This window comes from Actinomadura decatromicini (genome assembly GCF_008121305.1).
In the GTDB taxonomy this organism is placed as follows: domain Bacteria; phylum Actinomycetota; class Actinomycetes; order Streptosporangiales; family Streptosporangiaceae; genus Spirillospora; species Spirillospora syzygii.
This window is the reverse complement of record NZ_VSRQ01000008.1, coordinates 57,672-113,652: the sequence shown is the minus strand read 5'-3', so window position 1 is coordinate 113,652 and position 55,981 is coordinate 57,672. Positions and strand designations below refer to the sequence as shown.

The following is a 55,981-nucleotide window of genomic DNA, read 5'->3' as shown; positions in this document are numbered from 1 at the left end:
CCGGGCTTCCTGCGCGCCTCGCTCGTCCTGCTCCGCCAGGCCCGCGCGGCCGACGGCGCGCTCGGCGTCACGCTGAGGGCCGAGCCCCTCAAGCGGACGTTCTGGACGCTCTCCGCGTGGCGCGACAAGAAGGCCCTGTACGCCTACTCGGCCACCGAGCCGCACAGGTCCGTCATGCGCGGCAAGCGCGCCGTGATGCGCGACTCGACGTTCGTGTTCTGGGAGGCCGAGGCGGGCGACCTGCCGATCGACTGGCCGGAGGCCGAGCGGCGCATCGCGGAGAACTGAGACGCGGGTCCCGGACGCGCCGTCAGGTGTCCTTCGCGAACTCGCGCAGGCCGGGCAGGTCGGTCACCGTGATCCGGCGCCAGCCGGTGCGGATCAGCCCCTCGCGGCGCAGCCCGTTGAGGGCGCGGGCAACCGTCTCGCGGGACGCGTCCATCCAGCTCCCGAGCTCCTCCTGGGACAGCGGCGGCGCGATCTCGATCGACCCGTCCGGGGCGGGCGGGACGTGCAGCGCCGACAGCTCGGCCAGGTGGGCGAGGAGCGTCGCGAGCCGCTGCGTGCCGCGGCTCGTCATGTGGGCGGTGAGGCGGCGGTCCGCGTCGTCGATGCGCTGGACGAACGTGCTGGTGACGAGCATCCATACGTCCGGGTAGGCGTCCAGGAAGCCGGTGAAGCGGACGGCGGGCACCACCAGCGCGCGGACCGGCGACAGCGCGGTCACCGTGGCCGACCGCGTCCGGCCGCCGAGCACGGCGCTCTCGGCGAGCAGGTCGCCGGGCCCACGGACGGCGAGCACCACGTCGTGGCCGTCCTCGGTCGTCGAGGTCACCTTCGCCCAGCCGCGCTCGATGACGATCACGTGGTCGGACTCGTCGCCCTGGTACACGAGCGGCGCCTTCACCGGGAACTGCCGGGGCCGCGCCGCCGCGCGCAGCACCCCGCGCTGGTCGGGGTCGAGCGCGGCCCAGAAGCCATGACGCGGAGCGGACGCCGCGTACGGTGCCACCGGCCCTCCTTGCCTGTTCCTTACCAGAACAGTAAACCCGATGACCTCACTTCGGGACGGCGATGAGCCGTACCGCGAGGCCGGTGAGGACCGTCCCGCTGAAGAGGTTCAGGCAGCGCGCCGCCCGGCGGCTGCGGCGCAGCAGGTCGGCCAGCCGCCCGGACGCCAGCCCGACGCCCGCGTCGAAGGCGAAGCCGATGAGGACGAGCGTCACGCCGAGCACGAGGAGCTGCGCCATCGGGTGCCCGATCGAGGGGTCCACGAACTGCGGGAGGAAGGCGATGTTGAACAGGATCACCTTCGGGTTGAGCAGGTTCGTGACCATGCCCTGCCAGTAGGCGCGCCGCCGTCCGGGCCCGACCGCGCCGGTCGCGTCGTCGAAGCCGCCGCGGTCGCGGAACGACTTGACCGCGAGGTAGAGCAGGTACGCCGCGCCCGCCCAGCGCAGCACGTGGTACAGCACGGGCAGGGTGCTGAACAGCGCGGACAGCCCGAGCGTCGCGGCGATCGCGTGCACGAGCGCGCCGGTGGCCACGCCCGTCGCGGCCATCACGCCCGTGCGGGGGCCGCCGCGCCCGCCCATCGCGACGATGAACATCATGTCGGGCCCGGGCGTAGCACAGAGGGCGAGGACCGCGACGACGAACGCCGCGTACAGCGAAATGTCCACCATGGTCGCCATCATGCGGTAGCGGCGCGCTCGGCCGCGACCCCATTTTCGGCGGGCCGGAACCGTCAGGCCGTCGTCGGCGGGGGCTCCGTCTCGATCGTCAGCGCGTCGTGGTCGAACGAGAGGTGCCCGCGGACCTTGAACGCGTTCTCCAGCGGGTCCTCGTACGACCAGGCGGCGTTCTCGGCGCCCTCCAGGGACCAGTAGGTCGCCTGGCCCTTGTAGGGGCACACGGTCTGCTTCTCGCTCTTCGTCAGCAGCTCGCGGCGGACGTCCTCGGCCGGGATGTAGAACCGGTTCGGCAGGCCCGTCTCCGACAGCACCTTCGGCCGCTCGGTCTCGGCGACGACCTTCCCGTCCAGGAGGACCCGGACGTGCCGGGACGACGCCCGCGCGTCCACCCGGTGGAACGGGTCGCGCAGGTGGCCGTGGACCTCCTCGTCCTCGTCGTACCAGGCGTCCATCGGGTCCCAGTAGAAGGCCAGGTGGCCGCGCAGCCAGGACGACTCGGGCTTCGGCTCCGGGTAGGCCCAGACCGCGTTCTCGGCGGCGCGGTCGCCGACGCGGATCGTCCAGTAGGCGGCGTCGCCCTTGAACGGGCAGTGCGTCGAGCGGTCGGTCCTCTCAAGCAGGTCGGTCCGGACGTCCTCCTCCGGGACGTACAGCACGGGCAGCAGCCCCGTCTCGTGCAGGAGCATCCCGCGCTCGGTGTCGAGGACGGTCTCCCCCGCGAACCGGGCGTGCACCCTGCGCGGGAACTCGTGCATGAACAGCTTGTGCTTGGGTCCGTCGATGGCGTAGTTGACGTCGGCTCCCGGCGAGCCCGCGAGCGGTCCCGGCCGCAGCGTCAGCGACATGCGTGCTCCCACCTTCCGTCGGCTCGGATGGCTCAGAACCCATGATCCCTCAAGCCGCGGACCGCTCAGACCCGCGACGGGGCCGCCGCCCGCTCGCCGCGGGCGTCCGCCTCCTGGTGGAGCGGCTGGAGAGCCGACGTGATCCGGAACCAGCAGAGCGCGTCGTACCGGTCGGCGAGCCGCGCCGGGACGTACTGCCGCCCGTCCAGGTCCGGGTCGTAGACGACGCCGATCGCGCGCTCGGCGAGCGTGTCGGTGAGGAACGCGGGCTTGTCCTCCTCGGGCGGGACGACGAACAGGCCGCGGTGCAGCTCCGACTCTGCGAGCGCCGCCTCCAGCGTCCCGTGCTCCGGCGGCGGGACGTGCGTCAGCTCCGGCGGCGCGCCCCAGCGCGGGGCGGCGACCACCTCGCCCGGCCCGCCCGCGAACCCGACGAGGACGGCCTCGTCCGGCCCGTAGCGCTCCCTGGCGAGCTGCCCGAGGCTGACCGTCCCGGCGGCGGCCATGCCGGTCGCGCGGGCGTCCCCGGCCTGCGAGGCGTGCGCCCACACGACCGCCTTGCCCGTCCCCCGCTCGGACGCGTGGAACGCCACGAGCCGGTCGAGCGTGTCGGCCATGTGCGCGGTCCGGGCGTTCCACGCCTCGGGACCGCCGCCGAGCATGGTGCGGTAGTAGCGCTCCGCGCCCGCCGCGACCTCGGCGTTGTGCCCGGCGTCGAACGCGTCCACCGGCTCCCGGCCGCCGCCCTGCGTGACGGGCCGCCGCAGCCTGGTCAGCAGCGCGAGCACCTCGTCCGCCGCCGCGTCCGGGACGAGCGCGGCGCGCCGCCCCGCCGCCGCCGGGTCCGCGGCGGGCGGCTCGAAGCAGCGGAACGCCTCCAGCGTCGCGTCCAGGTGGTCCGGAGCGTGCTCGGCCACGTGGCCGGCGACGGCCCGGAGCGACTCCCACAGGCCGTAGACGTCCAGCCCGTAGAAGCCGGTCCGCGCGGACGACGGCAGCCCCGCGTTGCGGTCGCGCAGCCACCGGCAGAACTTCGCGGTCTCCTCGTTGGCCCACATCCACGCGGGCCAGCGCGCGGAGGCGGCGAGGACGTCGCGCGGGTCGTCCGGCGCGCCGGGCGCGAGCGTGACGCTGCGCCCGACGCGGCGGCCGTCCGGCCAGTCGCCCTCGACCGCGACGAACGAGAACCCTCGTTCGGCCACCAGCCGTCTGGTCAGCGCCGCCCGCCACGCGCGGTACTCGTGCGTGCCGTGGCCGGCCTCACCGACCAGCACGCAGCGGGCGTCCCCGATCCGGTCGAGGAGGGGGTCCAGGTCGTCCTCGTACTCCAGCGGGAGGGCGGCGCCGAGGACGTCCGCGGCGACGCCCTCGACCCTCCCGCGCGTGAAACGGTCGTCGCCTCGCGGCTGCGGCATGTCGCCGTCCCCCCTGTCCGGCCCCGGGCCGTCGTCGTCCGCCCTCCACAGCCGCGTTCCCCGGATCGGGCAAAGGATGCGGAGGGGGACTTACAGGGCTTTCCACGACGCGCCGCACGACCCGCTACAGGTCTCTCCGGATGCCGGTCGTGGCGGCCCGGTAGGCGGTGGGCGTCACGCCGTACGCGGCGCGGAACGCGCGGCTGAACGCCGCCGCGTCGGGCAGCCCCCAGCGGTTCGCGATCGCGCCGATCCGCTGCGTCCCGAGGAACGGGTCGCCGAGCTCGCGGCGGCAGTGTTCGAGCCGCCGGGTCCGGACGTAGCGGGCGACGGTCGTCCCGGCGGGCTGGAACACCCGGTACAGCTGCCGGACGGAGATGTGGTGCGCCTCGGCGATCGCCGCCGGGGACAGCGCCGGGTCGTGCAGCCGTGTCTCGATCCACTCCTTGATCGCGCGCAGCATCTCGGCGCCCTCCGGGGACGGCGCCGTCGGCGCGCCCAGCCATTCGCTGGCCGTCCCGGTCACCAGCTCGACGATAGCGCCGCCGAGATGGTGGGCGTAGGGCTCGTCGCCCGTGCCGAGATCGACGTCGGCCGTGGCCAGCGCCGTGCCGTTCAGCTGGTCGGCCATCGCGCCGATCGCCCTGTCCACCGTCATCTCGACGCCTCCGCCCGCCATCACGTCCGCCGTCAGCCTGTCCGCCATCCGCTCCGCCGCCCGGTCGGCGGCGAGTTCGGCTTCGATGGCGCTGTCCTCCGCGAGGGCGCAGAGGAGCGAGGAGACGAGGCGGCCGTTGCGGGAGCCTTCGGCGAGCAGGGTGCCGCCGAAGGCGGCGAGGCGGTCCTGTGGGAGCGGGACGGCACGGTGCGGGATCACCACGGTGAAGATGTGATGCGCGTCGAACGAGATCTCGACCGGGCGGGTGAGATCGTAGAACACCACGTCACCTGCACCGACGCGGGCATAGCGGCCGTTCTGCCGCAGAACGCACGAGCCGCGCAGCATGAGGCCGAGCTTGTAGCACTCGCGCGTGTCGCGGGCGATCTGCCGGGCGCTGCGGCGCACCGCGTGCGCGGGCGCGCGGACGTCGCCGGCCTCGACCGGTCCGAACGTGCGGCCGGTCAGTCGTGCGGCGAAAGCCCCAGGTAGGGACGGCTGTACATGGAACGGCCCGAATGCCGAGCTGATCAGATGCCGCCAGTAGTCGGCCTGATCGCGGGCAGGGTGGTCCGAGGTGTCAGCGAGCGTTGGCATGACGCTCCTCCGGTGAGCGGGCGGGGGGTCTCGGACGCCACCCGCCAGGTTGCTACTCCGGGTCAGGAAGGTCAATGAGCGAGTCGGCACGAGGGTGGCGGCGGGCTTTGTCACTCGACAACAAATGTCCGGCACGGAAACCCAAGACCAACCCCTCGTGACCGGCTTATACATGTTCGCGACGCACTCCCAGGGCGCCCCGCCAACCGGACGGACGGAAGATCCCGAATGTCCGGAAGACCTCGAGAGGAACCCCCCATGCCAGAGGACGCGCAGGACCAGGCTCAGGACCAGCAGGATTCCGGCATCAGCCGGAAGAGCTTCATCGTGGCCGCCGGTCTCGGCGCACTCGCGGTGCCCGCGGCCGTGACCGCGGTGAACGCGGCGACCGCCGAAGCCGGGGTCAAGCCCCAGTGGCTGGAGCTGACGCCGAAGTGCACCGACGGCGACAGCACCGCCACCCCGCCCCAGACCGAGGGCCCGTACTTCTCGCCCGGCTCCCCCGAGCGCAGCGACATCTCGACCGGCCAGGCCGGGACGAAGCTCATCGTCTCCGGGATCGTCTACAACCAGGCGTGCCAGCCGGTCGCGCACGCGCTGCTCGACTTCTGGCAGGCCGACAACGCGGGCAACTACGACAACGTGGGCTACACGTTCCGCGGGCACCAGTACTCGGACGCCCAGGGCCGCTACTCCCTGACGACGATCGTGCCCGGCCTGTACCCCGGCCGCACGCGCCACATCCACGTCAAGGTCCAGGCGCCGAACCGCCCGATCCTGACCACGCAGCTCTACTTCCCGAACGAGCCGCGGAACAACACCGACACGATCTTCGACCGCAGGCTCCTCATGACCATGGGCACGGGCCCCAACGGCGTGCGGACCGGAACGATCGACTTCGTGATCAACGCGTGAGCCACGTGTGAGCCATTGATGAGCAGGCGCCGGAACGCGCGCGATGCGCGCACACGTCCCTCTGCCGGACGTGTGGCTCAGGTTCCGTAGCTCCCGCGGAATCCAGTCCCCGCCCGGGCACCGGCGCGCCCCGGCGGGGACATCCGCATGCCCGGGTACTGGGAATCCCCCACGAAACGCCTAAGGAATGGATAGTCTCCCACCGATCACTTTTGTGTTGGGTAAGGAAATCTGGGAGCACAGGCCGCATGAGCGTTGGCAACCGGGCACAGGTCATCACACGCTGGGGGGCCATCGCCTTCATGGCCGCGGCGGTCCTCACCGCCACCGCCGGCGGGTTCGCCCAGTCCTACGCGGGCCTCTACCACTGGGCGATGGAGCACGGCCTGCGCGGCTGGAAGGCCGAATCGTTCCCGCTGCTGGTCGACCTGTTCATCATCGTCGGCGAGCTGGGCCTGTTCCTGCTGGCCATCGACGCCTTCGTGCTGCGCCGCCGGGCCCTGCTGAGCTGGCTCGACTTCTTCCTGCCGCTGACCATCGCCCTCGCCGGGTGGACGGCCAGCCTCGTCTTCAACGTCGGCCACGTCGGCAACAAGACGTTCTCCTACCAGGCGACGGCCGCCGTCCCGCCGATCGTGTCGATGCTCGGCCTGTTCGTCCTGCTGCGGACGCTGCACCGGTACGTCGCGCGGGACGACGAGGAGGAGGCGCGGAAGCCCGCCGAGTCGCAGGCCCGCGCCATCGCCGGTCCGGTCACGCTGAACCAGATCACGCTGATGCCGCTGCGCAACACCGGGCCGTTCCCGCAGATCCAGGTGCCCGGCCACGCCGGGAAGGCGATCGAGTCCGGCGTCCCGGAGGCCGGACAGGCGGCGCGGGACGAGGAGTCCGCCGACGCGGCCGAGCCCGCCGAGGCCCCGGCCGCCGCCGCGGCGGAGGCGGCGCCCGCGCCGAGCACCGCCGTCCGGGCCGCCGCCGCCCGTCCGCCCGCGCGCGCCCCGGAGCCTGAGCCGGAGCCCGAGCCCGAGCTCGCCGTCGTGAGCGCCGCCGCCCGCGGCGCGATGAACGGCCGCAGCGGCTACGGCGCCCCCGCCCCCGTCGAGGAGCCCGCGCCCGCCCCCGACCCGGAGAACCTGCGCGCCCTCGTCATCGAGATCCTGGAGCGCCGGCACGGCGACGTCGCCGCGACGCTCGACGAGGTGAGGTCCGAGGGCTACACCTCCGACGAGGCCGAGATCCAGCGGATCAGCGACAACCACTGGTTCCCGTACGCGGTGTACCGGCTGCTGGCCAAGCACCACGGCGACGGCGAGCTGGTCGCGCAGGAGCTGCGCGCGCAGGGCATCCAGTACGACCAGGCCGCGCTGGACGAACTCGTCCGCTCCTGGCGCGTCTGAGCCTCCAACCCCTCTTTTCCAACGCGGCACTTTCCGGACCGGCCGTCCCCGCCATTGCGGGCGGCCGGTCCTCGGCGTATTCACATGATCACGCGCGGTCCGTGTCAGGCTGTGCGTGTCCTCCGGTCCGCGCCGGGCCGTCCGACGACGGCGGGGACGGCGCGGGCGCCCCCGCGACGCCGGGAGATCCGATGAAGACGCCTCTCGCCGCGGTCGCCGCCGCGGCCGCCCTCGGCGGTGCCCTCACCGGGTACCTCCTCGCCCCCTCGGCCGGCGACGCCGCCGCCCGTCCGGCCGCCGCCCCGATCGCCTACCCGACCGGCACCCTGCACGTCGCGCTGAACATGCCCGCCGGTGACCGCGCCAAGGCGGCCGCGCTCGGCTACAACCTGTTCGACACCGAGCCGGACGAGGGCGACATCGCGTCCCTGCCGAGGGGCGGGCGCGCGCTGGTCTGGGTCGGCAACACCACCTGCGGCCCCTTCGCGCCGGACGACGTGTCCGAGTTCGCCGGGCTGGTGAAGCGGTTCGCCGACGACGAGCGCGTCTACGGCTGGTACCTGTCCGACGAGCCGAACCCGGACGAGTGCCCGGACGTCGTCGGCAAGATCCGCCAGCGCGCCGACGTCGTCCACCGGTACGCGCCCCGGCAAAAGGCGTTCGCGTCGCTCACCGACTGGGAGATGGAGCCGCTGAAGCCGTCCGCGACCCATCTCGACCTCGTCGGCCTCGACCCCTACCCCTGCCGGGCGGAGGGCGGCCGCTGCGACCTGACCGCGATCGACAGGATGCTCGGGCAGGCGCGCCGCGCCGACATCCCGAGCCGCATGGTCGTCCCGGTGTTCCAGACGTTCGGGCAGAGCTGCAACGCGGGCGACCACAACTGGCGGCTCCCCGCCGCCGCCGAGATGCGCGGCATGCTCGCGCGGTGGGACCGGTTCGTCCCCCGGCCCGCGTTCGACATCAGCTACTCGTGGGGACGGCAGGACGCCTGGGCCTGCCCGTCGCTCGCCGACGCGGACGGCCGCAACGGCATGCCCGACCTGCACGGCGTCATGAAGCGGCACAACACGCGCCGGGACGGCCCCGGCCTGCCCGCGCGCCGGCCGAAGCCCGCGACGTCCGCCGAGCCGGAGTCGCCCCCGTCGACGCCGCCGCCGAGCGGGTGCCCAGGGTCTCCCTAGGCCGCCGCGGTCAGGCTGGGCCGGGTGAGGCGTTCTGCAGAGCGGGCTCGTCCCGGACGTCGTCGTCGTGCACGTAGCGGCGGCCGCGCAGCAGCGAGACCAGCGCCCCCACCAGCGACATCGCGATCGCCATGCTGAACACGATGACGAGCCCGTGGTGGAACGGCTCGGAGATCAGGTTCGGGAAGTACGAGCGTCCGGTGAGGGTGTGCAGGTCGTCCGGCGCGAGCCCGCCGAGCACCCCGAACGGCGCGAGGAGGTTCTGGATCGGGTTGTAGCCGAGGAACGCGGCGAACAGCGTGCCGACCGGCGGCAGGTCCCCGACCTGCGCAGCGGGCCCGGCCGGGACGCCGTGCTCGGTCAGCCCCCGCGTCAGCGTCCGGGGCAGCGTGTCCGACAGTCCCGCGATCATCAGCGAGAAGAACACGCCGATGGACAGCACCATGCCGGCGTTCATGAACGTGGCGCGCATGCCGGACGCGACGCCGCGCTGGTCCGCCGGCACCGAGTTCATGATCGCCGTGGTGTTGGGCGCGGCGAACAGCCCGGACCCGATCCCGTTGAGGAAGATCAGCAGCGCGAACGTGCCGTAGCCGAAGTCGGTGGGGATCACCAGCAGCCCGGCGAAGGCGAGCGCGGACAGCACCAGGCCGCCGGACGCGAACGCCCGCGCCCCGTACCGGTCGGACAGGTGCCCGGAGATCGGCCCGGCGACGAGGAACCCGCAGGTGAGCGGCAGCAGGTAGATCCCGGCCCAGAGCGGGGTGTCCTCGAAGTCGTAGCCGTGCAGCGGCAGCCAGATGCCCTGCAGCCAGATGATCAGCATGAACTGCATCCCGCCGCGCGAGATCGCCGCGAGCAGCCCGGCCAGGTTCCCGGCCGCGAACGCGCGGATGCGGAACAGCCCGAGGTGGAACATCGGCTGCGCCACCTTCGTCTCGATCACGCAGAACGCGGCGAGGACGGCCGCGCCGCCGACGATCCCGCCGAGCACCCAGGGGTTCGTCCAGCCCATGTCGTGGCCGCCGTAGGGCTGGATGCCGTAGGTGATCCCGGCGAGCAGCGCGGTCAGCCCGACGGCGAACGTCGCGTTGCCGAGCCAGTCGATCTTCGCGCCGACGGCCCTGGTCGCGGTCTCGTGGAGGCTGCGGTAGGCCCAGATCGTCCCGGCGATCCCGATCGGGGCCGAGGCGAAGAACACCAGCCGCCAGTTGACCTCGCTGAGCAGGCCGCCCGCGACCAGGCCGAGGAACGTTCCAGCGATGCCCGCGACCTGGTTGACGCCCATCGCCATGCCCCGCCGGCCGGCCGGGAAGGCGTCGGTGAGGATCGCGGCCGAGTTCGCCATCAGCAACGCGCCGCCGACGCCCTCGAACACCCGCCAGCCGATGAGCCAGACCGCGCCCGCGCCGCCGTGCAGCGGGTCCAGCGCGAGGACGATCGTCCCGACCGTGAACACCGCGAACCCGAGGTTGTACATCCGGACGCGCCCGAACATGTCGCCGAGCCGTCCGAGCGTCACGACCAGCACCGCCGAGACGAGCATGTAGCCCATCAGGATCCACAGCAGGTAGCTGACGTTGCCGGGTTCGAGCGGGTTCAGGTGGATGCCGCGGAAGATCGCCGGCAGCGAGATGATCACGATCGAGGAGTTGACCGTCGCCAGCAGCATGCCCAGTGTCGTGTTGCTCAGCGCGATCCACGGATAGTGCTTGGACGGCACGTCCCGAACCCCTCCCGGTCGGCGGGCAGATAGTTTCTTAACCTAACTAATCATATGCCCGTCCCCATCGGTAGTGGGGGCTTCGGGGTGGCGGCAAAAGCGGAGGGCGCCTCCGTCGATGGGACGGAGGCGCCCTCCGGCGCGTTCTCACCTGGTGCGGCGGCTCAGGACTCGCCGGACACCTTGGTCGTCGCGATCGTCGCCTTGGCGATGACATCTGCCGCGGTTCGGGTCGTGGACTTGTCGTTCAGCTCGGTGAGCGTCGCGCGGTTGAGCGCGTAGAGGGTGAACTCGTAGGTGTTCACCGACGACGGCGAGCACGGCCCCTGATAACCGAAGAGGCTCGCGCTTCCGCGGTAGTAGACCTGCCGCGAGCCCTTCGGGACCGCGGGCTGGTAGACGTGCTCGACGTTCTGCGGGAGCCCGGCCGCGTCCGGCGGGATGTCGTAGATGATCCAGTGGAGCAGGGCGTTGTTGTCGAGGTCGCGCATGATGATCGCGTAGCTCTTCGCCTCGGCCGGTCCGCCGGACCACGCGAACGGCGGCGACTCGTTCTTCTTCCCCGGGTCGTTGTCGCCACTGCTGGTGCACTCGTGCACCTTGGGGATCGTCCCGCCGGGCGGGAAGGCGCTGCTCGTGATGGTGAACGCGGCCCGCTTCGGCGCGGCGGGCGCGGGCGGGGCGGGGTCCGGGGCGGCCGACGAGGGCGCGGCGGCGGCCACCGGCGTCCCGGCGGCGCAGACGACGAGCAGGACGGATGAGACGGTTCTCTTGATGATCACGGAGGGCTCCTAAGAATGGCAGTGATCCGGACGCCCCGCCCTTTTCCTCGCCGTTGGCCGAAGTGTAGGAACCGCGGCCGGAGGCGGCCATCGCAGGCCGTGCCGGATCGACCGTCCGTCCCGGCTGCGGTTTCCGGCCGGGGAACGCGCGCCCTTGTCGGTCCCTGCCAACCGGACGGCCACTCCGGCGGGCCTCAACGGACGGACCTCAATGGGCGAACGCGGACCCGCATTGCCGCGCCCCGCCATTGGCGGCCACCAGGTCTCCGTCGACGACCCTGCCGAACGCGTCGATTCCGCCGACGCACGCGTATCGCGGCCGGTCCCCGACGGTGGAGAGCGCGACGAAGTCGACCGAGCCGGCCTTGGTCTCGGTCGTGTGGGTCACGCGCATCGGCTTCCCCTCGGCGAATCCGAACATGATGGTCCGTCCCGGTTCCTTCATGACGCCGTAGCCCGTGCGGCCGTCCTGGTCCATGACGGCGGCGGTGACGACTCCCGGGCCGTCCGGCTGGCGGAAGAGGACGCGGCCCGCGCGCAGATCGGCGCCCTTCGCGCGGGTGTCGAGCGCGTACACGGTGGTGTTCGCGACGTCCCGCCCGATCCGGCCGACGCCGCTCTCGAATTCCGGGGACGCGGTCGGCGGCACGTCGCTGACGGCGTATCCGAGCGTCCGGCCGTCGTCGGCCCAGGCGATGTCGCCGAGGACGGCCGCGCCGGGTGTGCTCCATGTCCGGCGGTGTCCGGAGCGGAGGTCCAGGACGGTCAGCGCGGCACTCGGCCGCTCGGCGTCGGCGCAGGGCGCGGTGGCGAAGGCGATCCGGTCGCCGTCCGGGCTGAGCGCCGGCCCGGCGGCGCGCGCGGGCGTGCCGCCTCCGTTCACCGGCCTGACGCCCTTCACCCGGCCGTCCCCGGTGAGCCGGAACCGGTAGAGGACGGACTCGCACGGCTCGTCCCGCGTGGACACGACCACGAACGTGTCGCCGGGACCGGCGAGGATCTCCGCCGCCGCACCGGCGGACGGGGACGGCCGCGCGACGGAGTCCACCAGGCCGGCCCGCCCGTCCGGCCCGGGGATCGACCGGACCTCGAACCACGGCTCCGGCCCAGAGCTCCGCGAGCCGGACTGCCCGACCGTGAGGATGAAGCGCGGCCTCGCGGCGGGCGCGCCGGACGCGGCGGGAAGCTCGTCCGCCAGCAGGTTCGCCGCGCCGACCGAGCCCGCGACGGCCGCGGCCAACGCGACCGGCGCCGCCCAGCGCCGCACCCGCCAGGACACCGGATCACGGCCACCCGAATCGTCCGCCATGTGATGATCATGCCGCCCGGCGGCGGCCGCCCGCGCGCCTTTCGGCTAATCCGCGGCCCGCCTGATCGCGTCGATCAGCAGGTCGGCGTGCGCCTCCGGCGGGACGCCGAAGTGCTCCGCGAGCTCGGCGCGGGCGGTCAGCGGCGCGGACTCCGGCGTCGCCATCGGGTGCCGGACGTCGGTCGCCTCCGCGTAGAGGCCCGGCAGCTCGTCGAAGCGGGCCTCGGCCACGCCGTGGACGAGCCGCAGGAACACCTCGCGCGGCGTCGGGCTCATCAGGCCTCCGGGTTTCCGGTGTAGGCGGCGATGGTGCGGTCGGCGGAGGCCCGCGCGGCGGCCTGGTCGGCGCCCGACGCGACGTGCGCCTCGTACCAGCTCTCGCCGCTCAGCCGGGAGAACTCCCTGCCCTCGTCCGACGCGGCCCACGTCTGGCCGTAGGCGGCGCGGACGTCCTCGCCGGTCCGCAGGTGGAGGGCGAGGCCGAGGAACCCCTGGTCCCAGCCGATGCCGACGGCGCCGGGGCCGAACCTCGCCCAGATGTCCTCGTCGACGTGCGCGATGTGCTCCAGCTCGAAGCGGGACCGGCCGTCCGGCTCGGGCGTCAGCCGGACCTCGATCCAGCTGGTCTGGCCGCCGAACTCCCAGGTGGCGAAGAAGCCCTTCGGCGGGTCGCAGCGCTCGATCGTCCCGCCCGCGTTGCCCTCCAGCTGGTACCGGCCGCCGAGCCGCAGCTCGCCGGAGACCGGCAGGAACCAGCGGGCGATGCGCTCGGGGTCGGTCACGGCGTTCCACAGGTCGTCGATGCCGGTGTCGTAGGTCTGGCTGATGGTCGCGGTGCGCGCCTCACCGGCTTCGAGCACCCGCTCGCCGACCGTGCGGCTCACCGCGTTGATCTGGCCGGACACGTCGATCATGGATGGCTCCCTGGGTCGTCGTCCTGCTCTCGGCGTGCGCGCTTGCCGCGGGCGATCTCCGTCGCCAGGGCGTCGAGGTGCGGCGTCCAGAACCCGCGGAACCGGTCGAGCCAGGCGTCGACCTCCCGGAGCGGGGCGGCGTCGACGGCGTAGAGCCGCCGGGTGCCGTCCGCCCGGACGACCGCGAACCCGGCGTCCCGCAGCACCCGCAGGTGCTGCGACACGGCCGGCTGCGAGATGCCGAACTCCGCGCTGATGACGCCGGACACGTCCCCGGCCGACCGCTCGCCCTCGGCGAGCAGTTCCAGGATCCGGCGGCGCACTGGGTCACCCAGCACATCGAACGCGTGCACGAGGACAAGTTACAGTCTCGACTTATATAAGCCAACCCTTAATTAGGAGCGGGCGGTCCCGGACAGCAGCGTCTCGAACGGGACGGGTTCGTCGTACGGGTCGGCCTTCGCCGGGGCGGGCCGCGCGCCCATCAGCGCGGCCAGCTCGCCTCCGGCGCGGGCGACGCGGCCGGCGAGGCGCTCGCCGCCGCCCCAGTCCTCGGACGCGGCGTACACGGCGGTCGGGACGACGTTCGCGCGCAGGTACGCGAACAGCGGGCGCATCGCGAAGTCGATCGCGAGGGAGTGCCGCTCGGTGCCGCCGGTCGCGCCGAGCAGCACGGGCTTCCCGTCCATGGAGTCGCGGTCGAGGATGTCGACGAACGTCTTGAACAGCCCGCTGTAGGAGGCGTTGAAGGTCGGCGTGACGGCGATGAGGCCGTCCGCCTCCCCCACGGCCTCGACGGCGGCGCGCAGCGGCCCGGTCGGGAAGCCGGTGAGCGTCGCGTCCACCATGGCGTGCGCGTGGTCGCGCAGGTCGATCGTCGTGGCGTCCACGCCGCCGGGCAGGGCCCCGGCGGTCGCGGCGGCGAGCCGGTCGGCGAGCAGCCGCGTGGACGACGGCTGCCCGAGTCCGGCGGAGACGACGGCGAGCCTGGTCATCGGGCCTCCTCGGGGACGCGCGAGTGGTGGGTGGGCGCGGTCGCCGGGACGTGCGCCGGGCGCAGCGCCTCGAACTCGCGGCGCAGCACCGGGACGACCTCCTCGCCCAGCATGTCGATCTGCTCCAGGACGGTCTTCAGCGGCAGCCCCGCGTGGTCCATCAGGAACAGCTGCCGCTGGTAGTCGCCGAAGCTGTCGCGGAAGGTCAGGGTCTTGTCGATGACCTCCTGCGGGCTGCCGACGGTCAGCGGCGTCTCCTCGGTGAACTCCTCCAGCGACGGCCCGTGCCCGTACACCGGCGCGTTGTCGAAGTACGGACGGAACTCGCGGACGGCGTCCTGGGAGTTCCTCCGCATGAACACCTGCCCGCCGAGCCCCACGATGGCCTGGTCGGCGGAGCCGTGGCCGTAGTTCTCGAAGCGCTGCCGGTAGAGGCCGATCAGCCGCTGGAAGTGCTCCTTCGGCCAGAAGATGTGGTTGGCGAAGAAGCCGTCGCCGTAGTAGGCGGCCTGCTCCGCGATCTCCGGGCTGCGGATGGAGCCGTGCCAGACGAACGGCGGCACCCCGTCCAGCGGGCGCGGGGTCGAGGTGAACGACTGGAGCGGCGTGCGGAACCTGCCCTCCCAGTCGACCGACTCCTCGCGCCAGAGGCGGTGCAGCAGGTGGTAGTTCTCGATGGCGAGGTCGATGCCGTCGCGGATGTCCTTGCCGAACCACGGGTAGACGGGTGCGGTGTTGCCGCGTCCCATCATCAGGTCGACCCGGCCGCCCGCCAGGTGCTGGAGCATCGCGAAGTCCTCGGCGATCTTCACCGGGTCGTTGGTGGTGATCAGCGTGGTCGCGGTGGACAGGATCAGCCGCTCGGTCCGGGCCGCGATGTAGCCGAGCATGGTCGTCGGAGAGGACGGCACGAACGGCGGGTTGTGGTGCTCGCCGGTGGCGAACACGTCCAGCCCGGCCTCCTCGGCCTTCTCCGCGATCGCGACCATGGCCCGGATCCGCTCGGCCTCGGACGGGACGCGGCCGGTCGTCGGGTCGGGGGTGACGTCCCCGACCGTGAAGATCCCGAACTGCATGCCGGCCTCCAAAGTAGTAGAACGTTCAATCATCCTAGGGGAACCGGCGGGGCCCGGCCCGTATTCCTGGGCCTAAGCGGGGGCGGGCATGAAGAGGCGTCCGGACAGGGCGCCGCGGACGGTCTTCACCGCGGCGACCGCCCAGGCCGTGACGAGCAGGAGGTAGAGCGCGGCGGCCAAGCCGGTCAGGGCGTCCAGGCCGGTCGACCTGGAGAGCCCGGACGCGCCCGTCACGCACGTCCCGACCGGGAAGGTGAACGCCCACCACGTCATCGCGAACGGCATCCCGCCGCGCATCGCGCGCAGGTTCGCCGTCCCGGCGATGACCAGCCAGAACAGCGCGAATCCCAGGACGGGCGCGCCGTACAGGACGGCGAAGGCGCGCATCGCCGCCGCGTACTCGGGGGCGGCCAGACCCGCCGCGTCGCCGAGCTGGACGACCGCCGTCGTCGACTGCCCCAGCGGCCCGAGCACGAGGAACAGCGTCGGCGTGAGGACGACCGGCGTCGGCCGTCCGGCGGCGAGCCGCGTCCAGATCCCGGGGAGCAGGACGAGCGCCGCGAGCAGGCTCGCGCCGAACATCCCGTAGCAGCCGTAGAGGAGCGTGGCGCGGGCCTGGCCGCCCGGCAGGTGCGGGACGAGCGCGGGCCCGAGCGCGGCGGCGACCATGGGCGCGACGACGGGGAGCAGCCAGGTCGGGTCCGCCGAGCCGGGTTCGAGCCGGTGCCGGGTGATCATCAGGTAGGGGACGCCCGCGGCGACGGCGAGGGCGTAGACCGTCCCGAGCGTCCAGAGGACGGCGTCCAGCGCGACGGCCGGTCCGGCGCCGAGGACGCCGGGGCCGAGCACGAGCGTCCCGTAGCCGACGGCGAGCAGCGCCATCGGCGGGCAGCCGTAGAAGACGGCGGTCGCGGGGTTGTCCAGGAGCTGGAACCGCGCCACGTCCGGATGCCGGACGAGATGGACCGCGCGCGCCGCCGCCAGCGCCACCAGCATCGCGAACGCGACCGCCCACACGGCGACGGCGAACGCGTGCCGCCCCGGGAAGCCGACCGGCAGCGCCGCCGCGCCGTTCGCGACGATCGACGTGCCCATGACGGCCGCGTACCAGTTCGGCCCGAGGTGCCGGAGCGCGTCCGCCGGACGGTCGAGCCCGCCCAGCAGCGAGCCGCGCGCCGGCGCGGTGAGGAGACCCATGCCCTCTAGGCTGCGTCCGCCGCCGCCGCGTCAGTAGAGGTCATCGGCCTATGAGGTCATAAAGCAGGCTTATGGGCGACGTAGGATCGGGGCATGGCAGCGTCCTCGAACGACTCGTCTCCGGTGTCGCGGCGCGTACCTGAGCTGGGCGCGCTGGAGCTGCTGCTCGCGGTCGTCCGGCTGGGCAGCGTCGGGCGGGCCGCGGCGGAGCTCGGCGTCACCCAGCCCGCCGCGAGCGCCCGGATCCGCGCGATGGAGCGGCAGGTCGGCGTCGCGCTGCTGGACCGGTCGCCGCGCGGGTCCCGCCCGACCGAGGCGGGCGCGCTGGTCGCCGAGTGGGCCCGGCAGGTGGTCGGCGCGGCCGAGGAGCTGGCGGCGGGCGTCGAGGCGCTGCGCGAGCGGCGGGACGGGCGGCTGCGCGTCGCGGCGAGCCTCACCGTCGCCGAGTACCTGATGCCGGGCTGGCTGGTGACGCTGAAGTCGGTCCGCCCGGGGGTCGCGGTGACGCTGAGCGCCGCCAACTCGACCGTCGTCGCCGAGCAGGTCCGCGACGGCGCCGCCGACCTCGGCTTCGTCGAGGGGACGCGGACGCCCGCCGGGCTGCACGGCGCCGTCGTCGCCGCCGACCGGCTCCTCGTCGTGGTCGCGCCCCGGCACCGCTGGGCCCGCCGCCGCTCCGGGGTGTCCGCGGCGGAGCTGGCGGCGACGCCGCTCGTGCTGCGCGAGCAGGGGTCGGGGACGCGCGAGGTGCTCGACCGCGCCCTCGCCGCGCACGGCGGGACGGCGCCGCCGCTGTTGCAGCTCGCGTCCACGACCGCGCTGAAGTCGGCGGCCGCGTCGGGCGCGGGCCCGGTCGTGGTGAGCGACCTCGCCGTGGCGGACGAGCTGTCCGCCGGACGGCTGGTCGCGGTGCCCGTCCCGGAGCTGGACCTGTCTCGGCCGCTGCGCGCGGTGTGGCCCGCCGGGCGGCGGCCGTCCGGACCGGCGCGTGACCTGCTGGGCCTGACACGCGGCCCCAGAGGGTGAGAACCGGGAAAGCACGGCGAATCCCCACTGGTCTGACCGGCGTCGTCGGGGGAATGCTTGGTGCCATGATCGGATCGATCGGGCCCGCGGGCCCCCGGCTGGGGACGCGGCCCACGTGATCGGCGAGCACGTCCTCGCCGGGTACGTCAACGACGCGGGCGGACGGGAGGCCCTCGACCTCGCCCGGGCGATCGTCGCGCTGACCGGCGGGCGGCTCAGCCTCGCGACCGTCCACCCGCCGGACCTGCCCGCGGCCGCCGGGGAGGCGCGGGCCGTCCTGGAGCAGGCCGCCGAGCTGCTCGACGGGGATCCGGTCGACCTGCACGTCCAGGAGGGGCGCAGCGTCGGCCGCGGCCTCACCGTGCTCGCCAGCCGGATCGGCGCCGACCTGATCGTCGTCGGCTCCCCGGAGGGCGGCGCGCGCGGCCGCATCGGCGTCGGCGCCGCCGCCGACCACCTGCTGCACTCGGCGACCGAGGCGGTGATGCTCGCGCCGTCCGGGTACGCCCCGCCGGAGGAGCTGGCCCGGATCACCGTCATGTACGTCCGGCGGCCGCAGTGCGACGAGGCGGTCATCCGCGCCGCGCAGGCCGCCGACCGGCTGGAGGTCCCGCTCCGCCTGGTCACCCTCGCCGTCGGGGACGTCGGCGGGGACGCGGGCGCCGAGCGGCTCCGCGACGACCTCGCCCTCGCCATCCGGCTCGCCCTGGACTCCGCCGACCTCCTCCCCGAGGACGTGTCCGCCGACCTGGCCGAGGGCGCCGACGTCGCCGACGCGCTGGACGACGTCGACTGGGCGGACGGCGAGCTCCTCGTGTGCGCGTCCAGTGAGGACGCCGCCGCGCACCGGGTCTTCCTCGGCGAGGTCGCGCTGAAGGTGCTGCGGGCCGCGCCGTGCCCGGTGACCGTCCTGCCGCGGGGCTACTTCTGAGTAGTCCGATTTGACCGTTTCAGTGGAACGGGTTGCCGGTCACCGTTTACCTCGACTACATTCCGTCGAGATCAGAACGTGACCTCGGGACTCGCGCCGGCGGGTCCGTGGCGCGTTCCGTCCCCCCGGTCGGGCGCCACCCTGCCCGCACGAGCGAGACGGCAGGGAGCGTGATGGACCCGATCGGCAAGAAGCTGCTCGACATCGCCGAGAAGGAACTCGGCTACGCCGAGAAGGGCGACGGCTACACCAAGTTCGGCGAGTGGTACCGAAAGAACGTCGACGGCGACCACGACTCGTACTTCACCAGCGCCCCCTGGTGCGACATGTTCCTCGCCTGGGCCGCCGACAAGGCCGGGGTCGCGGAGCAGGCCGGGCAGTTCGCCTCCACCGTCGACCACGCCCAGTGGTTCAAGAAGAACCACGCCTGGGGCCACGACCCCGAGCCGGGCGCCATCGTCTTCTACGACTGGAACGGCTCCGGCGACATCGACCAGATCGACCACGTCGGCATCGTCGAGAAGGTGGACGGCCGCACCCTGCACACCATCGAGGGCAACGCCGACGGCTACAAGCTCATGCGCAAGACCCGCGACATGGACTCCGTCGTCGGGTTCGGCTACCCGTCCAAGATCAAGGTCGCCGAGACGGCCTACACCCCGAAGCACGCCGCGCCCGCGCCGACCGTCGACAGGATCGGCTCCCCCGCCGCCGCGACCGTCGCGCAGGAGCAGCAGGAGCACGCCGCCCCCGGGCACCTGCCGACGCAGGAGGTCGTCCTCGGCGGCATCCTCGCCTTCATCCTGTGCGGCACCGTCGCCCTCGCCGCCGGCCGCGCCGCCGCCGCGAAGGCGCCCACCACGCCGCCGATCCGCGTCCGCAAGCGGGGCAAGCACCACCGCCCGGCCACCCCGGTCGCCCTCCCCGCCGACGTCACCCCCGCCGACCTGGACCGCGCGGACGCCGGGACCACGATCATGCCCGCCCTCTCCCTCGCCGCCGCGCACGAGGCCGAGGACCGCGAGTTCTGGGGCCGCATCGCCCACCTCGAAGAGGACTCCGAGCTCTCCTTCTGGAACTCGCTGCACGCCGACCTCACCGAGGAGAGAGAGTCCGCGCGGTACGCAAGCACGCCGGGATTCCGCTAGAGTTGTGCCTGCGAGCCCGGAGGGCGACCTCCGGACCGGCACGCGGACGTGGCTCAGTTGGTAGAGCATCACCTTGCCAAGGTGAGGGTCGCGGGTTCGAATCCCGTCGTCCGCTCTGAGAGGCCCCGATCCGGCCTCGCTCTGGTGGAGTGGCCGAGAGGCGAGGCAACGGCCTGCAAAGCCGTCTACACGGGTTCAAATCCCGTCTCCACCTCGTAACACGCCGAACCCTGGCACGGGCGATTAGCTCAGTGGGAGAGCGCTACCTTGACACGGTAGAGGCCACTGGTTCAATCCCAGTATCGCCCACCACTTTTCACCGCAGGCGATGAGCCTTGTATCCCGGATGCCTATCTCCAAGTGACTACTCACCTTGGAGGAAGCATGCCGAAACGGATTGCGCGCGCCCTTGCTCTGCTGGCGGCGCCCCTCGCGGTCGCGGCGGCCGTCGCGCCCGCCCAGGCGGCCGCGGCCGCTCCCGCGCACTACCGGCTGACCGTGATCAAGGCGGCGGACGGCGCGTTCGGGAACGTTCCGTACGCCGTCAACGCCGCCGGGCACACCGCCGGGCTCGCCTCGTTCCCCGGCAGGAATCAGAGCGCCTACCTCTCCACCAGCCCCACGCAGCTGACCAGCCTGCCCGGCGTCGTCCCGAACGACCCGACCCTGGCCGACGCCACGGCGGCGTACGGGGTGAACTCCTCCGACACCGTCGTCGGCTCCGCCTACGAGACGCTGCCGGTCCGCGAGAGCGCCGTGGTCTGGCGCAACGGCGTCCCGACCGACCTGCACATCCTGCCCACCGACGGGCACGTCCAGGCGCGGGCGATCAACGACGCCGGTCAGATCGCCGGCACGGGGTTCGACACCGGCACCGCGTGGCTGTACCAGAACGGGCAGACGTCCGTGCTGCCGGCGCTGCCCGGCGGCCACGCCGCGGAGGCGTTCGGGATCTCGGCGGACGGCCAGGTCCTCGGCCTGTCCTCGACGTCGAACGACACCAGCAAGGCCGAGGCCACGGTGTGGCGCGACGGGACGCCGAGGGACCTGGGCTCGCTGCCCGGCAGCACATGGTCGGAGGTGCACGCCATGAACGCCAGCGGAATCGCGGTCGGCGCCGCGGGGGTCGGCGGCGGCGAGTTCGCGCCCCGCCACCCCGTGGTGTTCAGCGGCGGGAAGGTGACCGACCTGTGGCCCGACCTCGGCGGGAGCACCTTCGGTGCCGCGCAGGCCATTAACAGGGCCGGCACGATCGTCGGCGACGGTCGCGGCGGCTGGGTGTACAGCAATGGCGTCCGCACCGACCTGACCACGCTCATCCCGGCCGACGCCGGTTTGCGGATCACCGCCGCCTACGGCATCAACGACGCGGGCCAGATCGCCGCCAGCGCCGTCTCCACTTCCAACAGGCACGTCTCGTTCGCCGTCCTGCTCACGCCGGACACGGCCGCCGCTTCCTAGCCCCGGCGGGTGCGGCATGCGGGCGGCCCGCGCGGCGGACGCGTGCGGGCCGCCCGACCGGCGGCCTCATTCGCCCCGCATGTCGTCCGCGGCGCCCCGGCCGGGCGGCAGGAGGTGCTTGGCGATCCGCTCGGACGGCGTCATCGGGAACTCGTCCACGTACTCCAGGAAGCGCGGCACCTTGAACGGGGCGAGCCGCTCGCAGACGAAGGCGATCAGCTCGGCCGGGTCGGTCGCCCGGCCGACCTGGACGAACGCCTTGACCTCCTCGCCGCGCAGCTCGTCCGGGACGGCGACCACGGCCGCGGCCCGCACCGCGGGATGCCGCACGAGGACCGCCTCCACCTCGGCCGCCGCGACGTTCTCGCCGCCGCGCCGGATCATGTCCTTGCGCCGCCCGACGAGGTGGAAGCGGCCCCGGTCGTCCTGGCGGGCGAGGTCGCCGGTGTAGAGCCAGCCGTCCCTGATCCGCTCGGCGGTGGCGGCGGGGTCGTTCCAGTAGCCCCGCATCATCGGCTCGCCGCGGATGACCAGCTCCCCGTCGACGATCCGGGCCTCCTTGCCGGGCACCGGCACCCCGATGGCGCCGGAGCCCACCGAGGACGTGTCGTCCGCCGGGACGAACAGGTCGGCGCCCGTCTCGGTCATCCCGTACGCCTCGCGCCATGGCACGCCCCACCGCTCCTCCATCGAGGCGTGGAGTTCGGGGACGATGCCCGAGCAGAGCACGATCCGGACGTCGTGCTCCCGGTCGGCGGGGTCCGGGGGCTGCCGCAGCAGGAACACCGGCATGGTGCCGAGGACGTAGAAGAAGGTGACCCCGTGCTCGCGCACGGACTTCCAGAAAGTGGACGCGGAGAAGCGCGGCAGGATCACCAGCGGGATGCCGGCGTCCAGGCACAGGACCGTGTTCCACTGGGGATCCATGTAGGAGAACGGCTGGGCGGTGAGGTCGACGTCGGTCTCGGTCACGCCGAGGATGCCGCGCACGATCTCGGCGGTCCGCAGCCAGTAGCCGTGGGTGAGGACGCAGCCCTTCGGGAAGCCCGTCGTGCCCGAGGTGTACTGGATGTTGACCACGTCGTCCGGGCCGAGGTCGGGCGGGTCGAACGCGGCCGGTGCTCCGGCCGCCTCGGCGCCGGCGTCGAACGTCCCGGGTCCGGCGGGGACGTCCGGGGCGGGGCCCGCGTCCGCGGGGTCGAGCAGGCCCACCTGGTCGACGCCCGCGCGCAGGAGGGCGGTCGCCGCGTCCGCGCCGCCCGCGAGCGCCGTCCGGGCGCCGGAGTCGCCGATCACGTGGGCGAGGTCGGTGCTGCGGTAGCCGGCGTTGACCGGCACCGCCACCGCGCCGAGCGCGGCGATCGCGAGCCAGGCCACGGGGAAGGCCGCCCCGTTCGGCGTCATCACCGCCACCCGGTCGCCGCGTTCGACCCCGTGGGCGCGCAGGACGTTCGCGAGGCGCCCGGCGCGGTCGGCGACCTGGCCGACGGTGAGCGTCACCGGGCCGAAGCGCAGCAACGGCCGGTCCGGCGCCGTCGCGGCGCGCTCGCGCAGCAGCCCGCCGAGGCTGGCCGCGGTCACGCCCGGCCGCCGAGGACGGCGACGGCCCGGTCGAAGGCGGAGTCGCGGTCCGCCGCGAACTCCTCCTCGGTGAAGACCGGCGTGCGGATGTGCGGGGGCACTCCGGCCCCGTCGAAGGTCGTCCCGTCTCTGGTGAGGAACTCCTCGTTGGGCACCCAGAGGCTCCAGCCGTTGGGCAGCCCGCATTCCATGACGTCGGAGAAGACGCCCTGGGTGTTCTCCCCGATCCGGACGACGCGGCCGGGCCGTCCCATGAGGGCTTGCGTGAACGTCTCCCCCGCACTGTTGGTGGTGCCCGAGGTGAGCAGCGCGACCGGCCCGGTGTAGCGGTGCGCGGCGGTGGGCCTGACCATGATCGGCTGGGGCCGGGTGAACCTGGTCGGGTCGCCCGGATCGTTGCGGGCCCGCTTGCGGTAAGCGAGGTAGGGCCTGCCGGTGAGGCGCGCGGCCAGGTGCAGGCCCAGCGCGTCGAACCCGCCGGGGTTGTACCGGACGTCGATGATCAGCCCGCGCATCCGGCGGCGCGGCGTGAGGATCGTGTCGAGCACCTGGGCGAGCCTGGCCCGGTCGGCGGCGTAGTCGAAGTCGCTTCCGGTGGCGTATCCGAAGAACCCGGCCACCCGCAGGTAGCCGATCCGGCCGGGCAGCTCGGCGAACGTGAGCTGGCCCGAGGCGAAGTCCTGCCCGGCGCCGCGCAGGTCGCGGCGGTCGATCAGCTCCTTGACGCGCAGGCCGAGGGCGCGCGTCGTCGGCTGGGTGCCGGGGCGCAGCCCGGTGAACTCCCGCTCCCCCGCGAAGATCCCGGTGTGCGCGTCCCCCAGCGGTTCGATCATCGCCCGCAGGATCTGGAAGAGCCGCTCGTCGGTGGTGGCCGCGCCGACCATCGGCCGGTACCGCCTCCGCTGGGCGGCCCAGTCGACGCCCCGCTGCCGGAAGAAGGGGTAGTTCTCGGCGAACGTCTGCCAGAAGACGTCGAACACGCCCACCGGCCCGGACGGCTGCGGTCCGCCGCAGGGCGCGGGCGGTCTCCGGAGCCTGATCAGGGCGCGGTCTCCGGCGGACCCGTCGGCGTGGAGCGTCGCCGCGTCCGGCCGCGGGCCCAGCCGGAGGCGGATGGTGTTGCCGTCGCTCAGCCGGTAGACGGCGGCGGCTCCGGGACGCGGAGTCCCGACACGGGTCGCCTCGTCGATCGGCAGGCAACTGATGGACGTCGTCTGGAACAGGGTCGCCTTGTCCGTCTCGACCGAGAGGACCATGCCGTACCCGTCCGAACGCCAGACCCCCGTCACGGAGGCGGACGGCGCGGGAGCCGCGGCCAGCGCGGGGCCGGGGACCAGCGCGAGTGAGAGCGCGGCCGCGAAGATCGGGGCTCGCATCAGTGGTCCTCCTCGGGTCGCAGGGTTTCCAGGAAGAAGGAGCGGACGGCGTCGTCGTAGTACTCGCGGGCCGCTCCGCGCGGATGGTGGTCGACCCCGGGCAGCAGCACGAGGTCGTACCGCTTGCCGGCTCTGACCAGGGCGTCCACGAGTTTGATCGCGGCGGAGAAGGGGGCGTTGACGTCGCTGGTCCCGGCGATGACGCGCAGCCGCCCGCGCAGCCGCCCGGCGAGTCCGAGGCTCGACGCCGCCGCGTACCCCTCCGCGTTGTCCTGCGGGACGGACATGTACGGCTCGATCGCCATCGCGTGGTGGTCGTCGAGGTCAGCCACCGGCATCGCCGCGACCCCGGCGCGGTAGAACTCCGGGGCGGTCAGCATCCCGCGCAGCGCCATGTAGCCGCCCCAGGAGTGCCCGAAGATCCCGACCCGGTCGAGGTCGAGGTAGGGGCGCTCGGCGGCGGCCTGCCGGACGGCCGCGACATGGTCGGGGATCTCGTGCTGCCCGAACCGCCGGTACCCCGTGTCGTGGAACGCCTTCGACCGTCCGGGCGTCCCGCGGGCGTCGAGGACGACGCAGACGAAACCGAGCCCGCTGAGCTCGGCGGCGAACGCGCCCCGGCCCGGCTCGTACCGGCGCGGCACACGGGTCTCCTGCGGGCCGCCGTAGATCAGGTCGATGACCGGGTACGAGCCGTTCTCGTCGAGGTCGGGCGGCAGGTAGACCAGCCCGTGCAGTTCGGTGCGGCCGTCGGCGGCGACGGCCGTGAACTCCTCGGGCGGACGCCCGCCCGACCGGGACGTCCGGCGCAGGCGCAGCACCGACACGAGGCGGCCGGACGCGGCGTGCAGGCGCGTCTCCGGCGGCCGGTCGGTGGCGGAGTGCGTGTCCAGATAGAACCTGGACGAGGGGCTGAACTCGATGTCGTGCCGGCCGTCGTCATCGGTCATCCGGCGCAGCCCGGTGCCGTCGAGTCCGACCCCGTAAAGGTGCCGGTCGTAGGGGCGGGCGGGTGAGGCGGCGGCTTTGAAGTACAGCAGCCCGGCGGCCTCGTCCACCGCCGCGATCCCCTGCTCCGGGGTCTCGGGGCCCGACTCCGGGTAGTCCAGGTCGATCCCGGCCACGGGCACGTCCAGGCCGGCGGTCAGCGGCGTGCAGTCGCGCCCGTCCGCCGAGTACAGGTAGAGCCCGGCCAGGCCGGACCGCTCGGACCGGACGACGAAGCGCCCCGACGCGGGCAGGATCGTGACCATGTCCGCGGCGATGCCGAAGGCGGACGGCAGGACCGACTCCCCCGCCTCCTCGAACAGCAGGTCGGTCGTCCCGTCCGGGTGGGCGGCGAGGAGCCTGATGCGCGTCCGGACCCGGTTGATCGTGACCAGGTGCAGCACCTCGCCCCGGCCGCTGCCGTGGAAGCCGAGGAACGCCACGTATTGGTCGGGCTCGGCGCCGATGTCGATGGGACACGTCCGGCCGCTCCGCACGTCGACGAAATGCGGGAGGAACTGCGGCAGCGGGCCTCCGCTGCGGGTGTAGGGCACCCACTCGATCTCCTCCCACGCCTTCAGCCAGTGGACGACCGGCATCCGGCGCACGCCCGCGAGGTCCACGCGGAGCGCCGCGATCCGCGCGGCGTCGGGCGACCAGAGGGCGCCGCCGACCTCCCACGGCCGGTCGGCGGCGCCCGACGTCGTCAGCCGTTCGGCGCGGTCGTCGACCGTGTGCCGCAGGCTCAGGTCCGGGCCGGTCCGGCCGAGGGCGAGCCGCTCCCGCGGATCCAGCACCTCGACCAGGTCGGGGTCGCCCGCCAGCGCGCCCGGCCCCAGCGTCCGCGGCCGCCTCCGCTCCCGGTCCTCGACGGCGCGGGCGCTCAACTCCTCGGCCTCGCCCGTCCGCGGGTCCAGCCGGACGCGGCGTCCGCCGCCGCCGAACTCCAGCGCCCCGCCGGACCGGGTCATGCCGTCGAGCCCGCCCGGGAGCCCGGTGAGGTCGATCTCCTCGGGCGCGCCGCCCGCGGCGGCGTCGACCAGGTAGAGCCGCCCGTCCTGGACGAGGCACAGCTCGTCGCCGTCCGGCAGCCAGAAGGTCCGGTCCACTGCTCAGCCCTCTCGTTCCAGCCGCCGCAGCAGCGCGTCGGCGACCTCGTTCGCGTCGGCCGCGATCACCAGGTCGGCCAGCCGGGCGATCGGCGCGTCCGGGTCGGTGTTGACCGCGACCACCCGGCCGCTGGCCCGCATGCCCGCCGTGTGCTGCACCGCGCCGGAGATCCCGAACGCGACGTACAGGTCGGGGGCGACCGTGGCCCCGGTCTGGCCCACCTGGTGGGCGAAGGGCAGCCAGCCGCCGTCCACCGCAGCGCGGGACGCGCCGAGCGCGGCCCCGGTCAGCTCGGCGAGCCGCCGGTAGCGGGCGACCGCGTCCGGGCCGCCGACGCCGCGCCCGACGCTCACGATCGTGCGCGCCCCGGCCGGCCCCCGCGCGCGCTCGGCCGCGCCGCCGTCCAGGGGACGGACCGTCAGCGCGCTGGGCCCCGGGACCGCGGCGGAGCGCTCCACCACGGGGCGGCCGGCCGGCGCCGGTCCCGGCTCGGGCCTCGCCAGGACGACCGCCGGCCCGGCGGGCAGCCGCTGGACGAGCCGGTGACCGCCGTCGAGCACCGGCCGCTCGGCCTCGATCGCGCCGTCCGGCGCGCGGCCGAGCCGCTCCACGGCCCAGACCAGCGGCAGGTCGAGGGACGCGCACAGCCAGCCGGCCAGGTCGCGGGCGGGCTGGCCGGAGTCCAGGACGATGAGCCCGGCGGCGAGGAGGGGCGCCAGGGAGGGGCCGAGCGCCGCCGGATCGTGCCCGGTCAGCCCAGGCGCCACCACGACCCGATCCGCCGGAAGCCCTCCGACGTCGTCCGCGTCCTGCTCGCCGAGCAGGACGACCCGCGTCGCCATGCCGGACGGAGCGATACCCAGCAGGGACCGCGCGGTGGCGGCGTCCCGGGCGATGACCGTCATCTCATGCATCGGCTGCCTCCCCGGTCAGCAAGGCGAACAGCGCGGCCACGCCCTCGTCGAACCCGACGACGGTCGCGGCCCGCTCCGGGACAGCCGCCTTGACCACCCGGACGTCGCGGACGGCCTCCGCCGGGAGTCGCACGCCGAGATCGTCCGCCGACAGCGCGGTCGGGGTGGCCGATCTCGTCCTCAGCAGCTCGCGCAGCGCCGGGCGGCGCGGTTCGATCGCGCCCTCGACGAACGACACCACGGCGGGCAGCGGCGCGGTGACCCGCTCGGGCCCGCCGCCGAGGTCCCGCACGACCGTCAGCGCCCCGCCTTCGAGGGCCGCCCGCCCGGCCCGGCTCAGCAGCGGCACGCCCAGGCATGCCGCGACCGCGGCCGGGACCGTCCCCGAGGACCCGTCGGCGCTCTCGTACCCGCAGGCGACGAGGTCCGCGCCGGTCCGGGTCGCCACGGCCGCGATCGCGCGGGCCGTCGTGCGGACGTCGGCGCCCGCCGGCGCGTCGTCGCCGACCTGGACGATCGAGTCGGCGCCGAGGGCGAGCGCCCGCTGGAGCGCGCCGGTCGCCGCCGCCGGTCCGAGCGTCATCGCGACGACCCTGACCGCCGCGCCGCCGTCCCGCAGCAGGCGGGCCCATTCGAGCGGCACCTCGTGGATCGGGTCGAGCCGGTGCGGCACCCCGTGCCTGGTGAGCGCGCCGCCGCTCAGCCGCCACTGGGCCGGTACGTCCTTGACGGGGACGAGGATCGTCAGGTGCATGCCGAGCACGGTAGGCCCGAACGGGTCCCGCGCTCGCCCGTCATCTGACGCCGAATCGGGCGGCTCGCTTAGACATGGGTCGCGCGACAGCCGGACGGCCGGAACCTAGCGTCGAGGCCGAGACACCGAGTCGGAGGAGTGAGATGGCGGGCTACGACGTTGCGATCATCGGTGCCGGGGTCCACGGGGCGAGCGCCGCCCTGCACCTGGCCGAGCGCGGGGCGGAGGTCGCGGTCCTGGAGCGCGGCGGCCCGGCGTCCGGGCCCACCGGCCAGTCGAGCGCGGTCGTCCGGGGCTACTACGTCAACGAGTTCCTGGCCGGGCTGACCCGCGAGTCCGCCGACCTCTTCCGCGGCTTCGCCGACTGGACGCACGGCGGCGACGCGGGATTCGTCACCACGGGCGCGCTCTTCCTGCACGCTCCCGGCGACGGCGAGCGGATGCGGGCCACCGTCCGGCGGCTCAACGCGCTCGGCACGCGGACCGAGCTGCTCGCCGCCGACCAGATCGCCGCCGACTTCCCGGCCTTCGACCCGGCCGGCATCGGCTGGGCGGCGTGGGAGCCGGGAGCGGGCTACGCCGACCCGGTGGGCACCACGGTCGGCATGCTCGCCCGCGCGCGGGCGCTCGGCGCGCGGCTCCTCCAGGACACCCTCGTGACCGGCATCGAACCGCTCGCCGACTCGGTACGGCTCCGCACCGCGTCCGGCGAGCAGGTCACGGCCGGACGGGTTCACCTGGCGGCCGGGCCGTGGACCTCCGCCCTGCTGCGGATGCTCGGCGTGACGCTGCCCCTGCGCGCCGAACGGCACATCATCGCGACCTACGGGTGGGGCGAGGCCGAGCACGTGCCCTACATCTGGGCCTCGATGCCGGACGGCGTGTACGTCAAGCCCGAGCTCCGCGACCAGTTCCTCGTCGGCACGCTGTGGGAGGAGCCGGAGGCCGACCCGGACGACTACTCCGGCGAGCTGTGGCCGGACGAGCACCTGCGCATCGCGGACGCCCTGGTCCGGCGGATGCCGGGCCTCGCCGGGGCCGCCGCGTACTCCGGCTACGCGGCGCTGTACGACGTGGCCCCCGACTGGCAGCCGGTCGTCGGCGCGGTCGCGGACCGCGTCACGATGGTCGCCGGGACGGCCGGGCACGGTTTCAAGTGGGCGCCCGCGCTCGGCGCGCGGATCGCCGACCTGCTCACCGGCGGGCCCGCCGACCCGGGGCTGGCGCCGTTCCGGCCCGGCCGGTTCGGCGAGGGCGACCTCCTGACCGGCGGATACGGGGACGCCAAGATCATGGGATGAGACGCGACACATGTCGCGAAGGCCGCCGGAACGACCTGACGATCGTCGGTCGTTTCCCGGCCGGACGGCTTCTAGGTTCTCCCCAAGCGCCACAGGCAGGGAGAAGGATCCATGAACCGTCCCATCGGCGGCTGGCGCCGCCTGTCCGCCGTCATCGCAGCGTCGGCGCTGCTGCCGGCCGCCGGTTGCGGTGGCGGCGACAGCGCCCGATCCACCGGGCCCGCCAAGGCGGGCTCCGGAGAGGTCGCCAAGGTGACGTGGGGCATCGACAGCGCGCCCCGCAGCCTCGACCCGGCGCACGCCTACGACGGCAAGTCCGCCCTCGTGTACGAGCAGGTCTACGACTCGCTGCTCTACCTGGACGCGGCGGGACGGATCGTGCCGGGCCTGGCCACGTCCTGGAGCCGGCCCGACCCGCTCACCTACGTGTACCGGATCCGCACCGACGCGAAGTTCTGGGACGGCAAGCCGGTCACCGCCGAGGACGCCGCCTTCTCCCTCGGACGGCACGCCGACAAGAAGGTCGCCAGCGAGTTCGCCACCTACTTCGGCGCGGTCAAGAGCGTCAGGGCGACCGGCCCCGGCACCGTGACGGTGAAGCTCAGCAGGCCGGACCCGTTCTTCCGGTACATCCCGGCGCTGGCGGGCCAGGTCGTGCAGAAGGCGTTCGCGACCGCGCACGCCAAGGATCTCGGCACCCCGCGGGTCGGCACGATGGGCAGCGGGCCGTACAAGGTCGAGTCGTTCTCCGCGGCGACCGGCGCGACGCTGGTCAGGAACCCGTCGTGGTGGGGCCCGAAGGCCGCGGTCAAGCGGCTGGAGTTCAAGGTGGTGGGCGATCCGGAGACGCTCCGCCTGGCCGCCCAGTCCGGAGCGGTGGACGGCACCTTCCTGTCCGACCCGTCGCTGTCGCGGCGCTGGCGCGACGGCCGGGGGATGACGGTCAAGTGGGTGCCGTCGCCGCAGACGGTCTACCTGTCCTTCGACGTGGCGACGGCGCCGTTCGACGACGTCCACGTCCGCCGGGCGGTGTCCCTCTCGGTGGACCGGCGCGGCCTGTCGACCGCGCTGTTCGGCGGGCACGCCAGGGTGGCCCGGAGCCTCACCCCGCCGGAGAGCTGGGGCGACCTTGCGCCCGCGGACAAGGTGCGCTCCATCTACGCCGGGCTTCCCGAGCCGTCCTTCGACACGGCGAAGGCGAAGGCCGAACTGGCCCAGTCCCGCCATCCGCAGGGGTTCCAGGTCACCGTGCCCTACCCGGCGTCCATGAAGTGGCTCGGGGACGTCCTGCAAAGCCTCCAGCAGAACCTCAAGCCGCTGAACATCACGCTGACCGCCAAACAGGTGCCGTTCCAGGAGTACGTCGGCGCCCTCTACGGCCACGAGAAGCTGGGTCTTCAGCTCATCCCCTACACGCCCGAGTATCCCGACCCGGCCGGGATCCCCTCGCTCGTGCTCGGCACCGAGCAGATCAAGGGCGGGTTCAACACGTCCGGTTTCAGCACGCCCGAGATCGAGACGGTCCTCTCCCAGCAGCGCGCCGCCAAGCGTCCCGACCCGGTCGCCGGGCTCGGCCGGATCGACGCGATCATCGCCGACCAGCAGCCGTACGCGCCGCTCTTCTACACCGACAGCGGCCTGGCCCTCAACCGCAGGCTGGTCTTCGACGCGGACTACAGCGTCTGGCTCAACTTCTCCCAGCAGTGGGCCACCCGACTCAGGCCGGCCGCCTGATGGGGCCCGCCACCCGGCTGGTCGCCCGGCGGCTGCCGATCGCGGCGTGCCTGCTCCTCGGGATCTCGCTCGCCGTCTACGGGCTGCTCGCGCTGGCCCCGGGGTCCACCGAGCGGGCGCTGCTCGGCACCCGTCCCGCGTCCCCCGAACTGCTCGCCGCCATCCGCGAGCGCCACCACCTGGACCAGCCGTTCCCGCTGCGGTACGCGCACTGGCTCGGCGGCCTGCTGCGCGGCGACCTCGGCGACTCGGTGCAGACCGGCGAGCCGGTCACCGCCCGGATCGGGGAGCGGCTGCCGGTCACCCTGGAGCTCGCCCTCTACGCGACGCTGCTGATCGTGCTGCTCGGCGTGCCGCTCGGGCTGCTCGCTGCCGCGCACCGCGAGCGGGCCGCGGACCGGGCGGTCACCGCCGGGGCCGTGATGGCGATCAGCGCGCCGAGCTTCGCGCTGGGCACCCTGCTGCTGTACGTGTTCGGCGTCAGGCTCGGCTGGTTCCCCGTGTTCGGCGCGGGCACCGGCTTCGCCGGACGGGTCCGGCACCTCACCCTGCCCGCCATCGCGCTCGCCCTGTCGCAGATCGCGCTCGTGACCCGGCAGACGCGGGCGGCCGGGCTGGACGTCGTCGCCCGCGACTACATGGCGTTCGCGCGGGCCCGCGGCCTGCCCGCCCGGCACGTCTGGGGACGCTACGCGCTCCGGAACACGGCCGTGCCCGTGGCGACGTCCGTCGGGCTGGTGCTCGCGTACTCGATGAGCGGCGCGGTCCTCGTCGAGGTGACGTTCTCGCTGCCCGGCCTCGGCGCGCTCATCATCGAGTCGGTCGCGGCGAAGGACGTCCCCGTCGTCCAGGGGGTCGCGCTCGTCGCCGGGGCGGCCACCATCGGGATCAACCTGCTGGTGGACCTCGCCTACCTCGCCCTCGACCCGCGCCTGCGCCGGGCGGCCGCGTGAACGCGCGCCGGTGGAGCCCGTCCGTGGTCGCCGCCTCGCTGCTGGTCGCGGTGTTCGCCGTCGTCATGGCGGCGGGCGACCTGCTGGCCCCCATGGACCCCGGGCACGGTGAGCTGGCGGACAGCGCCCGGCCGCCCGGCGGCGGCCACCTGCTCGGCACCGACGAGCTGGGCCGCGACATCCTGTCGAGGGTCCTCGTCGGCACCCGCGACGCCATCGCCGGGCCGATCGCCGTGGCGCTCGCCGCGACCCTCGCCGGCACCGCGCTCGGGCTGCTCGCGGGCTTCCGCGGCGGCTGGATCGACGCGATCGTCATGCGCTGCGCCGACTTCGCCTACTCGCTGCCGGTCGGGCTCATCGCCATCGTGGTCGTCGGCGTGCTCGGCGGCGGCTACCCGGTGGCGGTCGCGACGCTGATGGTGCTGGCGATCCCCGTCGACACCCGCGTCGTGCGGGGCGTGGTGCTGACCCAGCGCGGCCTGCCCTACCTGGAGGCGGCGCAGGTGCTCGGCCTGCGCAGGAGCCGGATCGCCGTGCTGCACCTGCTGCCCAACGTGCTGCCCACGGTCGTCGCGAACTGCCTGCTGACGTTCGTGTACGCCCTGGTGTCGCTGTCGGGGCTGTCCTTCCTCGGACTGGGGTCGCCCGCCGGCTCCCCGGACTGGGGCCGCATGCTCTCAGAGAACAGGACCCTCTTGGACGTCAACCCCTGGGCGAGCGTCACGCCCGCGCTGCTCATCGTCCTCGTCGCCGTGAGCGTCACCATCCTCGGCGACCGGCTGCTCGACCGGGCCACCGCGTGACCCCGCTCCTTGAGGTCGCCGGGCTGCGGGTCACGGCGCGTCCGGACCGGCTGCTCGTGGACGGCGTCGACCTCACCGTCGGGCCGGGCGAGAGCGTCGCGCTCGTCGGCGAGTCCGGCAGCGGCAAGTCGCTGACCGCCAAGGCCCTGGTGGGGCTGCTGCCGCCGGGGCTCACCGCGTCCGGCGAGGTCCGCTTCGACGGCGCGGCCCTCCCGGCGAAGCCGGACCGCAGGTCCCGCGCGCTGCGCGGGTCCGGCATCGGGCTGCTGCTCCAGGACCCCTTCACCATGCTCAACCCGGTGTCCAGGGTCCGCAAGCACCTCGACGAGACCCGGCGCGCCCACGGCCACGGCAGGCTCACCCGGACCGAGACCGCCGAGCGGCTCCGCGAGGTCGGGATCACCGACCCGCACGTCGCCGACCGGTACCCGTTCGAGCTGTCCGGCGGGCTCCGGCAGCGGGTCGCGCTGGCGGCGAGCCTGGCCGCGGACCCGCGCCTGCTGGTCGCCGACGAGCCCACCACCGCCCTGGACGCGACCACCCAGCACGACGTGCTGGCCCTGATCCGGCGCACCCAGCGGACGCGGGGCATGGGCCTCCTGCTCATCACCCACGACCTGCGGGTCGCCTTCTCGCTCTGCGACCGCGTCCTCGTCATGTACGCGGGCTCGATCGTGGAGTCGGGCCCGCCCGGGGCGGTCCGCGCGGCCGCGGCCCACCCCTACTCGGCCGCGCTGCTGGCCGCCGAGCCGCCGCTCGACCAGCGGCGCAGCGTGCTCAGCACGATCCCCGGGCGGGTCCCGCAGGCAGGAGCCGTCGCGGGGCGGTGCGCGTTCGCCGACCGCTGCGCCTGGCAGCGGGCCGAGTGCGCGGCGAGCCGTCCGAGGCTCATCGAACTCGCGGACGGGCACGGCGCCGCCTGCCATCGCACTCTGGAGATCCGGGAGGAACTCGTCCCCGCGCACGCGGACAGCGGCCCGCGCCTCGGCGCGGCGCCGGTCGGTGAGAAGGAGGACGTGCTGCGCGTCTCCGGGTTGGACAAGGCGTTCCGAGGGCCTGAGCGGACGAAGGTCCCCGCGCTGCGGGGCGTGGAGCTGCGGATCGGCGCCGGAGAGACCGTGGCGGTGGTCGGCGAGTCCGGGTCGGGGAAGACGACGCTCGCCCGCTGCGTGCTGGGCCTGGTGAAGCCGGACGCCGGACGGATCGACGTCGCCGGGACGACGCTGTTCCCGCCCCGCGCGGGCGGCGGCCCCGCGCACCGGCTCGTCCAGTGCGTGTTCCAGGACCCGTACGCCTCGCTGAACCCGCGGCACACCGTCGGATACTCGCTCACCGAAGCGCTGCGGCAGGGTGAGTCCGGCGATGGCGTGGCGGACCTGCTCGTCCGGGTCGGGCTGCCCGCGGGGTACGCGGGCAAGCGGCCCGCCGACCTGTCCGGCGGGGAGCGGCAGCGGGTCGCGATCGCGCGGGCCGTCGCCGTCCGGCCGCGCCTGCTGGTCTGCGACGAGCCGGTCGCCGCCCTGGACGTCTCGGTCCAGGCGCAGATCCTGGAGGTGTTCCGCGAGTTGCAGGCGGACGGCCAGAGCATGCTGTTCATCACCCACGACCTGGCGGTGGTGCGGCAGGTGGCCGACCGGGTCCTGGTGCTCTACCGGGGCGAGGTCGTCGAGTCCGGCGACTGCGGCCCTGTGCTCGACCGGCCCGACCACCCGTACACGCGGCGGCTCGTCGACGCCGTGCCGACCGGGACCGCCGACTGGCTCGGCGTCTAGCGGCCGGGCTCAGCGGCGGCCGGTCAGCCGGGCGAGCCGCAGGCCGAGGTGGACCACCAGCCGGTCGTCGCCGTTGCGCAGGTCGATCCCGGCCAGCTCCTCGAACCGGCGGAGGCGGTGGTAGAGCGAGGCGCGGTGGATGCTCAGCAGCTCCGCCGTCGCCTTGACCTCCCCGGCGTTGTCCAGGTAGCTCTCCACCGTCGCGATGATCGTGCGGATCTGCGGGTCGTCCTGCGCCAGCAGCGACTGGAGGCCGGGGTGCAGCCCCACCTTGCGGAGCCGGTCGCGGGGGATCTCCGCCAGCAGCCCGTACACGCCGCAGTCCTCGGTGCGGACGACGACGCCGAGCGTCCGGACGAAGCGGGCCACGTCGACGGCGCGCAGCGCCTGGTCGTAGGAGTTGTCCAGGGTCGCGAGCGAGTCGTGCAGCGCGCCGATGCCCACCCAGACCCGCTCGTGCTTGCCGAGCTCCGCGAGGTAGTGGCGGCGGAGGATCGCGCCGACCTCAGGGAGCCTGCGGCTCGGCCAGGACGTCCCGCCCGGCGCGACGATGAGGACGCCGTGGTCGGGACGGACGAGATGCAAGCAGTGCCGCGCGGGGAACTCGCGGCGGGTGCGCTGAAGGGCGAGCTCCATGGCGACCCGCCGGTCGTCCTGCAGCACTTCGCTGGTGGGGCCAGCAGCGACCAGCACCGTCGCCTCGCCGCCGGTGAACAGGTCGTTGTCGATCAGCTCGGAGGCGGCGAACTCGCGGACGGGGCGGTCGTGGCTGAACAGGTCCCGGACCAGCTCGCGCTCGCGGCTGCGCGCGATCTGCTCGATGAAGCTCTCGCGGAACAGGACGTCCCCGGCCTCGAGCGCGGCGTCCCTGACCCACTCCAGCAGCCGGTCGTCGGGCGGCTCGGTGAGCAGCACCCACAGGAACCCGAGCAGCGTGCTCCGGTGCCGGATCGGCGCGCACAGCCGCTCGATGGTGAGGCCGAACTCGGGGCACAGCGGCAGCAGGAACGGCTCGTCCGAGCCCTTGGGGACGTGCCGGTGCACGTAGTTCGCCAGCTCGTCCGGCACCCGCCGCTGGAGGATCGACTGCTTCCGCGCGCTGTCGACGCCCGTGTGATGGGCGCTGTAGGCGAGCAGGCGCAGCCGCGGGTCGTCGACGGCCACCGAACGCCGCGAGCGCTCCGCCAGCCCGTCGACGAGACGTTGAAGCTCCCAGACCACGTCCATAGTTTAAGTGGGCCATTTCACCTATTGCGGACGGCTGAAATCACCCGTCCACGATGGACGACCAGGCGGACCCGGTCCGGGTCCAGGAAGATCGACGGGTCGTCCAACGGGGAGCCGTCGAGCGCGACCAGGTCGGCGGCCTTGCCGGGCGCGACCGTGCCGACCTCGTCGGCCAGCCCGAGGATCTCCGCGTTGGTCCGGGTCGCCGAGACGAGCGCGCCCATCGGGCCGAGCAGCTCGGCCTTCAGGACGAGTTCGCGGGCGCGGCCGGTCTGGTCGGGGCCGATCAGGTCCGAGCCGGAGCCGATCGGGACCCCGGCCTCGCGGGCGACGAGGACCGCCTGCCGCATGCCGTCCAGCACCAGCTCGGCCCGTCCGGCCATCTCGGGCGGGAGGCCCACCGCCTCCGTCGAGTCGATCAACTGGTGCGCGACCGACAGGGTGGGGACGAGGCTCGCGCCGTGCCGCCGCATCTCCGCCGCCGTCCGCTCGTCGAGCCGGCTGCCGTGCTCCACGCAGGTCACCCCGGCCTCCAGCGCGTTGCGGATGCCCGCGTTGTTGTGCGCGTGGGCCGTCACGTAGGTGTTCCGCGCCCGCGCCTCCCGGACGGCGACGGCGATCTCCTCGACGCCGAGCTGGGTGTGGTCGAGCTCGTCGCCGTGCGCCAGCACCGCCCCGGTGACCATCAGCTTGAGGAAGCCCGCGCCCCGGCGGAACGCCTCCCGCGCCGCGCGGCGCATCTCGGCCGGCCCGTCGGCGAGCAGGCTCATGCCGAGCAGGCCGGGCATGTCGCGGGTCTCCCACCGGCGGGACGGCTCCCAGGGCGGCGCGTAGTGGCCGCCGCCGCCCGTCTGCGAGAGGATCGGCCCGCTCGTCAGCACGCGGGGGCCGAGCACCGCGCCGGACGAGACCGCCCGGACGACGCCGGCGTCGATCCCGCCGCAGTCGCGGACCGTGGTGAACCCCTCGCGGAGGGCGCGCTCGGCCGCCCCGAAGATCGCCGCCGCGATCTCGGCGGCCGAGATCTGCCCGGTCACCAGCCCTTGCAGATCGCTGGACAGCCCCAGGTGCGCGTGCGCGTCGATCAGCCCCGGCATGAGCGTGCACCCGGTGAGGTCGACGACCTCCGCGCCCGCCGGGGGCGTGCGCGCGACGTCCAGGATCCGGCCGTCCGCCACGACGACGACCCGGCCGGAGACGGGGTCCGCCCCCGTCCCGTCGATGAGCGCGGCCCCCGTCAGCGCGAGCGTGGTCGTCATCGGCCGCCTTCCCCCGAGCGTCGAACGAGTGTCGAAGTCCTCGGGCCAGGCTCCCCGTCCGCGGACGCCGCCGCCAGTGACATCGGTCGCGTGCGGGAGGCCGCGCCGGCGACGAACGTCGCACGGCGTGCTCTCAGGCCGGGAGGACGGCGTCCTCCTGGCGTCCCACCACGTCGAGGTAGCTGGCGGGGTCGCTGGCTCCTTCGGTGTTGAGCAGGAGGATCGTGCTGTTCGCTCCCAGGCCGAGGGCGGCGCGGGAGTCGCGGCCGGCGCAGACGAGCCGGGCTCCGGCCAGGGACGCGGCGCCGCTCTCGCCCGCCTCGATCCCGGACCGGGCGAAGAGCCGCATCGCCTCGCGGGCCGCGCGGTCGTCCACGGTGACGGTCGCGTCGACCGTCGCGCGCAGGATCGGCCAGGCGATGACGCTGAGCTCGCCGCAGTTCAGCCCGGCCATGATCGAGTGGTGCGGGCCCTGGACGGCGGTCGGGGCTCCGGCCGCGAGGGAGCGGTGCGCGCAGTCGGCGGAGTCGGGTTCGACCGTCGCGACGCGGGTGGCGGCGCGGGGGCCGAACCGCAGCCCCACGGCGGCGGCGAACGCGCCCACCCCGGTGGGGACGACGACCAGGTCCACGGCGTCGGCGGGAACCAGGCCCGCCTCGGCGAGCTGCTCGTCGACCTCGTCGAAGATGGTGGCGTAGCCGTCGATGACGTGCCGGGGCACGGTCTCGTATCCGGGCCAGGACGTGTCGGAGACCAGGATGTCGCGGTCGTCGCGGGCGGCCTGCTCGGCGACGTACCGCACGGTGTCGTCGTAACCGGCGAACACCCGGACGACCTGCGCCCCCTCGCCCTCGATCGCGGCCGCCCGGGAGGCGGAGACGTCGAGCGGCACGTAGATGCGGGCGCGCATGCCGAGCAGCCCGGCCATGCGCGCCACGGCCCGGCCGTGGTTGCCGTCGGTGGCGCAGGTCAGCACGTGGTCGCGCAGCGGCGCGGCGGCCCGGCGCAGGTCGTCGAAGGAGAGCGCGGGATCGAGGCCGAGGAGGTCGCACAGCGTCCGGTGGACCCCCCAGGACGAACCGAGGATCTTGAACGACGGCAGCCCGAGCCGGGACTGCTCGTTCTTGACGAACACCCGTCCCACGCCCAGCGTCCGCGCCAGCTCGGGCGTCTCGACCAGGGGCGTGCGGTCGTAGCCCGGCATCGTCCGGTGGAAACGGCGGGGGGCGCCGCGTGGGTCGTCGCCGAGGGCGGGCGGCGAGCCGTCCTTCGGTGATGGGGTCATGGCGAAGTCGGGCATGGAGCCGCCTCCAAGGTCACAGCGATCTGCATTCTGTATTCAGTATGTAGCATGGCGGGCGTCGGGAGCGTGAGAGGGTGGCGTCCATGGCGGTCGATCGAAGGCTTCTGCGCGAACAGGTGCGGGACGAGGTCCTCGACCGCCTTCTCCAGGGCGGGCTCCCGGTGGGCGGCCGGATCAACGAGGTGCGGCTCGCGGCGGAGATCGGCGTGAGCCGGACGCCGCTGCGCGAGGCCCTGGCGAGCCTGGCGCGGGAGGGCCTGCTCGACGCCCGCCCGAACCGGGGCTACTGGGTGTCGGCGCTGAGCGAGCGCGAGATCCGCGAGACGTATCCGATCATCGCCCAGCTGGAGGTGCTCGCGATCAGGCTGTCCGATCCCGCGGACCTCGCCCGGCGCGCGCCCCGGCTCCTTGAGCTGGCGGACGGCATGGCGGCCGGCGCCGACGCGCGCGAGGTCCGGCGGGCCGACGACGAGTGGCACGCGGCTCTGCTGGCGGCCTGCCCGAACCGGCGGCTCCTCGACATGATCGGCGACACCAAGCGCGTCGTCCACCGCTACGAGCACGCCTACCTCGGCGACGCGGACAGCGTGCGGGAGTCGGTCGACCAGCACAAGGGCATCGCCGCCGCCCTGCGCGACCAGGACCTGGAGACGGCCTGCGCCGAGCTGGCCGGCAACTGGACGACCTCCATGAACCGCCTCGTCGCCCGCCTCACCGGCTCACAGGAGGCGATCCAGCCACGCGCCTGACCCCCGATAGAACTACGGCAACGGATGCTCGTCGCGGGCGTCCAGGTAGGCGTCCAGGTCGGCGGCGCCCTTGAGCATGGCGCGGGCTCGGGCGGAGAGGCGACGCCGCCAGTCGCGGAGGGTGGCCTCCAGCGGGGCGACGCCTCCGGCCGAGCGGACCTGGTCGATCAGCGGGGCGATCTGCTCCAGCAGGTAGCCGCCCCGCCTGAGCTGGTGGACGAGCCGCGCGTCCCGCACCTCGGCCGCGCCGTAGACCCGGTAGCCCGTCCGGGGATCGCGGCGCGGCCGGACCAGTCCTGCGTTCTCCCATTTGCGCAGGGTGGCGGGACGCAGGCCGAGCCGCCTGGCCAGGGGCCCGATGAGGACGTCGCCGCGTTCGGGCGGCACGGGCGCCAGGTCGCGGAGCGCGGCCTCGACCGCCTGGAGGGTGCGGCGGTCGTCCAGGAGCCGGTCGTGGCTCTCGTCGATGAGCAGCAGCGCGTCCTGGACGTCGCCCCGGTTGACCGCCTGCATGATCGCCGTGGCGGTCCGGTGCCCGTGCCCGGGGACGAGGGCCATGAAGGCACGCAAGGCCAGCGCGTGCAGCGGGGTGTAGGTGCGGTAGCCGTGAGCGGTGCGTTCGGCGGCGGGCAGCACCCCGGCGTCCTCGTAGTTCCTGACCGCTTGGGTGGACAGACCATGCTCGCGAGCCAGGTCCACCGGCCTCATGGGTGCACATCCGTTTGAAGGTTCATCGCCGAGCAGCTCGCATTTTCGCGCGAAAGTTTACATTGAATGTTCAACGATACCGTCGAAGGTATGGACTTCAAGGACATTTCCTGGCCGGTCGACGGCGCGGGCATCTCCGCGTTCCTGCGGTCGCTTCCCGCCCGGCCCGCGCTGCTCGGCCTGGGCGAGGCCAGGCATTTCGTCGGAGAGCTGGGCGAGCTGCGCAACGAGATCTTCCGGTATCTGGTCGAGCACGAGGGCTACCGGTCGTTCGCCATCGAGAGCGACTGCCTCAAGGCCCTGGTGGTGGACGACTACCTCGCGACGGGCGCGGGCACCCTCGACGACGTCATGGAACGCGGCTTCAGCCACCGTTTCGGCACGCCGCCGGCCAACCGCGACCTCGTCCGCTGGATGCGCGAGTACAACCGGGAACACGACGAGAAGCTCCGCTTCTTCGGGTTCGACGGCCCGCTGGAGTATTGGGCGGCGAGCCCCCGCGAGGCGCTCACCGCCCTCCACGCCCTCCTCGACGGCCCGCTCCCCCACACCCTGGAGACCATCGACGCGCTGCTGGGCCCGGACGAACCGTGGTCGGACGAGGCCACCGCCATGGACCCGTCCCGGTCGATCGGGCAGACCGCCGACGCCCGGCGGCTGCGGCTCATCGCCGACGACCTGGTGAGCCTCCTCGACACCCAGGCACCGCGGCTCAGCGAGCGGGATGCGGAACGGGCCGCACTGTACGCGCGCACCGCCGTCGGCCTGCTCCGCTACCACCATTGGATGGCCGACACGTCCCCGGAACGGTGGTCCCGGCTGTCGGCGCTGCGAGACGCGATGATGGCCGCCAACCTGCGGGCCGTCGCCGCGCGGGGCCGTCCCGCCCTGGCCTTCGGCCACAACCTCCACCTGCAACGGAACAAGAGCGTCATGCGGTTCGGCGACCGGAGATTGGAATGGTGGAGCGCCGGGGCGATCGCGGCGACGCGGCTCGGCGACCGGTACGCCTTCCTGGCCACGGCGCTCGGCACGGCGGGCGACGACGTCCCGCCGCCGGACACCATCGAGGGAATCCTGTCCGCCCTGCCCTGGGACCGCTCCCTCGTCGACGCGCGCCGCCTGCCCGAAGTGCTCAGCGAAGCCACCCCGCGCGTCTCCAGCGATTTCGCCTACTTCCCCCTGGACCCGGCCCGACTCGGCGCGATCGACGGCATCGCCTTCATCGGAAAGGCCGTCCATTTGGATTCGGTGACCTGAAAGACCGCGTGGGCGCCCGGAGCCGGTAGGTGAGAGCGGGATTTATGGGGCGAAGCTCCGATATCTTGGCCGAGGCTGATTTCTGGTCCGTGCGCTCGGAGGCTCGATGCCTGGACATCCGCACTGCGAAGACGACGAATTCGTGCCCCTTCCCTTCGGGGCCCAGATCGTCCCGGCGCTGGGCGGGCCCGGTGCGTCCGTGCAGGTCGTGGACACCGGGCTGGTGGACGGGCGCCCGGTCGTGATCAGCGACGGGCCGTACGGCCCGGTGCGGCTCTGGGACCTCGGGTCCCACCGGCAGATCGGCCCGCCGCTGGAGGGCGAGTCCGGGATGTCGGTCCGGTCGCTGGCCTTCGGTCACCTGGACGGCAGGCCCGTCGCCGTCCGGGGCAACGTCGACCTGACGATCTGGGAGCTGACCGGGCACGGGCGGACCGACCGGCCCGCCGAACCGCGCTACATCAGGCACAACGGCATGGGATCGGTCTACTCGGTGGCCTGCGGCGTGCTCGACGGACGCTCGATCGCGGTCACCGGCGCCCACGACGCGATGGTCCGGGTCTGGGACCTCGGCCGCGGCACGCTGATCGGCGGGCCGCTGATCGCCCACGAGTCGGCGGTGCGGGCGGTGGCCGTCGACGTGCTCGCCCGGCGGACCATCGCGGTCAGCGGCAGCGAGGACAACACCGTCCGGGTCTGGGACCTGGCGTCCGGCACGCAGCGCGGCCGGGCCCTGACCGGGCACACGAAGCCGGTCCGGGCCGTGGCCGTGGGCATGCTCGACGGGCGGCCCGTCGCCGTCAGCGGCAGCGACGACAAGACCCTGCGGTTGTGGGACCTGCCCACCTGCGAGCAGATCGGCCCCGCCATGAGCGGTCACGAAGGCGAGATCCGGACGGTGGCCTTCGCCGCGCCGGACGGCGTCCCGATCGTCATCAGCGGCAGCCACGACTTCACCGTGCGGATCTGGGACGCGCGCACCGGCGAGCAGATCGGCATGCCCCTCAGGGACGGCCGGACCCTCGGCATCGAATCGGTCGCCTACTCCCTGCTCGGCGGCCGTCCCCGCGTCGTGGCCGCCGACGGCCACGGCTTCGCCCGCGTCTGGAACCTGGACGCGCACCGCGCGATGGGCGACGGCTCCCCCACCCGCTACGCCGCCGAACTGCCCGGCGCCTGGACCGATCCCGACACCGGCGACGTCTACGACCTGACCGGCCCGCTGACCGATGACGAGGGCGAAGAGTGGAAGTACGTCGATTTCGACGGCTTCGAACCTCTCGTCACCGACACCGACGACCCCCGTCTCGCGTGGAGCATCGTCGCTGCGCACGAACAATTCGGCTTCAGCGAGATCGTCACTCCCGGCCCGTCGGAGCCCGCCTTCACGCGGATCACCGCCGAGGAATGCCCGTCCTGCGGAAGCGAATCCGACCCCGGTGAAGAGATCTCCATCGACACCGCCCTCACCGGCTTCCTCGACTGCCTCAGGCACGACCCCGCGATGACCGACGAACGCTACGAGGACATGGAAGACGCCGTCCAAAGCCTGCGCGGCTCCGTGGGCTGGTATCTGGAGGACGGCTCCAAGTCCCCGGTGACCGAACTGCCCGACCACATGTGGGAATTCCTCAGCGTCTGGATGCCGCGCAGCATCTCCTCCGGCGGCGAGGAAGAAGAAGAGGAAATGGCGGCGATCGGCGAGATGGTCGAGCACCTCGCCGGATGGCTGCGCGAGCGGGGACGCCTGCCCGCCGACGCCGCCGCGGAAATGGCCGACGAGGGACGGAAGGCCGCCCGCGACCTTCCCGCCGGAAAACGCGCCAAGCGGATGCTCAACGACCTCATCGAGGACAGTCCCTTCGCCTTCCACAACCTCGACCCCGAGGAGGTTCTCGATGACTGGATGGGCAACATGTCCATCGCCAAGACCGGAAACGGCGCTCTCCAGTTCACCGAAGGCTATGACGACGACCCTCCGCAGGACATGACGCTCTCGGTCCCCGCGAACGTCGCGGAGCAGATCGGCGAGGGCTGGACGATCTGGGTCCGGCTCGTCCTCACCGAGTCCGACGGCTGGCAGTTCAGCCAGATCGGCACCGTTTTCACGTGACCGTCCCGCTCAGAGAGGACACGGAGGGCCGATGAGTCCTGACCGCTGGGACCGCCGGCGGATTTCCCGGTTCACACTCTCGGGGGTCGCCGACGCCGAGATCAGCGCGCATCCCTTCTCGACGGACGACGGGCTGGGCCTGAACCTCACCCGGTTCCGCCGCCGCGAATGCGACGACGTGGTCCTGCTGATCCACGGGATCTCGTGCTCGTCGGACATGTTCATCATGCCGGAGCACACCAACCTGGTGAATTTCCTGCACGACGCCGGGTTCGGCGACGTGTGGACGCTCGACTTCCGGATGAGCGCGCGATTCCCGTACAACTCCGAGACCCACCGCTACAACCTCGACGACATCGCCCACTACGACCACCCGGCGGCGCTCGCCGAACTGCGCCGCCATATCGGCGACAAGCGCGTCCACGTCATCGCGCACTGCCTGGGCGCGGCGTCGTTCTCCATGGCCCTGTCCGCCGGGACGGTCACCGACATCACCAGCCTGACCTGCAACAGCGTCTCGCTGGTCGCGCGGACGCCGCGCTGGGCGAAGATGAAGCTCGGCTACGCGCCGCCGATCATGGAATACCTTCTCGGGCCCTACCAGCTCGACCCGCGCTATTCGACCGCGCCCGTGCTGACCCGCGGCTGGATGCTCGCCAAGGCGATCCGGCCGTTCCACCGCGCGTGCGACGAGCCCGCCTGCCACATGCTCGGCTTCATGTGGGGCTGCGGAAAACCCATCTTCACGCACGAGAAGATGTCGCCCGTCACGCATGCCCGGCTGACCGACCTGTTCGGCGTGTGCAACCTCAATTACTACCGCCAGGTCCACAAAATGGTGCTGGCGGGTCGCGCGGTGAAATTCGACCGCCACGACTCACGCCACCGGGACCTGCCGGACGACTACCTCGCGAAGGCCGTCGACGTCGCGACGCCGATCCTGTTCCTCACCGGAGACCGCAACAACGTGTTCGGCGACTCCAACATCGTCTGCCACCGGCGGCTGGAATCGGCCGCGCCCGGCCGCCACGAACTGGCGGTCCTGCCCGGATACGGCCACCAGGACCCGTTCATGGGCGTCCACGCCGACACCGAGGTGTTCCCGCAGATCCTCGATTTCCTGAAGAGAGAAGCAGGTTGAGCAAATCTCGCCGGAGAGCCCGTGGCGGGGCACGGGCTCTCCGGCGCCGTCAACGCCTACCGTGAATGCTTGCGCACGAACGCGCGGAGGACGGGGTTGTAAACGTCCGAGCGCTCCCATTGCGGCGCGTGACCGCATTCGTTCGCCACCACCGTCTCCACGTCGCGGAAATGGCTCGCCATGATCCGCTGGACGCTCGGCGGGCTGTAGAGGTCGGCGTCCCCCCAGAGCAGCAGGGTCGGCACCCGCACCCGCTGCTTCACGTCCGCCCAGGTGAACGTGTTCTCGTTCCCCTGATCGACGGTGCTGTTGCGGGCGCGGTGGTGGATGTCGACCCACGCCGCCGTCCCGGCCACGTTGACCGCCCGGTAGGACGGGCCGAGCTCGATGAAGTCCGCGGGCATCTCGGCGAAGCCGGGCGGCCGGAGCCGCTTCAGCATGTCCTTGTAGTCCTGGTCCTGCGCGCCGGTGAGGCTGCCGCTGATGACGAGGCCGAGCAGCCGCTCCGGGTGGGACAGCGCGTAGTCGAGCGCCACTCCCCCGCCCGCCGCCACGCCCACGGCGTGGAACTTGCGGATGCCGAGGTGCTCGACGAGGGCGTGCAGGTCGCCGGCGCCGGTGCCCGGGTTGTCGGCGGGCGGCGCGTCCGACTTGAAGTGCCCGCGGCGCGAGTAGCCGATGACGCGGAACCCGGCCTTCGCGAGGTACGGCTGCTGGTACGGCCAGCTCTCCGCGCTGCCGCTGTAGGCGTGCAGCAGGACGATCGGCGTGCCGTGGCCCCCGGTGTCCCAGTACCAGACGCGTCCGCCGGGCACCGGGGCGTAGCCCTCGGTGGCCGGGGCCTGCGGCGGGATCGGGATGATCGGCAGCGGGGAGTCGGGCCGGGGCGCGCCGCCGCCCGCGGCGAACGCGCTCCCCCCGCTCGCGGCGAACGCGGCGCCGCCCGCCGCGAGCGCCGCCGCCCCGCCGAGCAGGCCGCGCCGGCCGAGTGCCGGCTCCGCCCATTTTCGCAGGGCTCTTTCGTTGGTCGTCATACAAGACCTCCTCAGTCTCGGCCTCAGGTGTCCGCGCCCTAGCGCGCGGCACCCGGCCGCTCTCCCCCGAAGCTCCGTGCGCGCCCTACCTGGACGGGATCGGCGCCGCCGACCGCCGCACCCCCGGCAGCCGTCCGACCGCGGCGGCGTACTCGTCCACCAGCCGCTCGACGATCCGCGCGGCGGGCAGGACCGCGTCGACGAGGCCCGCCGACTGCCCCATCTCGACCTTGCCGCCGGCGACGTCGCCGTCGACGGCGGCCGTCCGCAGGCTGGCCGCGGTGAACTCGGCGCGGCGCCGCTCCAGGTCGGCGCCGCCGCTCTCCAGTTCCAGCATCCGCTCGGCGAAGTCGTTGGCCCGGACCCGGATCAGGCCGAGGCCGCGGCCCACCGTCCGGGTGTCGCCGATCCCGGCCGCCAGCACCGCCTCCTTGTAGGCGGGGTGCACGTTGGCCTCCTCGCTGGCGAGGAAGCGCGTGCCGAACTGGGCCGCGCCGCAGCCGAGGGCCAGCGCGGCGGCGAGGCCCGCGCCGTCCGCGAACCCGCCCGAGGCGATCACCGGGACGGCGGGGAACCGCCGCGTCACCGCGCGCACCGTGACCAGCGTGGAGACCAGCCCGGCGGGCGGGTGGCCGCCCGCCTCCGCGCCGACGACGACGAGGCCGTCGACCCCGGCGTCCACGGCCTTGGCCGCGTGCTCCTCGGACGCCACGACGTGCAGGCAGATCGTCCCGACGTCCTTGAAGCGGCGCAGGTAGCGGCGCGGGCCGCCCTGCGACGCGATCAGCACCGGGATCCGGCGGGCCGCGAGCAGGTCCATGACCTCGTCCGCGCCCGTGCGGTAGAGCGGCAGGTTCACCGCGTACGGGCGGTCGGTGCCCGCCGCGACCTCGCCGATCGTCCGGTCGAGGTCGGGCAGCCGCATCGGCCCGGCGGCGACCACGCCGAGGCCCCCGGCGTTCGACACGGCGAGCGGCAGCCGCGAGTCCGACGACGCCCACGACATGCCCGCCTGGACGATCGGCAGATCACAGCCGAGCAGCCGGGTGACGCCGGTCTCGATCGCGCTCATCTCGTCTCCGCGTGGTCCAGCAGCCGTCGTGCGTGGTCGGCGAGGTGCCGTTTCGGGACCTTCGAGCTGGCCGTCATCCCGAACTCCTCGAAGCTCGCGACCACGTGGACGTGGCGCGGCACCTTGAACCCGGCGAGGCGCTCGCGGATCCAGGCGGTGACGTCGTCCGGCTCGACCCGGTGCCCGTCGGCCGGGACGACGAACGCGAACGGGACCTCCATCAGCCGGTCGTCCGGCACGCCGACCACCGCCGCCTGCCGGATGCCGGGATGGTGGTGCAGGACGTCCTCGATCTCGGTCGGCGAGACGTTCTCCCCGCCGACGCGGATGACCTCCTTGGCCCGGCCGACGAACTCCAGGCGGCCGTCGGGGCCGAGGCGGCCGAGGTCGCCGGTGCGCAGCCAGCCGTCCGGCGACAGCGCCTCCGCGGTCTCGGCGGGCATCTCGAAGTAGCCGCGCATGACGTTCCAGCCGCGGACGAGGATCTCCCCGACGCCGCCGGGCGGGACGTCCCGTCCGGCGGCCGGGTCGTGCACGCGGACCTCGACGCCGGGCTCGGGCAGCATCCGGCCGGAGAGCCGCACGTCCTCGGGCTCCCACCAGGCCGACTGCGCCACGTTCGGCGACGCCTCCGACAGCCCGTAGCCGACGACGCACTCGGCCGCGCCGAGCTCGGTCGCGATGCGCCGGACGACGGCGGGCGACGCGGCCGCCCACGCCCCGCGCAGCCGCAGCCGCCGCCGGGGCAGGTCGGGGTGGTTCAGCAGCATCAGGGCGATGGTGTCGTTGCCGGAGAAGTGGGTGCAGCGCTCGTCCTCGATGAGGCGGAGCGCCTCGCCGGGCTCGAACCTGTCCATCGTCACCACGGTCGCGGCGTGCTGGAGGCAGGCGAGGACGGTCAGCGTGCTGCCCGCCGCGTGGAAGAACGGCCGCGCGCTGTGGAACCGGTCGCCGGGCCGCAGCCCGAGCCGCGCGCCCGAGAAGAAGGCGTCGGCGCACATGCTGCGCTGGGTCAGCAGCACGCCCTTCGGGTGGGACGTGGTGCCGGACGTGTACTGGATCAGCAGGACGTCGTCCGGCGTGCCGCAGGGCTCCACCGGCGGCGCGGGGGTCGCGCGGAAGTCGTCCCAGGAGCGGGCGGCGGCGGGGACGTCCGAGCCGAGCACGACCACCGACCGCAGGTCGGGCAGCGCGGGGTCGGGCAGGGCGGAGTCGGCGGCGGGGCAGATCCGCCGGAGCACGGCGACGAAGTCGATGTTCAGGAAGCGGTCGGCGACGAACAGGAGCGAGGACCGCGACTGCCGCAGCGCGTACGCGATCTCCGGGGCCCGCCACCGGGTGTTGATCGGCACGGTCACCGCGCCCAGCGAGCCGATGGCGAGGAAGAGCGTGACCCATTCCGGTCCGTTGCCGAGGCAGACGGCCACGTGGTCGCCGCGCCGGACGCCCGCCGCCGCCAGCCTCGCGCGGACGGCCGCGACCTCGTCGGCCAGCGCGGCGTAGGCGATCCGGCCGCGCGGGGTGACGACGGCCTCGACGTCGCCCGCGACGGTCGCCGCGCGGCGCAGCGCCTCGTGGACGGTCAGCGGGCACACCCCGGCCAGCTCGTCGGCCGGCGCTTGCACGGTCCGCGGTTCCATGGCTCAGCTCCCCTCCGGTTCCGGCCGCCTGCCCGTGCGCCTGGCCGTGGCGAAGTCCTCGACGCCGCCGCGCCAGCCGCCGTCCGCGAGGCAGCGCTCGATCGCCGCCATCTCGATCCGGATGCCCTTCGCGAGGTCGGTCTCCGAGCCGAGGTCGACGGCCTGCTTGGTCAGCGCCATCGCGAGGCGCGGCGCGCCCGCGATCTTCGCGGCGAGCTCCGCGCCGGTCGCCAGCAGGTCGGCGGCGGGGACCGTCCGCGCCACGAGGCCCACGGCGGCGGCCTCGGCGGCGGGCATCGTCCGGGACGTGAACAGCAGCTCCTTCGCGCGTCGCTTGCCGATGACGCGCTGGAGCCGCTGCGTCGCGCCGACCGTCCCCCAGTGCGCCTCGGGGAACCGGAACGTCGCGTCGTCGGCGGCCACGATGAAGTCGCAGGACATGGCGATCTCCCCGCCGGAGCCGACGACCGGGCCGTGCGCCAGCGCCACCACGGGCTTCGCGCACCGCTCGATCGCCTCGTAGGCGGCGAACGACGCGAGCCGCCGGGCGCGCACCCAGCCCTCGTCGCGGCCCTGCCGCTCCTTGAGGTCGGCGCCCGCGCAGAACGCGGGCCCGGCCGCCCGCAGCAGCACGGCCCCGACGCCGTCGGCGGCGTCCAGCCGCGCGAACACCTCGCTCAGCCGGTGGCACATGGCGAGGTTCAGCGCGTTGCGGGACCCCGGCCGGTTCAGCACGACGTGCGCGACGCCGTCCGCCTCCTCCACCAGCACCGGGTCGTCGGTGGCGCCCATGTCAGACCGTCCCTTCTTCGCGCAGCCGGGCCACGTCCGCCCGGTCCAGGCCGAGGAGGCCGGTGAGCACGTCCTCGGTGTCGGCGCCGAGCAGCGGCGGGACGCCCGGCTCGGGGTAGTCGCGGCCGTCCACGCGCAGCGGCGTGCGCAGCGCGCCGAACTCGCCCTCGACGGGATGGTCGAAGCTGCCCACCATCCCTCGGGCCGTGGTGTGCGGGTCGGCGAGCGCCTCGCGCGCCGAGTTCACCTCGCCCGCGGGGACGTCGACGGCGCGCAGCTCGTCCGCGAGGGGGTGCCGGGTCCGGCGGCCGATGGCGGCGGCGAGCGCGGCCATCACCCGTCCGCGCTGCGCGAGCCGTCCGGCGTTGGCGGCGAGGTCCGGGTCGGCGGCCAGCTCGGGCAGGTCGAGCACCCGGCACAGCGGGGCCCAGTGCTGGTCGCTGCAGCTGATGTGCAGCCAGCCGCCGTCCGCGCACTGGAACGCGGCGGACGGGACGCGGCCCGGGTGCTCGGTGCCGGTGCGGGACGGGTCCTCGTCCAGCGCGAAGATCCGCGCGGCGGCCAGCGCGAGCAGGCTCGTCTGGACGTCCATCATCGCGAGGTCGACGTGCGAGCCGCGGCCGTCCGCGCCGCGTCCGAGGAGCCCGGTGAGGATCGCGATGGTGATCCACAGCCCGGACGTCATGTCGGAGATCGGGACGCCGACCTTCGCGGGCGGCGTGTCCGGGTGGCCGGTGAGCGACATGATCCCGGACAGCGCCTGGAAGACGGTGTCGTAACCCTTGCGGTCCGAGTACGGCCCGGACCGCCCGAAACCCGTGCTGGACACGTAGACCAGGCGCGGGTTGCGCTCCGCGAGCGCCTCGTAGCCGAGCCCGTACTTGTCCATGGTGCCGGGCATGAAGTTCTCCACCACGACGTCGGCGCGGTCGGCCAGCTCGCGGGCGATGTCCTGCCCGCGCGGGGAGCTCAGGTCGAGCGTCACCGACCGCTTGCCCCGGTTGACGGTGAAGAAGTAGGCGCTCTCGCCGCCGGGCAGGCGCGGCTCGAACGTCCGGGTCTCGTCGCCGCGCCGGGGCCGCTCGATCTTGATGACGTCGGCGCCGAGCTCGGCGAGGATCTGGGTGGCGAGCGGACCGGCGAGGACGCGGGTGAAGTCCAGCACGGTCACGCCCCGCAGCGGCCCCGTCATGCGCCCTCCCCGGGGAACCCGCGCATGATCGCGTTGACGTCGCCGCCGGTCCGCATGGCCTCCGCGAACGGCAGGTCGGCGACCCGGTGGAACAGGCTCTTGGCCGCCGCCATCGCGAGCGGGTTCACCTCGGCCCAGCCGGCGGCGATCTCCAGCCCGGCGGCGAGCGCGTCCGCGGGCTCGGTCACCCGGTTGGCGAGGCCGAGGTCGGCCAGCTCGGCGGCGGACAGCACGCGGCCGGTGCTGATCAGCTCGAACGCCAGCTTGCGCCCGAAGTGCCGCTGCAGCCCGGTCATCACGATCGCCGGGACGATCGAGTGCCGCAGCTCCGGATACCCGAACTTGACGTCGGACGCGGCGACCATCATGTCGCAGCCGATGGCGAGCCCCGCCCCGCCGCCCATCGCCGCGCCGCGCACCACGGACACGACGGGCTTGGAGAGCTGCTGCAGCATCGCCTGCGTGCGGGTCGTCAGCTCGGCCCGCCGGACGACGGCGCGCTGGTTCGCCGGGGTGAGGTCGGCGAACTCCTTGAGGTCGGCTCCGGCGCTGAAGGCGCGTCCCTCGCCGGTGAGGACGACGGCGCGGACCGCCTCGTCCTCGTCGGCGGCGCGCAGCGCGTCGTGCAGGGCGCGGGTGAGCGCGGTGTCGAGCGCGTTGAGCTTGGCCGGACGGTTCATCCGCAGCACCCGGACGGGGCCGCGGTCGTCCACGAGGAGCACTTCTGACTCAGCCATGAGCGACCGCCCTCTCGCCGACGAGCCCGAACCCGGCGCGGGCGACCATGCTGTGCAGCGGACGTCCGAGCGCCCGCTCGCAGCGCTCCGACGCCGCCATGACCGCGTCGAGGTCGAGCCCGGTGCGGACGCCCTCGGACTCCAGCAGGTTCACGAGGTCCTCGGTGCTGACGTTCCCGGTCATCCCCTGCCCGTACTGGATCCTGGCGGGGTGGCCGCCGACCCCGCCGAAGGAGCTGTCGAAGTCGCGGCACCCGGCCTCCAGCGCGGCGAAGCAGTTGGCGAGCCCGCTGCCGCGCGTGTTGTGGAAGTGCGCGACGATCGGCGGCGCGGGCCCGCCCGCCGCCGTGATCCGCCGGAACATGCTCTTGACGGTGGTCGGCGTCGCGAGGCCGGTGGTGTCGCCGAGCGTCACGACGTCCACGCCGAGGTCGGCGAAGCGGGCCGCGTCGGCGGCGACGACGCCGGGGTCGACGGCGCCCTCGAACGGGCACCCGAACGCCACCGAGATCACGCCGACGAGCCGGAAGCGGCCGGCGGCGAGCCGCACCATTTCGGTCACCCGCGCCCACTGCCCTTCACGGGTGGTGCGCATGTTGCGCTCGGTGTGGGACTCGGTCGCCGAGACGAGCAGGCTCAGCTCGTGGGCGCCGTGCCCGGCGTCCAGATCGGCGATGGCACGTTCCACCGCGCGTACGTTGGGGCAGGTGGCCTTGTAGGCGACCCCGGCGCGGCGGGGCAGCCCGGCGAGCACCGCGCTCGCGTCGCGGAGCGCCGGGACCCGCTCGGGATGGCCGTACCCGGTCGCTTCGATCCTGGTGAAGCCCGCGTCGGCGAAGGCCCCGATCAGCTCGATCTTGACGTCCGTCGGGACGTGGGCGCTCTCGTGCTGGAGCCCGTCGCGGGCGAAGCACTCGCAGATCGTCGCGTGGTCGGCCATGCGCGTCCAGCCTCCTAGGGGAGCGTCGAGGTCGTCACGGGAGGAATATAGCCTACTGATGACAACATCAACACCTGGCCCCGGCCGGTGGCCGTCCGCGCCCGGCGGCGGGTCAGCGCTCGGAGCGCTCCAGCGCCTTGGCCAGCGTGGCGAGCTTGCGCAGGGCCGAGTCGAGCACCTCCTGTTCCAGCGGGGTGAGGCAGACGAGGAAGGCGTTGTTGCGCTCGTTCGCGGCCCCGATGAGCCCCCGGTAGAGCGCCCGCCCGCTGCGGGTCAGCGTGAGCTGGGTCGTGCGGCCGGGCCCGGGCTCGCGCTCCACCAGGCCGCCCGCCGCCAGCTTGCTCGCGACCCGGCTCATCTGCGCCTTGTCCAGGCCCGCCAGCCGGGCCAGCCGGTTGACGGTGAGCGGCTCGTCGGCGCCGAGCAGGGCGATCGTCCGCCACTCCTGCAGGCTGACGTTGAATTCCCGGCGGTAGCGGAGGGCGGCGCTGCGGGACAGGGCGTTGGCCACCCGGTGCAGCCGGTACGACAGCAGCTCCCTGATCGGCAGGAGTTCGGTCTCCTGGGCGGCGGGATCGGCCGACGGAGACGGTTGGGCGTTCATGCCCCCACTGTAAGGCGGCGCGCGGCCGTCACGACGCAGGTTCCGCCAACTGTTGACAAATACAACACCGGCCTTGGAAACTGTGCGGCATCGATTACGGTCGGCGTAACGGATGACAGAGGGAGGGCCGCAATATGCCCGCAGACCCGTCCGCAACCCTGCTCGTCGATGGGGTGTGGGAACCGGGATCCGCGACCTTCGACGTGGCGGACCCCGCCACGCTCCGCGTCCTCGGCCAGGTCGCCGACGCGGGTCCGGAGGAGGCGCTCGCGGCGCTCGCCGCCGCCGACCGGGCCGCCGGTCCCTGGCGGCGGACGCCCGCCGAGTCCCGCTCCACCGCCCTGCGCGCCGCCGCGGCCGGGATCCGCGCCCAGGCCGAGCCGCTCGCCGCGCTCATGACGAGCGAGAACGGCAAGCCGCTCGGCGAGGCGCGCGGCGAGATCCTCGGCAGCGCCCGGATGCTGGAATGGGCCGCCGAGGAGGCGCGCCGCGCGAACGGCCGGGTGACGCCCGACGCCGCCGCCGGACCCGGGCTGGTGCTCCGCGTCCCGGTCGGCCCGGCGCTCGCGATCACCCCGTGGAACTTCCCGGCGAGCATGCTGGTCCGCAAGGTCGGGCTGGCCCTCGCCGCCGGCTGCCCGGTGATCGTCAAACCGGCGGAGCAGACGCCGCTGGTCGGCACCGCGCTGGTGCGGATCATCGCCGAGGCGGGCGAGCTGCCCGCCGGGGTGCTCCAGTCGCTCACCACGTCCCGTCCCGGGGACGTCGCCGGGGCGCTGCTCGCCGACCCCCGGCTGCGCAAGGTCAGCTTCACCGGCTCCACCGCCGTGGGCCTCAGCCTCCTCCGCTCGACGGGCGACCACCTGCGCCGGACGTCCCTGGAGATGGGCGGCCACTCCCCCGCCATCGTGTTCGACGACGCCGACCTCCCCGCCGCCGCGGCCGCAGTCGCCGCCGCGAAGTTCGCCAACGCGGGGCAGAGCTGCATCGCGGTGAACCGGCTGCTCGTCCAGCGGTCGGTGCACGACGAGTTCGTGGCGCTCCTCCTGGAGAAGGTGGCCGCGCTCAAGCTCGGGCACGGCTCCGCCGAGGGCACCACCGTCGGCCCGCTGATCGACTTCACCGGGCTGGACAAGGTGGAGCGGCACGTCACCGACGCGGTCAAGCGCGGCGCGGAGGTCGCGGCGGGCGGACGGCGCTGGACGCCCGACGACGCCGCCCTCACCGGCGCGTTCTACGAGCCGACCGTCCTGACCGGCGCGGACGACGCCATGCTGATCAGCTCCGAGGAGACCTTCGGCCCGGTGCTCCCGGTCTACTCCTTCGACGACGACGAAGAGGCCGTGGACCGCGCCAACGCCACCGACTACGGGCTGGCGGCCTACGTCCACGGCTCCGCCCTGACCCGCGTGTGGCGGGCCGTCGACCGGCTGAGCTTCGGCGTCGTGGCGGTGAACGAGGCGTTCCCCGTCCGTCCGGAACTGCCGTTCGGCGGGATGAAGAACAGCGGCCTGGAACGCGAGGGCGGCACCGAGGGCATCGACGCCTACCTGGAGAGCAAGTCCGTGGCGATGAGGCTCTAAGGAGGCGCGGGACCATGACTACGCAAGAGCACGTGGGGACGGAGCGGGCGGAGCTGCTCGCCGACGCGGACAAGCGGACGCTCATCCATCCGCACAGCGTCATCGGCGCGCCCGCCGAGCCGCTGGTCCTCGACCGGGGCGAGGGCGCCGTGGTCTGGGACGTGAACGGCAGGTCCTACATCGACGGCACCTGCGGCCTGTGGCAGTGCCCGGTCGGGCACGGCCGGGACGAGCTGGCCGCGGCCGCCGCCGAGCAGATGGGCAGGCTGGAGTTCTACTCGTCCTTCGGCGACTATTCCAACGAGCCGTCGATCCGGCTGGCCGAGCGGCTCCTCGAACTGGCGCCGCCGAACATGCGCCGGGTCTTCCTGACCAACGGCGGGTCGGAGGGGAACGAGACGGCGATCAAGCTCGCCCGGCTCGCCCACCACCACGCCGGGAACCCGGAGCGGTTCGTGATCCTCGCCCGCGAGGGCGGCTACCACGGGATGGGCGGCGGCTCGCTCGCCGCGACCGGGATCGACCGGCTGCGCGCGGGCTTCGGTCCGCTGATGCCGGGGATCGAGTTCCTCGCCAAGCCGCACTCCGTGCGCGGCGCGGACGTCACCGACCGGCTCGTCGGCGAGCTGGAGGAGCGGATCGCGGAGATCGGCCCGGAGCGGATCGCGGCGTTCATCGGCGAGCCGGTGCTCGGCGTCGGCGGCATGGTGCCGCCACCCGAGGACTACTGGCCCAGGGTGCAGGACGTCCTGCGCCGGCACGGCATCCTGCTGATCCTCGACGAGGTCGTCACCGCGTTCGGCCGGATCGGCCACTGGTTCGGCTCGGCGCGGTACGGCATCGAGCCGGATCTGATCGTCACCGCGAAGGGGCTGACCAGCGGCTACATCCCGATGGGCGCGGTGCTCGCGGGCGAGCGGGTGCTCGACCTCGCGGACGGCGCCGCGTTCCTGCACGGGTTCACCTACAACGGGCACCCGGTCGGGTCGGCGGTGGCGCTCGCCAACATCGGCATCCTGGAGCGCGAAGGGCTCCTGGAACGTGCCGAGACACTCGGCGCCCAGCTGCTCGCCGCGCTCAAGCCGCTGGAGCGGCTGGACCACGTCCTCGAGGTCCGCGGCGTCGGGATGATGCTCGGCGTCGAGCTGACCGGCCCCGACGCCGCGACCGCGGCGGCCGGGGTGCAGGCCGGCGCCCGCGCGGACGGGGTGATCGTGCGTGCCTCCGGCACCACGATCGTCCTCTCCCCGCCACTGGTGATCGACGAGGGGCGGCTCGACACGCTGGCCCGCGTCCTGACCGAACACGTCACAGCGGCCTGACGGGGCAGGACGCGCGCAGCCCTTACCCACCCCCAGGAGGAGATCGTGCGGCGAACAACCCGGCGTATCGGCGCGGCGGCCAGGGTCACGGCCGTCGGCGCGGCCGCGGTCCTCGCGGCCGCTGCCTGCAGCATCGGCAACGCGAGCGGAGGTGGCGACGACGACACCCTGACGTTCGTGTCGACCGGCGCCCCGTTCCAGAACTACCAGGCGGAGGCGTGGCAGAAGCCCTTCACCGCCGAGACCGGGGTCAAGTTCCGCAACGACGGCCCGGTCGACGAGGCGAAGATGAAGACGATGGTCGAGGCCAGGAAGGTGACCTGGGACGTCGTCGACACCAGCGCCGCCGCGACCGAGCAGTACTGCGGCAAGTACGTCGAGAAGCTCGACTTCTCGATCGTCGACAAGAGCATCTTCCCGCCCGGGACGGTGAGCGAGTGCGGCGTCCCCGCGTTCTTCTACAGCACCATCTTCATGTTCAACAAGCAGAAGTACGGCGCGAACCCGCCCACCAAGATCGCCGACTTCTTCGACGTGAAGAAGTACCCGGGCAAGCGGATCGTGCCGCCGGAGGTCGCCGTCGGGCTGCTGGAGGCGGCGCTGCTCGCCGACGGCGTCCCGCAGGACAAGCTCTACCCGCTCGACCTGGACCGGGCGTTCAAGAAGCTCGACCAGATCAAGGGCGTGACCACGTTCGCGCAGACCTACGGGCAGATGCAGCAGATGATGGTCGACAAGCAGATCGACATGGGG

51 protein-coding genes and 3 tRNA genes (2 of these 54 only partly in view) are annotated in these 55,981 nt (G+C 73.5%); 23 read left to right on the top strand and 31 right to left on the bottom strand.

Annotation, left to right across the window (positions count from 1 at the left end):
* Positions 1-288, top strand: the 3' portion of a protein-coding gene (locus tag FXF68_RS33350) for a DUF3291 domain-containing protein (protein WP_148766386.1). Its footprint begins 99 nt before the window's first position; the window shows 288 of its 387 coding nt (coding positions 100-387); the start codon falls outside the window, past its left edge; its stop codon occupies positions 286-288.
* Between the two features lie 22 nt (positions 289-310).
* Here FXF68_RS33350 and FXF68_RS33345 read toward each other — a convergent pair whose 3' ends face one another.
* From FXF68_RS33345 to FXF68_RS33325, 5 genes are all read right to left on the bottom strand, one after another.
* Positions 311-1,012, bottom strand: coding sequence for a Crp/Fnr family transcriptional regulator (locus tag FXF68_RS33345; protein ID WP_148766384.1), 702 nt, complete (start codon positions 1,010-1,012; stop codon positions 311-313).
* 46 nt (positions 1,013-1,058) lie between these two features.
* Complete coding sequence (locus FXF68_RS33340) at positions 1,059-1,685, bottom strand: LysE family translocator (RefSeq protein WP_148766382.1); 627 nt, start codon at positions 1,683-1,685, stop codon at positions 1,059-1,061.
* Positions 1,686-1,747: 62 nt separating this feature from the next.
* Positions 1,748-2,539 (bottom strand): DUF427 domain-containing protein, encoded by a 792-nt coding sequence (locus FXF68_RS33335; protein WP_148766380.1) that lies wholly within the window; start codon positions 2,537-2,539, stop codon positions 1,748-1,750.
* 65 nt (positions 2,540-2,604) lie between these two features.
* Positions 2,605-3,954 (bottom strand): erythromycin esterase family protein, encoded by a 1,350-nt coding sequence (locus FXF68_RS33330; protein ID WP_148766378.1) that lies wholly within the window; start codon positions 3,952-3,954, stop codon positions 2,605-2,607.
* A 124-nt stretch (positions 3,955-4,078) separates the two neighbouring features.
* Entirely contained in the window at positions 4,079-5,209 is a 1,131-nt protein-coding gene (locus FXF68_RS33325) for an AraC-like ligand-binding domain-containing protein (RefSeq protein WP_187438223.1), read from the bottom strand.
* 258 nt (positions 5,210-5,467) lie between these two features.
* Between FXF68_RS33325 and FXF68_RS33320 the strand changes: the two genes are divergently transcribed.
* From FXF68_RS33320 to FXF68_RS33310, 3 genes are all read left to right on the top strand, one after another.
* The gene (locus FXF68_RS33320; protein ID WP_148766374.1) at positions 5,468-6,124 is read left to right on the top strand and encodes a dioxygenase family protein; all 657 of its coding nucleotides are present in this window, start codon (positions 5,468-5,470) and stop codon (positions 6,122-6,124) included.
* A gap of 248 nt (positions 6,125-6,372) precedes the next feature.
* Complete coding sequence (locus tag FXF68_RS33315; RefSeq protein ID WP_148766372.1) at positions 6,373-7,521, top strand: DUF2637 domain-containing protein; 1,149 nt, start codon at positions 6,373-6,375, stop codon at positions 7,519-7,521.
* 191 nt (positions 7,522-7,712) lie between these two features.
* Positions 7,713-8,705 (top strand): hypothetical protein, encoded by a 993-nt coding sequence (locus FXF68_RS33310; RefSeq protein ID WP_148766370.1) that lies wholly within the window; start codon positions 7,713-7,715, stop codon positions 8,703-8,705.
* 10 nt (positions 8,706-8,715) lie between these two features.
* Here the strand turns inward: FXF68_RS33310 and FXF68_RS33305 are convergent, their stop codons facing one another.
* From FXF68_RS33305 to FXF68_RS33265, 9 genes are all read right to left on the bottom strand, one after another.
* Positions 8,716-10,428: an MFS transporter gene (locus tag FXF68_RS33305; protein ID WP_222870196.1), complete on the bottom strand. Its 1,713-nt coding sequence runs from the start codon at positions 10,426-10,428 to the stop codon at positions 8,716-8,718.
* A gap of 164 nt (positions 10,429-10,592) precedes the next feature.
* On the bottom strand, positions 10,593-11,210 hold the full coding sequence (locus tag FXF68_RS33300; RefSeq protein ID WP_222870195.1) for a YbhB/YbcL family Raf kinase inhibitor-like protein: 618 nt from the start codon (positions 11,208-11,210) through the stop codon (positions 10,593-10,595).
* Between the two features lie 208 nt (positions 11,211-11,418).
* Positions 11,419-12,519, bottom strand: a complete 1,101-nt coding sequence (locus FXF68_RS33295; protein ID WP_148766368.1) for a TolB-like translocation protein — start codon at positions 12,517-12,519, stop codon at positions 11,419-11,421.
* 45 nt (positions 12,520-12,564) lie between these two features.
* A complete protein-coding gene (locus FXF68_RS43290; RefSeq protein ID WP_222870194.1) occupies positions 12,565-12,795 on the bottom strand; it encodes a hypothetical protein in 231 nt (76 codons plus the stop codon).
* Entirely contained in the window at positions 12,795-13,433 is a 639-nt protein-coding gene (locus FXF68_RS33285; RefSeq protein WP_148766366.1) for an SRPBCC family protein, read from the bottom strand. The genes FXF68_RS43290 and FXF68_RS33285 overlap by 1 nt, the downstream gene beginning before the upstream one ends.
* On the bottom strand, positions 13,430-13,786 hold the full coding sequence (locus tag FXF68_RS33280) for an ArsR/SmtB family transcription factor (protein ID WP_148766364.1): 357 nt from the start codon (positions 13,784-13,786) through the stop codon (positions 13,430-13,432). Before FXF68_RS33280 ends, FXF68_RS33285 begins: the two co-directional genes overlap by 4 nt.
* 42 nt (positions 13,787-13,828) lie before the next feature.
* Positions 13,829-14,428: an FMN reductase gene (locus FXF68_RS33275; protein ID WP_148766362.1), complete on the bottom strand. Its 600-nt coding sequence runs from the start codon at positions 14,426-14,428 to the stop codon at positions 13,829-13,831.
* Positions 14,425-15,504, bottom strand: coding sequence for an LLM class flavin-dependent oxidoreductase (locus tag FXF68_RS33270; RefSeq protein ID WP_148766360.1), 1,080 nt, complete (start codon positions 15,502-15,504; stop codon positions 14,425-14,427). Before FXF68_RS33270 ends, FXF68_RS33275 begins: the two co-directional genes overlap by 4 nt.
* Before the next feature lie 72 nt (positions 15,505-15,576).
* Complete coding sequence (locus tag FXF68_RS33265; protein ID WP_148766358.1) at positions 15,577-16,701, bottom strand: TDT family transporter; 1,125 nt, start codon at positions 16,699-16,701, stop codon at positions 15,577-15,579.
* Between the two features lie 93 nt (positions 16,702-16,794).
* Here FXF68_RS33265 and FXF68_RS33260 point away from each other — a divergent pair, with 93 nt between their 5' ends.
* From FXF68_RS33260 to FXF68_RS33230, 7 genes are all read left to right on the top strand, one after another.
* Positions 16,795-17,727, top strand: coding sequence for a LysR family transcriptional regulator (locus FXF68_RS33260; RefSeq protein ID WP_148766356.1), 933 nt, complete (start codon positions 16,795-16,797; stop codon positions 17,725-17,727).
* A gap of 115 nt (positions 17,728-17,842) precedes the next feature.
* Entirely contained in the window at positions 17,843-18,658 is an 816-nt protein-coding gene (locus FXF68_RS33255; protein WP_148766354.1) for a universal stress protein, read from the top strand.
* A 173-nt stretch (positions 18,659-18,831) separates the two neighbouring features.
* On the top strand, positions 18,832-19,806 hold the full coding sequence (locus FXF68_RS33250) for a CHAP domain-containing protein (protein WP_148766352.1): 975 nt from the start codon (positions 18,832-18,834) through the stop codon (positions 19,804-19,806).
* A gap of 42 nt (positions 19,807-19,848) precedes the next feature.
* Positions 19,849-19,921, top strand: a tRNA-Gly gene (locus FXF68_RS33245).
* A 28-nt stretch (positions 19,922-19,949) separates the two neighbouring features.
* A tRNA-Cys gene (locus FXF68_RS33240) sits at positions 19,950-20,020 on the top strand.
* A gap of 23 nt (positions 20,021-20,043) precedes the next feature.
* Positions 20,044-20,118: transfer RNA gene (locus FXF68_RS33235), tRNA-Val, on the top strand.
* Between the two features lie 72 nt (positions 20,119-20,190).
* On the top strand, positions 20,191-21,267 hold the full coding sequence (locus FXF68_RS33230) for a hypothetical protein (RefSeq protein ID WP_148766350.1): 1,077 nt from the start codon (positions 20,191-20,193) through the stop codon (positions 21,265-21,267).
* A 66-nt stretch (positions 21,268-21,333) separates the two neighbouring features.
* Here FXF68_RS33230 and FXF68_RS33225 read toward each other — a convergent pair whose 3' ends face one another.
* Genes FXF68_RS33225 through FXF68_RS33205 form a run of 5 tightly spaced genes read right to left on the bottom strand, consistent with a single transcriptional unit; the run spans position 21,334 to position 27,989 of the window.
* Positions 21,334-22,848 (bottom strand): AMP-binding protein, encoded by a 1,515-nt coding sequence (locus FXF68_RS33225; protein WP_148766348.1) that lies wholly within the window; start codon positions 22,846-22,848, stop codon positions 21,334-21,336.
* Positions 22,845-24,224, bottom strand: a complete 1,380-nt coding sequence (locus FXF68_RS33220) for a S41 family peptidase (RefSeq protein ID WP_148766346.1) — start codon at positions 24,222-24,224, stop codon at positions 22,845-22,847. Before FXF68_RS33220 ends, FXF68_RS33225 begins: the two co-directional genes overlap by 4 nt.
* Positions 24,224-26,320 (bottom strand): S9 family peptidase, encoded by a 2,097-nt coding sequence (locus tag FXF68_RS33215; RefSeq protein WP_148766344.1) that lies wholly within the window; start codon positions 26,318-26,320, stop codon positions 24,224-24,226. Before FXF68_RS33215 ends, FXF68_RS33220 begins: the two co-directional genes overlap by 1 nt.
* A gap of 3 nt (positions 26,321-26,323) precedes the next feature.
* Positions 26,324-27,235 (bottom strand): electron transfer flavoprotein subunit alpha/FixB family protein, encoded by a 912-nt coding sequence (locus FXF68_RS33210; protein ID WP_222870193.1) that lies wholly within the window; start codon positions 27,233-27,235, stop codon positions 26,324-26,326.
* Complete coding sequence (locus FXF68_RS33205) at positions 27,228-27,989, bottom strand: electron transfer flavoprotein subunit beta/FixA family protein (RefSeq protein ID WP_148766342.1); 762 nt, start codon at positions 27,987-27,989, stop codon at positions 27,228-27,230. Before FXF68_RS33205 ends, FXF68_RS33210 begins: the two co-directional genes overlap by 8 nt.
* A 143-nt stretch (positions 27,990-28,132) precedes the next feature.
* Between FXF68_RS33205 and FXF68_RS33200 the strand changes: the two genes are divergently transcribed.
* The 5 genes from FXF68_RS33200 to FXF68_RS33180 all read left to right on the top strand — a co-directional run bounded on the left by FXF68_RS33200 (position 28,133) and on the right by FXF68_RS33180 (position 34,552).
* Positions 28,133-29,290 carry an NAD(P)/FAD-dependent oxidoreductase gene (locus tag FXF68_RS33200; RefSeq protein WP_187438222.1) on the top strand — a complete coding sequence of 386 codons (1,158 nt, stop codon included), beginning with the start codon at positions 28,133-28,135 and terminating at the stop codon, positions 29,288-29,290.
* Positions 29,291-29,401: 111 nt separating this feature from the next.
* On the top strand, positions 29,402-31,024 hold the full coding sequence (locus tag FXF68_RS33195; RefSeq protein ID WP_148766338.1) for an ABC transporter substrate-binding protein: 1,623 nt from the start codon (positions 29,402-29,404) through the stop codon (positions 31,022-31,024).
* Entirely contained in the window at positions 31,024-31,977 is a 954-nt protein-coding gene (locus tag FXF68_RS33190; RefSeq protein ID WP_148766922.1) for an ABC transporter permease, read from the top strand. The genes FXF68_RS33195 and FXF68_RS33190 overlap by 1 nt, the downstream gene beginning before the upstream one ends.
* Positions 31,974-32,780, top strand: a complete 807-nt coding sequence (locus FXF68_RS33185) for an ABC transporter permease (RefSeq protein ID WP_246179088.1) — start codon at positions 31,974-31,976, stop codon at positions 32,778-32,780. Before FXF68_RS33190 ends, FXF68_RS33185 begins: the two co-directional genes overlap by 4 nt.
* Positions 32,777-34,552 carry an ABC transporter ATP-binding protein gene (locus FXF68_RS33180; RefSeq protein WP_148766336.1) on the top strand — a complete coding sequence of 592 codons (1,776 nt, stop codon included), beginning with the start codon at positions 32,777-32,779 and terminating at the stop codon, positions 34,550-34,552. The genes FXF68_RS33185 and FXF68_RS33180 overlap by 4 nt, the downstream gene beginning before the upstream one ends.
* A 9-nt stretch (positions 34,553-34,561) precedes the next feature.
* Here FXF68_RS33180 and FXF68_RS33175 read toward each other — a convergent pair whose 3' ends face one another.
* From FXF68_RS33175 to FXF68_RS33165, 3 genes are all read right to left on the bottom strand, one after another.
* Entirely contained in the window at positions 34,562-35,773 is a 1,212-nt protein-coding gene (locus tag FXF68_RS33175; protein WP_148766334.1) for a PucR family transcriptional regulator, read from the bottom strand.
* 23 nt (positions 35,774-35,796) lie between these two features.
* Positions 35,797-37,038: a metal-dependent hydrolase family protein gene (locus FXF68_RS33170; protein WP_148766332.1), complete on the bottom strand. Its 1,242-nt coding sequence runs from the start codon at positions 37,036-37,038 to the stop codon at positions 35,797-35,799.
* A gap of 133 nt (positions 37,039-37,171) precedes the next feature.
* A complete protein-coding gene (locus FXF68_RS33165) occupies positions 37,172-38,338 on the bottom strand; it encodes a diaminopropionate ammonia-lyase (RefSeq protein ID WP_148766330.1) in 1,167 nt (388 codons plus the stop codon).
* Between the two features lie 86 nt (positions 38,339-38,424).
* On the opposite strand from FXF68_RS33165, the gene FXF68_RS33160 reads away from it, so the two are divergent.
* Complete coding sequence (locus FXF68_RS33160; RefSeq protein ID WP_148766328.1) at positions 38,425-39,090, top strand: GntR family transcriptional regulator; 666 nt, start codon at positions 38,425-38,427, stop codon at positions 39,088-39,090.
* A gap of 12 nt (positions 39,091-39,102) precedes the next feature.
* Here the strand turns inward: FXF68_RS33160 and FXF68_RS33155 are convergent, their stop codons facing one another.
* Complete coding sequence (locus FXF68_RS33155; protein ID WP_148766326.1) at positions 39,103-39,798, bottom strand: MerR family transcriptional regulator; 696 nt, start codon at positions 39,796-39,798, stop codon at positions 39,103-39,105.
* 90 nt (positions 39,799-39,888) lie between these two features.
* On the opposite strand from FXF68_RS33155, the gene FXF68_RS33150 reads away from it, so the two are divergent.
* From FXF68_RS33150 to FXF68_RS33140, 3 genes are all read left to right on the top strand, one after another.
* Positions 39,889-41,058, top strand: coding sequence for an erythromycin esterase family protein (locus FXF68_RS33150; RefSeq protein ID WP_246179087.1), 1,170 nt, complete (start codon positions 39,889-39,891; stop codon positions 41,056-41,058).
* A 106-nt stretch (positions 41,059-41,164) separates the two neighbouring features.
* A complete protein-coding gene (locus FXF68_RS33145; protein ID WP_148766322.1) occupies positions 41,165-43,171 on the top strand; it encodes a WD40 repeat domain-containing protein in 2,007 nt (668 codons plus the stop codon).
* A 31-nt stretch (positions 43,172-43,202) separates the two neighbouring features.
* Positions 43,203-44,312, top strand: a complete 1,110-nt coding sequence (locus tag FXF68_RS33140; RefSeq protein WP_148766320.1) for an alpha/beta hydrolase — start codon at positions 43,203-43,205, stop codon at positions 44,310-44,312.
* A gap of 56 nt (positions 44,313-44,368) precedes the next feature.
* Here FXF68_RS33140 and FXF68_RS33135 read toward each other — a convergent pair whose 3' ends face one another.
* The 8 genes from FXF68_RS33135 to FXF68_RS33100 form a co-directional block, all read right to left on the bottom strand.
* Positions 44,369-45,346 carry an alpha/beta fold hydrolase gene (locus tag FXF68_RS33135; protein ID WP_148766318.1) on the bottom strand — a complete coding sequence of 326 codons (978 nt, stop codon included), beginning with the start codon at positions 45,344-45,346 and terminating at the stop codon, positions 44,369-44,371.
* 85 nt (positions 45,347-45,431) lie between these two features.
* Complete coding sequence (locus FXF68_RS33130) at positions 45,432-46,418, bottom strand: NAD(P)H-dependent flavin oxidoreductase (RefSeq protein ID WP_148766315.1); 987 nt, start codon at positions 46,416-46,418, stop codon at positions 45,432-45,434.
* On the bottom strand, positions 46,415-48,058 hold the full coding sequence (locus tag FXF68_RS33125) for an AMP-binding protein (RefSeq protein ID WP_148766313.1): 1,644 nt from the start codon (positions 48,056-48,058) through the stop codon (positions 46,415-46,417). The genes FXF68_RS33130 and FXF68_RS33125 overlap by 4 nt, the downstream gene beginning before the upstream one ends.
* 3 nt (positions 48,059-48,061) lie before the next feature.
* Complete coding sequence (locus FXF68_RS33120; RefSeq protein WP_148766312.1) at positions 48,062-48,850, bottom strand: enoyl-CoA hydratase/isomerase family protein; 789 nt, start codon at positions 48,848-48,850, stop codon at positions 48,062-48,064.
* Position 48,851: 1 nt separating this feature from the next.
* Positions 48,852-50,042, bottom strand: coding sequence for a CaiB/BaiF CoA transferase family protein (locus tag FXF68_RS33115; protein ID WP_148766310.1), 1,191 nt, complete (start codon positions 50,040-50,042; stop codon positions 48,852-48,854).
* Entirely contained in the window at positions 50,039-50,779 is a 741-nt protein-coding gene (locus FXF68_RS33110) for an enoyl-CoA hydratase/isomerase family protein (protein ID WP_148766308.1), read from the bottom strand. Before FXF68_RS33110 ends, FXF68_RS33115 begins: the two co-directional genes overlap by 4 nt.
* Positions 50,772-51,719: a hydroxymethylglutaryl-CoA lyase gene (locus FXF68_RS33105; RefSeq protein ID WP_148766306.1), complete on the bottom strand. Its 948-nt coding sequence runs from the start codon at positions 51,717-51,719 to the stop codon at positions 50,772-50,774. Before FXF68_RS33105 ends, FXF68_RS33110 begins: the two co-directional genes overlap by 8 nt.
* A 112-nt stretch (positions 51,720-51,831) precedes the next feature.
* Positions 51,832-52,323 (bottom strand): MarR family winged helix-turn-helix transcriptional regulator, encoded by a 492-nt coding sequence (locus tag FXF68_RS33100; RefSeq protein ID WP_067888371.1) that lies wholly within the window; start codon positions 52,321-52,323, stop codon positions 51,832-51,834.
* Between the two features lie 134 nt (positions 52,324-52,457).
* On the opposite strand from FXF68_RS33100, the gene FXF68_RS33095 reads away from it, so the two are divergent.
* The 3 genes in view from FXF68_RS33095 to FXF68_RS33085 are tightly spaced (at most 45 nt apart) and all read left to right on the top strand, a layout consistent with a single transcriptional unit that may run on beyond the window.
* Positions 52,458-53,906: an NAD-dependent succinate-semialdehyde dehydrogenase gene (locus tag FXF68_RS33095; protein WP_148766304.1), complete on the top strand. Its 1,449-nt coding sequence runs from the start codon at positions 52,458-52,460 to the stop codon at positions 53,904-53,906.
* 14 nt (positions 53,907-53,920) lie between these two features.
* The gene (locus FXF68_RS33090) at positions 53,921-55,228 is read left to right on the top strand and encodes an aminotransferase family protein (protein ID WP_148766302.1); all 1,308 of its coding nucleotides are present in this window, start codon (positions 53,921-53,923) and stop codon (positions 55,226-55,228) included.
* Positions 55,229-55,273: 45 nt separating this feature from the next.
* Positions 55,274-55,981: the 5' portion of an ABC transporter substrate-binding protein gene (locus FXF68_RS33085; RefSeq protein ID WP_187438221.1), read on the top strand. The gene runs 360 nt beyond the window's last position; 708 of the gene's 1,068 nt are visible here — the first part of the coding sequence; the start codon lies at positions 55,274-55,276; its stop codon lies beyond the right edge, outside the window.

Coding starts and splice junctions, on each gene's coding strand:
- FXF68_RS33340 (WP_148766382.1), bottom strand. CDS start 1,685: ATGGTGGACATTTCGCTGTACGCGGCGTTCGTCGTCGCGGTCCTCGCC.
- FXF68_RS33335 (WP_148766380.1), bottom strand. CDS start 2,539: ATGTCGCTGACGCTGCGGCCGGGACCGCTCGCGGGCTCGCCGGGAGCC.
- FXF68_RS33330 (WP_148766378.1), bottom strand. CDS start 3,954: ATGCCGCAGCCGCGAGGCGACGACCGTTTCACGCGCGGGAGGGTCGAG.
- FXF68_RS33325 (WP_187438223.1), bottom strand. CDS start 5,209: ATGCCAACGCTCGCTGACACCTCGGACCACCCTGCCCGCGATCAGGCC.
- FXF68_RS33320 (WP_148766374.1), top strand. CDS start 5,468: ATGCCAGAGGACGCGCAGGACCAGGCTCAGGACCAGCAGGATTCCGGC.
- FXF68_RS33315 (WP_148766372.1), top strand. CDS start 6,373: ATGAGCGTTGGCAACCGGGCACAGGTCATCACACGCTGGGGGGCCATC.
- FXF68_RS33310 (WP_148766370.1), top strand. CDS start 7,713: ATGAAGACGCCTCTCGCCGCGGTCGCCGCCGCGGCCGCCCTCGGCGGT.
- FXF68_RS33295 (WP_148766368.1), bottom strand. CDS start 12,519: ATGGCGGACGATTCGGGTGGCCGTGATCCGGTGTCCTGGCGGGTGCGG.
- FXF68_RS43290 (WP_222870194.1), bottom strand. CDS start 12,795: ATGAGCCCGACGCCGCGCGAGGTGTTCCTGCGGCTCGTCCACGGCGTG.
- FXF68_RS33285 (WP_148766366.1), bottom strand. CDS start 13,433: ATGATCGACGTGTCCGGCCAGATCAACGCGGTGAGCCGCACGGTCGGC.
- FXF68_RS33275 (WP_148766362.1), bottom strand. CDS start 14,428: ATGACCAGGCTCGCCGTCGTCTCCGCCGGACTCGGGCAGCCGTCGTCC.
- FXF68_RS33270 (WP_148766360.1), bottom strand. CDS start 15,504: ATGCAGTTCGGGATCTTCACGGTCGGGGACGTCACCCCCGACCCGACG.
- FXF68_RS33265 (WP_148766358.1), bottom strand. CDS start 16,701: ATGGGTCTCCTCACCGCGCCGGCGCGCGGCTCGCTGCTGGGCGGGCTC.
- FXF68_RS33260 (WP_148766356.1), top strand. CDS start 16,795: ATGGCAGCGTCCTCGAACGACTCGTCTCCGGTGTCGCGGCGCGTACCT.
- FXF68_RS33250 (WP_148766352.1), top strand. CDS start 18,832: ATGGACCCGATCGGCAAGAAGCTGCTCGACATCGCCGAGAAGGAACTC.
- FXF68_RS33230 (WP_148766350.1), top strand. CDS start 20,191: ATGCCGAAACGGATTGCGCGCGCCCTTGCTCTGCTGGCGGCGCCCCTC.
- FXF68_RS33220 (WP_148766346.1), bottom strand. CDS start 24,224: ATGCGAGCCCCGATCTTCGCGGCCGCGCTCTCACTCGCGCTGGTCCCC.
- FXF68_RS33210 (WP_222870193.1), bottom strand. CDS start 27,235: ATGCATGAGATGACGGTCATCGCCCGGGACGCCGCCACCGCGCGGTCC.
- FXF68_RS33205 (WP_148766342.1), bottom strand. CDS start 27,989: ATGCACCTGACGATCCTCGTCCCCGTCAAGGACGTACCGGCCCAGTGG.
- FXF68_RS33200 (WP_187438222.1), top strand. CDS start 28,133: ATGGCGGGCTACGACGTTGCGATCATCGGTGCCGGGGTCCACGGGGCG.
- FXF68_RS33195 (WP_148766338.1), top strand. CDS start 29,402: ATGAACCGTCCCATCGGCGGCTGGCGCCGCCTGTCCGCCGTCATCGCA.
- FXF68_RS33190 (WP_148766922.1), top strand. CDS start 31,024: ATGGGGCCCGCCACCCGGCTGGTCGCCCGGCGGCTGCCGATCGCGGCG.
- FXF68_RS33170 (WP_148766332.1), bottom strand. CDS start 37,038: ATGACGACCACGCTCGCGCTGACGGGGGCCGCGCTCATCGACGGGACG.
- FXF68_RS33165 (WP_148766330.1), bottom strand. CDS start 38,338: ATGCCCGACTTCGCCATGACCCCATCACCGAAGGACGGCTCGCCGCCC.
- FXF68_RS33160 (WP_148766328.1), top strand. CDS start 38,425: ATGGCGGTCGATCGAAGGCTTCTGCGCGAACAGGTGCGGGACGAGGTC.
- FXF68_RS33155 (WP_148766326.1), bottom strand. CDS start 39,798: ATGAGGCCGGTGGACCTGGCTCGCGAGCATGGTCTGTCCACCCAAGCG.
- FXF68_RS33150 (WP_246179087.1), top strand. CDS start 39,889: ATGGACTTCAAGGACATTTCCTGGCCGGTCGACGGCGCGGGCATCTCC.
- FXF68_RS33145 (WP_148766322.1), top strand. CDS start 41,165: ATGCCTGGACATCCGCACTGCGAAGACGACGAATTCGTGCCCCTTCCC.
- FXF68_RS33140 (WP_148766320.1), top strand. CDS start 43,203: ATGAGTCCTGACCGCTGGGACCGCCGGCGGATTTCCCGGTTCACACTC.
- FXF68_RS33135 (WP_148766318.1), bottom strand. CDS start 45,346: ATGACGACCAACGAAAGAGCCCTGCGAAAATGGGCGGAGCCGGCACTC.
- FXF68_RS33130 (WP_148766315.1), bottom strand. CDS start 46,418: ATGAGCGCGATCGAGACCGGCGTCACCCGGCTGCTCGGCTGTGATCTG.
- FXF68_RS33125 (WP_148766313.1), bottom strand. CDS start 48,058: ATGGAACCGCGGACCGTGCAAGCGCCGGCCGACGAGCTGGCCGGGGTG.
- FXF68_RS33120 (WP_148766312.1), bottom strand. CDS start 48,850: ATGGGCGCCACCGACGACCCGGTGCTGGTGGAGGAGGCGGACGGCGTC.
- FXF68_RS33115 (WP_148766310.1), bottom strand. CDS start 50,042: ATGACGGGGCCGCTGCGGGGCGTGACCGTGCTGGACTTCACCCGCGTC.
- FXF68_RS33110 (WP_148766308.1), bottom strand. CDS start 50,779: ATGGCTGAGTCAGAAGTGCTCCTCGTGGACGACCGCGGCCCCGTCCGG.
- FXF68_RS33105 (WP_148766306.1), bottom strand. CDS start 51,719: ATGGCCGACCACGCGACGATCTGCGAGTGCTTCGCCCGCGACGGGCTC.
- FXF68_RS33100 (WP_067888371.1), bottom strand. CDS start 52,323: ATGAACGCCCAACCGTCTCCGTCGGCCGATCCCGCCGCCCAGGAGACC.
- FXF68_RS33095 (WP_148766304.1), top strand. CDS start 52,458: ATGCCCGCAGACCCGTCCGCAACCCTGCTCGTCGATGGGGTGTGGGAA.
- FXF68_RS33090 (WP_148766302.1), top strand. CDS start 53,921: ATGACTACGCAAGAGCACGTGGGGACGGAGCGGGCGGAGCTGCTCGCC.